52 protein-coding genes and 1 tRNA gene (1 of these 53 running past the window's edge) are annotated in these 57,671 nt (G+C 33.5%); 13 read left to right on the forward strand and 40 right to left on the reverse strand.

Going from position 1 to position 57,671, the window contains the following annotated elements; genetic code table 11:
* Window positions 1-264: 264 nt before the first annotated feature.
* The 6 genes from eno to D9V42_RS06350 form a co-directional block, all read right to left on the reverse strand.
* The gene (gene eno / locus D9V42_RS06325) at window positions 265-1,569 is read right to left on the reverse strand and encodes a surface-displayed alpha-enolase (protein ID WP_122063964.1); all 1,305 of its coding nucleotides are present in this window, start codon (window positions 1,567-1,569) and stop codon (window positions 265-267) included.
* A gap of 193 nt (window positions 1,570-1,762) precedes the next feature.
* A complete protein-coding gene (gene gpmI / locus D9V42_RS06330; RefSeq protein ID WP_107555811.1) occupies window positions 1,763-3,280 on the reverse strand; it encodes a 2,3-bisphosphoglycerate-independent phosphoglycerate mutase in 1,518 nt (505 codons plus the stop codon).
* A 1-nt stretch (window position 3,281) separates the two neighbouring features.
* Window positions 3,282-4,043 (reverse strand): triose-phosphate isomerase, encoded by a 762-nt coding sequence (tpiA, locus tag D9V42_RS06335; RefSeq protein ID WP_122063968.1) that lies wholly within the window; start codon window positions 4,041-4,043, stop codon window positions 3,282-3,284.
* 79 nt (window positions 4,044-4,122) lie between these two features.
* A complete protein-coding gene (locus tag D9V42_RS06340) occupies window positions 4,123-5,313 on the reverse strand; it encodes a phosphoglycerate kinase (RefSeq protein WP_122063971.1) in 1,191 nt (396 codons plus the stop codon).
* Between the two features lie 130 nt (window positions 5,314-5,443).
* Window positions 5,444-6,451, reverse strand: coding sequence for a type I glyceraldehyde-3-phosphate dehydrogenase (gene gap, locus D9V42_RS06345; protein ID WP_042363075.1), 1,008 nt, complete (start codon window positions 6,449-6,451; stop codon window positions 5,444-5,446).
* Window positions 6,452-6,492: 41 nt separating this feature from the next.
* The gene (locus D9V42_RS06350) at window positions 6,493-7,521 is read right to left on the reverse strand and encodes a sugar-binding transcriptional regulator (protein WP_122063974.1); all 1,029 of its coding nucleotides are present in this window, start codon (window positions 7,519-7,521) and stop codon (window positions 6,493-6,495) included.
* A 369-nt stretch (window positions 7,522-7,890) separates the two neighbouring features.
* On the opposite strand from D9V42_RS06350, the gene D9V42_RS06355 reads away from it, so the two are divergent.
* Both D9V42_RS06355 and isaB read left to right on the forward strand, forming a co-directional pair.
* Complete coding sequence (locus D9V42_RS06355; protein ID WP_107555807.1) at window positions 7,891-8,121, forward strand: hypothetical protein; 231 nt, start codon at window positions 7,891-7,893, stop codon at window positions 8,119-8,121.
* A 384-nt stretch (window positions 8,122-8,505) separates the two neighbouring features.
* Window positions 8,506-9,021 carry an immunodominant staphylococcal antigen IsaB family protein gene (gene isaB / locus D9V42_RS06360; protein WP_122063977.1) on the forward strand — a complete coding sequence of 172 codons (516 nt, stop codon included), beginning with the start codon at window positions 8,506-8,508 and terminating at the stop codon, window positions 9,019-9,021.
* Between the two features lie 118 nt (window positions 9,022-9,139).
* Here the strand turns inward: isaB and D9V42_RS06365 are convergent, their stop codons facing one another.
* Window positions 9,140-9,817: a DUF4887 domain-containing protein gene (locus D9V42_RS06365; protein ID WP_107555805.1), complete on the reverse strand. Its 678-nt coding sequence runs from the start codon at window positions 9,815-9,817 to the stop codon at window positions 9,140-9,142.
* A gap of 984 nt (window positions 9,818-10,801) precedes the next feature.
* Here D9V42_RS06365 and D9V42_RS06375 point away from each other — a divergent pair.
* A complete protein-coding gene (locus D9V42_RS06375; protein WP_122063983.1) occupies window positions 10,802-11,698 on the forward strand; it encodes a TIGR01777 family oxidoreductase in 897 nt (298 codons plus the stop codon).
* A gap of 23 nt (window positions 11,699-11,721) precedes the next feature.
* Window positions 11,722-11,931: a hypothetical protein gene (locus D9V42_RS06380; protein WP_107556212.1), complete on the forward strand. Its 210-nt coding sequence runs from the start codon at window positions 11,722-11,724 to the stop codon at window positions 11,929-11,931.
* A gap of 231 nt (window positions 11,932-12,162) precedes the next feature.
* Here D9V42_RS06380 and clpP read toward each other — a convergent pair whose 3' ends face one another.
* On the reverse strand, window positions 12,163-12,747 hold the full coding sequence (clpP, locus tag D9V42_RS06385; RefSeq protein ID WP_017722486.1) for an ATP-dependent Clp endopeptidase proteolytic subunit ClpP: 585 nt from the start codon (window positions 12,745-12,747) through the stop codon (window positions 12,163-12,165).
* Between the two features lie 154 nt (window positions 12,748-12,901).
* Between clpP and D9V42_RS06390 the strand changes: the two genes are divergently transcribed.
* Window positions 12,902-12,973: transfer RNA gene (locus D9V42_RS06390), tRNA-Arg, on the forward strand.
* A gap of 75 nt (window positions 12,974-13,048) precedes the next feature.
* Here D9V42_RS06390 and D9V42_RS06395 read toward each other — a convergent pair.
* The 21 genes from D9V42_RS06395 to fakB1 all read right to left on the reverse strand — a co-directional run bounded on the left by D9V42_RS06395 (window position 13,049) and on the right by fakB1 (window position 38,025).
* Window positions 13,049-13,195: an SDR family oxidoreductase gene (locus D9V42_RS06395; protein ID WP_122063986.1), complete on the reverse strand. Its 147-nt coding sequence runs from the start codon at window positions 13,193-13,195 to the stop codon at window positions 13,049-13,051.
* 17 nt (window positions 13,196-13,212) lie between these two features.
* On the reverse strand, window positions 13,213-14,058 hold the full coding sequence (locus D9V42_RS06400; RefSeq protein ID WP_122063989.1) for a YitT family protein: 846 nt from the start codon (window positions 14,056-14,058) through the stop codon (window positions 13,213-13,215).
* 222 nt (window positions 14,059-14,280) lie between these two features.
* Complete coding sequence (gene whiA / locus D9V42_RS06405; protein ID WP_107531690.1) at window positions 14,281-15,225, reverse strand: DNA-binding protein WhiA; 945 nt, start codon at window positions 15,223-15,225, stop codon at window positions 14,281-14,283.
* 34 nt (window positions 15,226-15,259) lie between these two features.
* Window positions 15,260-16,264 (reverse strand): gluconeogenesis factor YvcK family protein, encoded by a 1,005-nt coding sequence (locus D9V42_RS06410; protein ID WP_107556215.1) that lies wholly within the window; start codon window positions 16,262-16,264, stop codon window positions 15,260-15,262.
* Window positions 16,251-17,177, reverse strand: coding sequence for an RNase adapter RapZ (rapZ, locus tag D9V42_RS06415; protein WP_107531692.1), 927 nt, complete (start codon window positions 17,175-17,177; stop codon window positions 16,251-16,253). Before rapZ ends, D9V42_RS06410 begins: the two co-directional genes overlap by 14 nt.
* A 364-nt stretch (window positions 17,178-17,541) precedes the next feature.
* The gene (gene trxB / locus D9V42_RS06420) at window positions 17,542-18,486 is read right to left on the reverse strand and encodes a thioredoxin-disulfide reductase (RefSeq protein WP_107531693.1); all 945 of its coding nucleotides are present in this window, start codon (window positions 18,484-18,486) and stop codon (window positions 17,542-17,544) included.
* A gap of 64 nt (window positions 18,487-18,550) precedes the next feature.
* Window positions 18,551-19,987: a tetratricopeptide repeat protein gene (locus tag D9V42_RS06425; RefSeq protein WP_122063992.1), complete on the reverse strand. Its 1,437-nt coding sequence runs from the start codon at window positions 19,985-19,987 to the stop codon at window positions 18,551-18,553.
* A gap of 21 nt (window positions 19,988-20,008) precedes the next feature.
* On the reverse strand, window positions 20,009-20,485 hold the full coding sequence (locus D9V42_RS06430) for a DapH/DapD/GlmU-related protein (protein ID WP_107554905.1): 477 nt from the start codon (window positions 20,483-20,485) through the stop codon (window positions 20,009-20,011).
* A gap of 9 nt (window positions 20,486-20,494) precedes the next feature.
* Window positions 20,495-21,331, reverse strand: a complete 837-nt coding sequence (gene lgt / locus D9V42_RS06435; RefSeq protein WP_122063994.1) for a prolipoprotein diacylglyceryl transferase — start codon at window positions 21,329-21,331, stop codon at window positions 20,495-20,497.
* A 3-nt stretch (window positions 21,332-21,334) separates the two neighbouring features.
* Window positions 21,335-22,270: an HPr(Ser) kinase/phosphatase gene (gene hprK / locus D9V42_RS06440; RefSeq protein ID WP_122063997.1), complete on the reverse strand. Its 936-nt coding sequence runs from the start codon at window positions 22,268-22,270 to the stop codon at window positions 21,335-21,337.
* Window positions 22,271-22,571: 301 nt separating this feature from the next.
* Entirely contained in the window at window positions 22,572-25,406 is a 2,835-nt protein-coding gene (gene uvrA / locus D9V42_RS06445) for an excinuclease ABC subunit UvrA (RefSeq protein ID WP_122063999.1), read from the reverse strand.
* A 5-nt stretch (window positions 25,407-25,411) separates the two neighbouring features.
* Window positions 25,412-27,394: an excinuclease ABC subunit UvrB gene (gene uvrB, locus D9V42_RS06450; RefSeq protein WP_122064002.1), complete on the reverse strand. Its 1,983-nt coding sequence runs from the start codon at window positions 27,392-27,394 to the stop codon at window positions 25,412-25,414.
* A gap of 320 nt (window positions 27,395-27,714) precedes the next feature.
* Window positions 27,715-27,945 (reverse strand): CsbA family protein, encoded by a 231-nt coding sequence (locus tag D9V42_RS06455; protein ID WP_107531850.1) that lies wholly within the window; start codon window positions 27,943-27,945, stop codon window positions 27,715-27,717.
* A 5-nt stretch (window positions 27,946-27,950) separates the two neighbouring features.
* Window positions 27,951-28,592, reverse strand: coding sequence for a YfbR-like 5'-deoxynucleotidase (locus D9V42_RS06460; protein WP_029377670.1), 642 nt, complete (start codon window positions 28,590-28,592; stop codon window positions 27,951-27,953).
* Between the two features lie 341 nt (window positions 28,593-28,933).
* Window positions 28,934-29,884 carry a CHAP domain-containing protein gene (locus D9V42_RS06465; RefSeq protein WP_122064004.1) on the reverse strand — a complete coding sequence of 317 codons (951 nt, stop codon included), beginning with the start codon at window positions 29,882-29,884 and terminating at the stop codon, window positions 28,934-28,936.
* 474 nt (window positions 29,885-30,358) lie between these two features.
* Window positions 30,359-31,475 (reverse strand): peptide chain release factor 2 gene (gene prfB, locus D9V42_RS06470; RefSeq protein ID WP_122064007.1). Its coding sequence is split into 2 segments (ribosomal slippage): window positions 30,359-31,402 and window positions 31,404-31,475, totalling 1,116 coding nucleotides; the frame shifts between segments, so codons are not numbered across the junction.
* Window positions 31,476-31,693: 218 nt separating this feature from the next.
* Window positions 31,694-34,225, reverse strand: coding sequence for a preprotein translocase subunit SecA (secA, locus tag D9V42_RS06475; protein WP_122064009.1), 2,532 nt, complete (start codon window positions 34,223-34,225; stop codon window positions 31,694-31,696).
* 285 nt (window positions 34,226-34,510) lie between these two features.
* Window positions 34,511-35,077: a ribosome hibernation-promoting factor, HPF/YfiA family gene (hpf, locus tag D9V42_RS06480; protein WP_122064012.1), complete on the reverse strand. Its 567-nt coding sequence runs from the start codon at window positions 35,075-35,077 to the stop codon at window positions 34,511-34,513.
* 66 nt (window positions 35,078-35,143) lie between these two features.
* Window positions 35,144-35,815, reverse strand: a complete 672-nt coding sequence (locus D9V42_RS06485) for a ComF family protein (RefSeq protein ID WP_122064014.1) — start codon at window positions 35,813-35,815, stop codon at window positions 35,144-35,146.
* Window positions 35,808-36,890, reverse strand: coding sequence for a DEAD/DEAH box helicase family protein (locus D9V42_RS06490; protein WP_233665179.1), 1,083 nt, complete (start codon window positions 36,888-36,890; stop codon window positions 35,808-35,810). The genes D9V42_RS06485 and D9V42_RS06490 overlap by 8 nt, the downstream gene beginning before the upstream one ends.
* 271 nt (window positions 36,891-37,161) lie before the next feature.
* Window positions 37,162-38,025 carry a fatty acid kinase binding subunit FakB1 gene (gene fakB1 / locus D9V42_RS06495; protein ID WP_122064019.1) on the reverse strand — a complete coding sequence of 288 codons (864 nt, stop codon included), beginning with the start codon at window positions 38,023-38,025 and terminating at the stop codon, window positions 37,162-37,164.
* A 165-nt stretch (window positions 38,026-38,190) separates the two neighbouring features.
* On the opposite strand from fakB1, the gene D9V42_RS06500 reads away from it, so the two are divergent.
* Complete coding sequence (locus tag D9V42_RS06500; protein ID WP_122064021.1) at window positions 38,191-38,832, forward strand: YigZ family protein; 642 nt, start codon at window positions 38,191-38,193, stop codon at window positions 38,830-38,832.
* A 119-nt stretch (window positions 38,833-38,951) separates the two neighbouring features.
* Here D9V42_RS06500 and D9V42_RS06505 read toward each other — a convergent pair whose 3' ends face one another.
* Window positions 38,952-40,013, reverse strand: a complete 1,062-nt coding sequence (locus D9V42_RS06505; RefSeq protein ID WP_029377678.1) for a glycosyltransferase family 4 protein — start codon at window positions 40,011-40,013, stop codon at window positions 38,952-38,954.
* Window positions 40,014-40,411: 398 nt separating this feature from the next.
* Here D9V42_RS06505 and gdpS point away from each other — a divergent pair, with 398 nt between their 5' ends.
* The 4 genes from gdpS (at window position 40,412) to pepT (ending at window position 44,540) form a co-directional block, all read left to right on the forward strand.
* Window positions 40,412-41,482 (forward strand): GGDEF domain-containing protein GdpS, encoded by a 1,071-nt coding sequence (gene gdpS, locus D9V42_RS06510; RefSeq protein WP_029377679.1) that lies wholly within the window; start codon window positions 40,412-40,414, stop codon window positions 41,480-41,482.
* 532 nt (window positions 41,483-42,014) lie between these two features.
* A complete protein-coding gene (locus tag D9V42_RS06515) occupies window positions 42,015-42,776 on the forward strand; it encodes a threonine/serine exporter family protein (protein WP_107554919.1) in 762 nt (253 codons plus the stop codon).
* Window positions 42,777-42,794: 18 nt separating this feature from the next.
* Window positions 42,795-43,295, forward strand: a complete 501-nt coding sequence (locus tag D9V42_RS06520; RefSeq protein WP_017722511.1) for a threonine/serine exporter family protein — start codon at window positions 42,795-42,797, stop codon at window positions 43,293-43,295.
* A gap of 12 nt (window positions 43,296-43,307) precedes the next feature.
* Entirely contained in the window at window positions 43,308-44,540 is a 1,233-nt protein-coding gene (gene pepT, locus D9V42_RS06525) for a peptidase T (protein WP_107554920.1), read from the forward strand.
* Window positions 44,541-44,735: 195 nt separating this feature from the next.
* On the opposite strand, the gene D9V42_RS06530 is transcribed toward pepT, so the two are convergent.
* The 3 genes from D9V42_RS06530 to D9V42_RS06540 form a co-directional block, all read right to left on the reverse strand.
* The gene (locus tag D9V42_RS06530) at window positions 44,736-45,860 is read right to left on the reverse strand and encodes a glycerate kinase (RefSeq protein WP_107554921.1); all 1,125 of its coding nucleotides are present in this window, start codon (window positions 45,858-45,860) and stop codon (window positions 44,736-44,738) included.
* 277 nt (window positions 45,861-46,137) lie between these two features.
* Window positions 46,138-46,458: a bacillithiol system redox-active protein YtxJ gene (ytxJ, locus tag D9V42_RS06535; RefSeq protein WP_017722514.1), complete on the reverse strand. Its 321-nt coding sequence runs from the start codon at window positions 46,456-46,458 to the stop codon at window positions 46,138-46,140.
* A gap of 154 nt (window positions 46,459-46,612) precedes the next feature.
* The gene (locus D9V42_RS06540) at window positions 46,613-47,506 is read right to left on the reverse strand and encodes an EMYY motif lipoprotein (protein WP_122064024.1); all 894 of its coding nucleotides are present in this window, start codon (window positions 47,504-47,506) and stop codon (window positions 46,613-46,615) included.
* A 127-nt stretch (window positions 47,507-47,633) separates the two neighbouring features.
* Between D9V42_RS06540 and D9V42_RS06545 the strand changes: the two genes are divergently transcribed.
* The 3 genes from D9V42_RS06545 to D9V42_RS06555 all read left to right on the forward strand — a co-directional run bounded on the left by D9V42_RS06545 (window position 47,634) and on the right by D9V42_RS06555 (window position 49,657).
* Window positions 47,634-48,176 (forward strand): GrpB family protein, encoded by a 543-nt coding sequence (locus D9V42_RS06545; RefSeq protein WP_107554923.1) that lies wholly within the window; start codon window positions 47,634-47,636, stop codon window positions 48,174-48,176.
* A gap of 231 nt (window positions 48,177-48,407) precedes the next feature.
* The gene (gene murB / locus D9V42_RS06550) at window positions 48,408-49,328 is read left to right on the forward strand and encodes a UDP-N-acetylmuramate dehydrogenase (RefSeq protein ID WP_107554924.1); all 921 of its coding nucleotides are present in this window, start codon (window positions 48,408-48,410) and stop codon (window positions 49,326-49,328) included.
* A 14-nt stretch (window positions 49,329-49,342) separates the two neighbouring features.
* Window positions 49,343-49,657, forward strand: a complete 315-nt coding sequence (locus D9V42_RS06555) for a CHY zinc finger protein (protein WP_122064027.1) — start codon at window positions 49,343-49,345, stop codon at window positions 49,655-49,657.
* A 281-nt stretch (window positions 49,658-49,938) separates the two neighbouring features.
* Here D9V42_RS06555 and D9V42_RS06560 read toward each other — a convergent pair whose 3' ends face one another.
* The 7 genes from D9V42_RS06560 to nrdE all read right to left on the reverse strand — a co-directional run.
* The gene (locus D9V42_RS06560; protein ID WP_107531877.1) at window positions 49,939-50,265 is read right to left on the reverse strand and encodes a PH domain-containing protein; all 327 of its coding nucleotides are present in this window, start codon (window positions 50,263-50,265) and stop codon (window positions 49,939-49,941) included.
* A gap of 319 nt (window positions 50,266-50,584) precedes the next feature.
* Window positions 50,585-51,631 carry a ferrated catecholamine ABC transporter substrate-binding lipoprotein SstD gene (locus tag D9V42_RS06565; RefSeq protein ID WP_122064030.1) on the reverse strand — a complete coding sequence of 349 codons (1,047 nt, stop codon included), beginning with the start codon at window positions 51,629-51,631 and terminating at the stop codon, window positions 50,585-50,587.
* A gap of 100 nt (window positions 51,632-51,731) precedes the next feature.
* Window positions 51,732-52,532 (reverse strand): iron ABC transporter ATP-binding protein, encoded by an 801-nt coding sequence (locus tag D9V42_RS06570; protein WP_107554927.1) that lies wholly within the window; start codon window positions 52,530-52,532, stop codon window positions 51,732-51,734.
* Complete coding sequence (locus D9V42_RS06575; protein WP_122064033.1) at window positions 52,529-53,488, reverse strand: iron chelate uptake ABC transporter family permease subunit; 960 nt, start codon at window positions 53,486-53,488, stop codon at window positions 52,529-52,531. The genes D9V42_RS06570 and D9V42_RS06575 overlap by 4 nt, the downstream gene beginning before the upstream one ends.
* Window positions 53,478-54,446 (reverse strand): ABC transporter permease, encoded by a 969-nt coding sequence (locus D9V42_RS06580; protein ID WP_107554929.1) that lies wholly within the window; start codon window positions 54,444-54,446, stop codon window positions 53,478-53,480. The genes D9V42_RS06575 and D9V42_RS06580 overlap by 11 nt, the downstream gene beginning before the upstream one ends.
* Window positions 54,447-54,843: 397 nt before the next feature.
* Window positions 54,844-55,812 carry a class 1b ribonucleoside-diphosphate reductase subunit beta gene (gene nrdF / locus D9V42_RS06585; protein WP_107531939.1) on the reverse strand — a complete coding sequence of 323 codons (969 nt, stop codon included), beginning with the start codon at window positions 55,810-55,812 and terminating at the stop codon, window positions 54,844-54,846.
* Window positions 55,813-55,927: 115 nt separating this feature from the next.
* Window positions 55,928-57,671: the 3' portion of a class 1b ribonucleoside-diphosphate reductase subunit alpha gene (gene nrdE, locus D9V42_RS06590; RefSeq protein WP_122064036.1), read on the reverse strand. The gene runs 362 nt beyond the window's last position; only the last 1,744 of its 2,106 coding nucleotides appear in the window; the start codon falls outside the window, past its right edge; its stop codon occupies window positions 55,928-55,930.

A 57,671-nucleotide genomic window follows, 5' to 3' on the forward strand; every position in this document is an offset into this window, starting at 1 on the left:
AATAGCTTTGCTATTGCATAAGTCCTACTAAGCTCAATTTTCAATTGAGCAAGTATTTTTCCTGTTTACAATAGCTTTGCTATTGCATAAGCCCCACTAACTCAATTTTCAATTGAGCAAGTACTTTTGCTGTTTACAATAGCTTTGCTATTGCATAAGTCCTACTAAGCTCAATTTTCAATTGAGCAAGTAGGACTTTAAAAAAACACGCAAGTCATAATGACTTGCGTGTTAGCGCGTGAACTCTTTAATTTTAAAGCTATATTATTTAGATAAGTTATAGAAAGATTTAAGTCCGTCAAACTTGCCTGTTTCGTATAATTCATCTTCAATACGTAATAATTGGTTGTATTTAGCAATACGGTCAGTTCTTGATAATGAACCAGTTTTGATTTGGCCAGCATTTGTTGCTACAGCGATGTCAGAAATTGTAGTATCTTCTGTTTCACCTGAACGGTGAGAAACAACTGCAGTGTAACCAGCTTTTTGAGCCATTTCAATAGCGTCAAATGTTTCTGTTAATGTACCAATTTGGTTAACTTTGATTAAGATTGAGTTACCGATACCTTTTTCGATACCTTCAGATAATTTAACTGTGTTTGTAACGAATAAATCGTCACCAACTAATTGTACTTTGTCACCGATACGATCTGTTAATACTTTCCAGCCGTCCCAGTCATTTTCATCCATACCATCTTCAATAGTGATGATTGGATATTTGTTAACTAATTCTTCTAAGTAGTCAACTTGTTCTTCAGCAGTACGTTTCGCACCATTTTCACCTTCGAATTTAGCATAGTTATAAACGCCGTCTTCAAAGAATTCTGAAGAAGCACAGTCGAAGCCTAAGAATACATCTTTACCTGGCTCTAAACCAACTGCTTTAATTGCTTCTAAGATTGTTTCAACAGCATCTTCAGTACCTTCAAACTTAGGAGCAAAGCCACCTTCGTCACCTACTGCTGTTTCTAAACCACGGTTTTTAAGGATTGATTTTAAGTTGTGGAAGATTTCAGCTCCCCAACGTAATGATTCTTTAAATGATTCTGCGCCTACAGGCAATACCATAAATTCTTGGAATGCGATAGGAGCATCTGAGTGAGAACCACCATTAACGATGTTCATCATTGGTACAGGTAATTGTTTACCGTTAAATCCACCTAAATATTTGTAAAGTGGTTGTCCAAGTAAATCAGCTGCTGCACGTGCTACTGCAATAGAAACACCAAGAATAGCGTTAGCTCCTAATTTACCTTTGTTTTCAGTACCGTCTAATTGAATCATCATTTTATCGATTGATACTTGCTCTAATACTGAAAATTCACCTTCGATAAGTTCTGGTGCGATAATTTCGTTAACATTGTCAACTGCTTTAGTAACGCCTTTACCTAAGTAACGTGATTTATCACCGTCACGTAATTCTACTGCTTCATGTTCACCAGTAGACGCACCTGATGGAACTAATGCACGACCAAAAGCGCCGCTCTCTGTTAATACTTCTACTTCAACTGTTGGGTTACCACGTGAGTCTAGGACTTCGCGAGCGTAAACATCTGTAATAATTGGCATGTTTATAATCTCCTTTATAAATAAGTAGTTTAGAAATATTAAATTTCATCTTCATTATAGCTTTAAATACTATAAATACAAAGTAATTTAATTCTCTTGTGTTGTTTATAGATGCTACAAATTGTCAGAATAAGAAACGCTTCTATACTAAATTTATAGCATCCATTTTCACTCTAAATTTTAATTCATTCAATTAGTGATTGATTAATGATTCACCAGTCATATCTTCTGGTTGATTTACATTTAATAAATCTAATAATGTTGGTGCTAAATCACCAAGACGACCTGTTTCACGTAATGTCACACCATCTTTTGTAACAATGACTGGAACTGGATTAGTTGTATGTGTAGTCATAGGTTGATCATCGTCAGTTAATACCATATCTGAATTACCGTGGTCAGCCGTTATAATTGCATGGCCACCCATTTCAGTTATTTTATCAACAACTTCACCTAAACATTCGTCTACGGCTTCAATTGCTTTAATCGTCGGTTCTAACATACCACTATGTCCAACCATATCAGGGTTCGCAAAGTTTAATAAGATTAAATCTAGGTCCCCTTTATTTAACTCTTCGATTAAAGCATCTTTGACTTCATATGCACTCATTTCTGGTTTAAGGTCATAAGTTGCGACTTTAGGTGAATCAATTAAACGACGACGTTCACCTTCGAATTCATCATTGCGACCGCCACTCATGAAATAAGTTACATGTGGGAATTTTTCTGTTTCAGCAATACGTAATTGTTTCAAACCATTATCTTGTGCAACTTCACCGATTGTATTAGTTAAATCGACTTTTTCAAAAACAATTTCAGCATCTACGTTGTCATTGTATTTTGTAAATGTTGCATAGAATAAATCTTTGACTTGTTCCACTTTAAACCCGTCAAATGCTTTATCTGTAAACACTTCAGAAAGTTGTCCTGCTCTATCTGGACGGAAGTTATAGAAGATTACTGCATCGCCATCATTAACACCTTCATTTTGGTCTTCAATGATAAATGGTTCTACAAATTCATCTGTTAAATCTTTAGCATAGTTAGCTTCAACGCCAGCTTTTGCTGATTCAAACGTCTCTCCACCAAAATTACGGATAGCATTATATGCTCTTTCTTCTCTATCCCAACGTTTATCACGATCCATTGCGTAATAACGTCCAGATACAGAAGCAAATTGGCCAATGCCAAGTTCATTAAATTTAGCTTCAGTTTCTTCTATATATTTTAATGCTGATTTTTGATCAACGTCACGTCCATCTAAAAATGCGTGAACATAAACTTTTTCAATGCCTTGTTTTTTAGCTAATTCTAATAAAGCAAAAAGGTGCTGATAATGACTGTGTACGCCTCCGTCTGATAATAGACCAAAGACATGTAGTACTGAATCATTACCTTTAACATGTTGTATAGCACTGTTTAATACATTATTTTCAAAGAAATCTCCATCTTCAATTGATTTATTGATACGAGTTAAACTTTGATAAACAATACGTCCAGCACCAATATTCATATGCCCAACTTCTGAATTACCCATTTGGCCGTCTGGTAGTCCAACATCTAAACCACTTGCTTCGATTTGTGTTGTGGGATACTTACTATAATAACGGTCAAAATTAGGTTTATTAGCTAGTTTTACAGCATTACCATGCTCGCTCTCTCTGTTTGCAAAACCATCTAAAATAATTAATGCAGTTGGTTGTTTCGTCATATTATTTTGCACCTTCTAACAATTGTACAAAATCATCCACTTTAAGTGATGCGCCACCTACTAAAGCACCATCGATGTCTGATTCTGCCATGTATTCTTCAATGTTGTTAGGTTTAACACTACCACCATATTGAATACGTGTTGCTTCTGCTACAGTTTGGCTAGATAATTCTGAAACTGTTTGTCTCACAAATGCACACATTTCGTTTGCATCTTTAGCTGTAGATGATTTACCAGTACCGATAGCCCATATTGGTTCATATGCGATAACAACTTGTTGTAGTTGTTCTTCAGATAAACCTTCTACTGCTTTCTTAACTTGGCTTCCAACAACTTCATTTGCTTTACCGCTTTCGCGTTCTTCGTCAGTTTCACCAACACAGATGATTGGAGTCATACCATGGTTAAAGATTGCATGTGCTTTCTTGTTAATTTCTTCATCTGTTTCATGGAAGATTTCACGACGTTCTGAGTGACCGATAACGACGTATTTAACACCTAAGTCAGCTAATGCTACTGGAGAAGTTTCGCCAGTGAAAGCACCATTGTCTTCGAAATATGCATTTTGTGCGCCAATTTGTAAGCCTTGTGCTTTACCTTCATTAACTAACGTTACTAATGCGTCTAGTTGAATTGTTGGTGCACAAATAACAGATTCTACTTCTTTAGTATCTGGTAATGCTGGTAATTTATTTACAAAATCTTTTGCTTCTTGAACAGTTTTGTTCATTTTCCAGTTACCTGCGATAATTGGTTTTCTCATTATATTACACTCCTATTAGTAAATTATGATTAAATAGTGTCTATTTTATAATCATGGGTTGCTGATTCTAGTCGTGCGATTATTTGTTAGCAATTGCAACTACGCCAGGTAGTTCTTTGCCTTCAAGATATTCTAATGATGCGCCGCCACCAGTTGAGATATGGCTAAAGTCATCAGCATAACCTAATGAAATAGCTGCAGCAGCTGAATCGCCACCACCAATAATAGTATTAGCATCTTTCAATTCAGCGATTGCTTCACAAACGCCAATCGTACCTTTAGCAAAATTACTTAATTCAAATACACCCATTGGTCCATTCCATACTACTGTATGTGCACCTTGTAAATGCTCTTTGAATAATTCAACTGTTTTTGGTCCAACATCCATCGCTTCTTGATCAGCCGGAATATTGTCTACAGTTACTTCTGTAATCTCTGCATCATTTGAAAATTCTTTAGCGACTTTACAATCAACCGGTAATACGATTTGATCGCCAGCACGGTCTAATAATTCTTTAGCAAAGTCAACTTTATCTTTTTCTAATAAAGATAAGCCGATTTCTTTTCCTTGTGCTTTAAAGAATGTGTATGACATACCGCCACCGATAAGTACTTTGTCTGCAATTTTCAATAAGTTTGTAATAACGCCAATTTTGTCAGAAACTTTTGCGCCACCAAGAATTGCAACTACAGGCTTATCAGGGTTTTCAACTACGCCACCAATATATTTGATTTCTTTTTCCATTAAGAATCCTGCTACTGTTTCTAAGTTAGCTGCAATACCTACATTCGATGCATGTTCACGGTGTGCTGTACCAAAAGCATCATTTACGAATACATCACCAAGTGAAGCCCAGTATTTACCTAATTCAGGATCGTTTTTAGATTCTTTTTTACCATCTACATCTTCAAAACGAGTATTTTCGACTAATAATACGTCACCTTCATTAAGGCCTTTAACAGATTGTTCTAATGTTTCACCACGTGTTTCAGGTACAAAAGTAACTGTTTTACCTAATTTTTCCGTTAACGCATCAGCTACTGGTTTTAAAGTTAATTCTGCTTTGTCGCTTTCTTCTTTCACTTTACCTAAATGAGAGAATAATACAATTTTGCCACCTTGTTCAATAATATATTGAATTGTTGGTAACGCTTGGACGATACGATTATCATCAGTAATTTCTCCATCTTTCATTGGTACGTTAAAATCAGCACGAACAAGTACAGTTTTACCTTTTAATTCTAAGTCAGTTACAATTTTTTTAGCCATGTAAGCTTCCTCCTCTGAATGGAACAATAAATTAAAATAAGCGGAGAAGCGTTGTGCTCCCCGCTTACTCCTAAGCATATTGTTTAAATTTAACAGCACAATGCGCTTGCTAAATCAATTTTAGATCGAATTATTTAGCTTGAGTTGCTAAGTGTTCTAATGTACGAACTAATTGTGAAGTGTAAGACATTTCGTTATCGTACCAAGCTGCTACTTTAACTAATTGGCGATCGCCAACTGTCATAACACGTGTTTGTGTTGCATCGAATAATGAACCGTAAGTCATACCAACTACATCAGAAGAAACGATTTCGTCTTCAGTGTAACCGAATGATTCATTTGAAGCATTCTTCATTGCAGCGTTAACGTCTTCAACACTTACATTTTTCTCTAATACAACTGTTAATTCTGTTAATGAACCAGTAGCTACAGGAACACGTTGCGCTCCACCGTCTAATTTACCATCAATTTCAGGAATAACTAGGCCAATTGCTTTAGCAGCACCAGTTGAGTTAGGAATAATGTTTTCAGCAGCTGCACGAGCACGACGTTTGTCGCCTTTAGCGTGTGGCGCATCTTGTGTATTTTGGTCACCAGTGTATGCATGGATTGTAGTCATGAAACCTTCTACTAAACCAAAATCATCGTTTAATACTTTAGCAACTGGAGCTAATGAGTTAGTTGTACATGAAGCACCTGAAACAACTGTTTCTTTACCGTCTAACTCTTGGTGGTTTGTGTTATAAACGATTGTTTTTAAATCACCAGTAGCTGGAGCTGAAATTAATACTTTTTTAGCACCTGCATTAATGTGAGCTTCTGCTTTTTCTTTATCAGCGAAGAAACCAGTACATTCTAATACAACATCGATGTCTAAATCTTTCCAAGGTAATTTACTTGGGTCTGGCTCAGAGAATGATTTAACTTCTTGTCCGTTTACACGGAAACCGTCATTTTCTACTTCAACTTCTCCTGTGAAGCGTCCTTGCATAGTATCATATTTTAATAAATGTGCTAACATTTCGTCATCTGTTAAGTCATTTACTGCTACTACGTCAATTCCATCAACGTTTTGAATTCTTCTGAATGCTAAACGACCAATTCTACCAAAACCATTAATTGCTACTTTTACTGCCATTATAATGGCCTCCTTTAATAAATGATATTTAAAAAGTGTTATCACTTTTTATTACTGTTGTTTGCGATTGCTTTTGCTGCACCTTCATCTGTAATTAAAACAGTGTTTTTAGGAGCAATTGAAAGATAAGCTTTAATTGCTTCTCCTTTTGATTTACCCCCTGCTACAGCAAAAATAAACTTTTTCGATTCAAGATCTTCTAACTGAAGTCCTATCGTTTTCACTTTGTGCACGATCTCACCTTGATCATCGAAATAATATCCAAATGCTTCTCCCGAGGCATTGTGATGTTGAAGTTTTTCTATAACTTCATTAGGTGATTGACGTCTTCGCGCCATCTTCAGCGCATCACCAATGCCATGGATCGTAATATTGGATTGCTTGATTTTTTCTAGCGTCTGGATTACGGATGGTTCTAACATAAGTGTATTATATGTCGTTTCACTTACGTTGTCTGGTACATATAATGTTGTGTAATCACCATTTGTCTGCTGTGCCATGCTAGCTGCAATAGTGTTTGCTTGATAAACAACATTTTCACCAAGTCCGCCCCTCGCAGGAACGAAAAACGCATTGTATGGTTGCTGATGCATCGCTTCACTAACATAGGCCATTGTTGAGCCACCTGTTACTGCGACAATTGCATTTTCATAAAGAACATCCTCAACGAGTTGTCCTGCCTGACGGGATAATTCAATCTTCACCGTTTGATCAGCGTCTGAATCTCCCGGTATGACATAGACTTCTTTGATTCCATACTGTTCTTTAATAACTTGGGCAAGATGATGGTCATCAGAATATACATTAAAATAACCATTTAATTGTCTGACGGTTGCCGCACCTGCTTCTGTTATTTCCATACCTGTGGGTTTAACTTTAATTAAATCCTGTTTCTTTAGGGTGTCTGTTTCAGAACGAAGCACACGTTCAGTCAAATCCATATATTCACTTAAACTACGTCTACCTACGGGTTGATGCTTTGAAATAGTAGTGAGAATCGAGAAACGACGATACATTTTTTCAACAATTTCTGGCACAAGCTTTTGTTGAACTTTTATCAAATCCTTCACTACTATCCTCCTCCGTTTCTTTATAAAGGGTCAAGTTCTAACCATAGATTGACTTTTCCCGTCCCTAGTGGGACAAAAAAATATAACCTCTTATATTTGCAATAATACTACTATCGTTTTGAAATTGCAAGCAAAAATAGCTTATATTTCATTAGCTAAATCCACTATTAAAATCATACATTTTTTATCTGCGTACAGTAACAATTTACCCGCTATATAATTTGTTAATCATTATTCCTTAAATAAATGGATAATTGAGTTGGTCATATTTTGTTCAACCCCGACCACTACACCGAGCAACTCTAATTGAATACTATGTATTAAATCTTTAAAATGAATATATATTAAACCAATCGAGGAGAGAAACGCATGTCTAACAATAATAATCCAGAAGTTATTGACCCAGATGATCAACGTTATAAGGATAAGGATTACTTTAATAAAAAAAATCAAGACATTCCTACAAACCATCAACGCCAATCTTTACATTACACAAAACATTTCGGCTGTGGTTGTGGTCCTTTAGGATGTTTTGGCGGTTGTTTTACTTTAATTATTATATTTTCATTAGTGTCTTACTTACTCAGTTTTTTATTTTAAAATTATATTTTCAAAAATGATAATTACAAGTCATATTTCATTGTTCATCTACCATACTATTGATTCCTTATTACAATAGTCTTCTCATAGAATCTACCTTTTATTAATATAATGTTTCTATCTATATTATAACTTCTCAGTTCATTATCATGCTTATATATTCTTTACTGTTGTATAGTGACTTAAGCTATGCGACAGTTTATATTTTATGCTCTCATAATAACTAAACTTCTTTGAATCATCTCCGCTCTTAGGCAAAATTTTACTATTTACTTAAAAACTTCCGTAATATTATTGTAATATTTGTAATCTTATAGTAATATGTTTATAACAATAAGGTTGCAAACAACATAATTACAAAAATATTAAAAGGAGCTTTAAAAAATGAAAAAATTCACAAAAGTTATTTTAGCTGGTGGTATCGCATTAAGCACATTACTAGGCACTACAGCAACACAATTTGCATCACAAAGTAACGTTGCAGAGGCGGCGGTAAAACCATGGTACAATTATACTGGTATGACTGGCCATAACGGTAACTTTATATTAGATTCCAATTTTAAAAATGCTGTAAAACACAATAACGTAAAAATCAATGGCTATCATATTTATGCCGATACTCAAAGTGCTTTAAGTTATCAAAAATATTCAAAAGAAGTTAAAGTACATGACCAAAAAATGATGAAGTTTGCTACTAACAAAGCAATCCAAACTACATTCCCAGTTAAGAAAAACCATATTTCTCAAAAACAACTGACTAAAGTATGGGGCGAAGGTAAAGTTGTTAATACAGGTAAAGGTCAATCTATTTACTATACTTTAAATGGTAACAATATCAAATTTGATATCCAAAGCGGTTATGTGACAGAGGTGACATTAGGAACGGTTATTTCTAACTAATTCTACTGAATCTTAATTTGTGAAATGCTTTTTATATAAATAAAGCCGGGCTGATAAATAATCAGTCCGGCTTTTCAACATTAACAAATGCATTGACGCATCCTTATACAACTGTACTTTAGTCTTCCTCAGATGTTTGTGCGCTTCGATTTGAAGTATTATTTTGTGATGATCTCTCTTGTGTACTGCTTTGTGAACTATTTTGTGCACTTCTTTGGCTTGTTCTTTGCTCAGTTGTAGGCTCTGATGTTTTTTGCTCAGTGGATGGTTCTCTTGTTCTTTCTTCTGTAGAAGGCTCAGGTGTTTTTTCTTCTGTGGTTTTTTCTTCTGTTGTGCGCTCTTCAGTAGTTCTTTCTTCCGTGGTTCTTTCCTCAGTTGTTGCTTCTTTTGTTTTTTCTGGTGTTTTCTTTTCTTCAGTTGTACGTTCAGTAGTAGCAGGTTGTCTAGTTCTTTGTTGTGTCTGTTGTGTTTGTTGCGTTTGAGGAGCTTGCTGCGTCTGCTGTGTTTGTTGTGTCTGTTGCGTTTGTTGTGTCTGTTGAGATTCTTCAGTAGATTTATCTTTCTTTTTCTTCTCTTTTTCTTCTTTTGTTTTCTCTTTTTGTTTCTCTTTTTCTTCTTGTTTCTGATCTGCTAAACGTTCGTTAGCTTTATTGGAATGATCTACAAATGCAAAAATGGCAAATATGAGTCCGCCTACTAATAGTAATACAATTACTCCACTAACTATTTTCGCAAAACCACTCATTTTCTTATTATCTTGGTCATCAAAGTTATTATTTTGATTATGCTTTGGCATATGCTCCCCTCACTTCAATTTATATCATACATTTTTAAAAACCGTGTATGCTTTCAATATCAAATATATATTTTACACTATTTCATATGCTAATTAAACTTATTAACTAATTTTTTAATCTAGTTGTTATCTTAAAGTCATATATATAGTAAAATACATATGTATGATAAAATTTTATGATTTGCTTTAATATTAATCTAATTTTATCTACACTTTCAATACTTTTGTGAAAGTAATTTAAAAAAGATTACCTTATATCTATTATCATAACAGGATGTGTTCTAAATTGAAAAAACATGAACTATTTGATGACTTAGATCAACACTCAAGGAATAGCAATCACGGTCTTAGACAAATTATGCTTGAAAACGAAAATCATAATACCGAAGTACATTCGAAATCACGAGTTGCATTCATAATCTTTATTACTTTAATATTAATTAGTCTTTTGGGCTTTATTTTATTATTTCTGTAGCTACAAGTGTAAACTGCTAACTTACTCCCTTTTTTAAGTGGGATAACAAGTAAAAAGATAGTTACATGCTGCAAATTGCGTTAACATAAATTTATAGCCAGGGACAATCAACAGAAGCTTCTGCTAGGCGCTTTTGTAATCCCATTATAACTCTATACCAACAAGTAATTGGCAATGAAAGATAATTATAGATACCTAATTAACCTCTGGCAATAACGCATTTAAGGCTGAGACACATAGTTATGTCCCAGCCTCACTACTAAAGGGAGTCAAAATTTTACCTTCGTTAGTATATTATGGGGTATACTCGAAATAATTAAGAGATGATTAATTAATATCGAAGGTACTTTTATTATAAATCGAACCTCCTTTATTTTAAATACTTCTTAAGGTAAGTAAATGACATATTCTTGAACAATCTTTGAAAAAATTATGACCTTCAAATGCGATGCGATTGTTTCGCTTAAAACCATTGCAACATTAGGCATTACTATTTATGAGGTGATAAAATGAAAAACTATTTAATTACAGGTGGCACAGGCATGGTTGGTACGCAATTAGTAGAAGCCATTGTCCAAAGTGACTCACATATTACAATTTTAACAAGACAAGACAAAACAACATCACATCCCAAAATCACTTATGTAAATTGGTCAAAACCTGATTGGGAAGCACAAGTACCTGACATAGATATCGTTATCAATCTTGCGGGTGCAAGTTTAAATAAGCGTTGGACTAAAAGTTATAAACAAAAGATTATGGTGAGCCGCTTACAATCAACGCAAGCCTTATTTGAATTGTTTGAAGGGCGTGAACAGAAACCCTCAGTATTCTTCAACGCAAGTGCTGTCGGTTATTACAAACCCGATTTATATCGCACATATACTGAATTATACAAAACATTACCCTTTGATTTCTTATCAGAAGTAGTCTATCAATGGGAACGTCTTGCTCGTCAATTCGAATCATTAGGTACACGTGTAGTTATAGGTAGATTTGGTATGGTACTATCTAATGAAGGTGGTGCCTTACCCATGATGAAACTACCCTATGAATTCTATGTTGGTGGTAAAATTGGTTCAGGAAGACAGTGGTATTCTTGGATACACATTGACGATTTAACTAGAGCAATTCTTCATACTATCAACACTGAAGAAGCACAAGGCGTATTTAATTTTACTGCGCCAATCGTTGAACACCAAAATTTATTTGGCTACACGCTTGCGCGCGCATCACATCGCCCTCATTATACATGGGTCCCATCTTTAGCATTACGAATTATCTTAGGTCAGATGTCTACAGTTATACTTGATACTCAAAAGGTTATTCCTAACAAATTACAGGCAATTGACTTTAAATTTAAATATCCAGATTTAAAAATCGCTTTAGAAGATTTAGTACATTAATGGATTAGGACTGAATTTAAAAAATGAAACATGATCGTTTAACACATGTATTACTTTTAATCTCTGGTTTACTGCTGTTATTAAACGGTGGATTTGCATTTGAGAAATCCACTCCGATGCTTGTCGTTTCATCCTTTTTAATCGTTTTTGGAATCTTTGTTACTGCGTTTGCACTAAAACTTTTCTTTAACGGCAAAAATAGTTCCAAAAGTAATACATTTCAAGATTCTTAATATACTTTTCAATAAAAACCAGTCAAGTGCTGTCCGTGCATTTGGTTGGTTTTTCATTTACGATATTTTTTGTTTTAATTTGATTCATATCAATATTTCAGTGATTGAATTCATAACTTATTATTAAAAGGCACATAAAAAAGCCCGGAACATCTACTTATGTCCCGAGACCGATAAAACAAGCTACACAATTCTATATGCCTCTTGTCAATAACCTTACAATTGGTAATCCTATGATTCAGGAACCATTACTTGGTCAACTAAACCATATTCTTTTGCTTCTTCAGCAGATAAGAAATTATCTCTATCTGTATCTTTTTCAATTTTTTCAATTGATTGACCTGTACGTTCTGCTAAAATTTGATTTAATTTAGCACGTGTTTTAAGAATGTGGTTAGCAGCAATTTCAATTTCTGTAGCTTGACCTTGTGCGCCACCTAATGGTTGGTGAATCATTACTTCTGCGTTTGGAAGTGCAAAACGTTTGCCTTTTGCCCCAGCTGCAAGTAAGAATGAACCCATAGACGCAGCCATACCAATACAAATCGTTTGTACATCTGGTTTGATGTGTTGGATTGTATCATAAATTGCGAAACCAGCAGTTACACTACCACCTGGTGAGTTAATGTAAAGATAGATATCTTTTTCAGCATCTTGTGCTTGTAAGAATAATAATTGAGAAACAATAGAGTTTGCTACATTATCATCGATTTGTGAACCTAACATAATAATACGATCTTTTAATAAACGTGAGTAAATGTCATAGGCACGTTCCCCACGGTTTGTTGTTTCAATTACTGTAGGTATTAAATTCATTAATATTGCCTCCTTATTTCTAATTGATAAACTTATTTTAACTCAAAAGTCAAACATGGTCAAAAAATAACGCTCAATTTTTTTATGAAAGTTAAATTATTCTTATTGACCGAAGGCATTTAGATTTGTACACTTAGATTAATGTGTTTTTTATCCCCTCGTAGTGTAATGGATAACACGTAAGATTCCGGTTCTTAAGATAGGGGTTCGATTCCCTTCGAGGGGACTTATAATTATATACATACAAAAAAGGATGCCATAATTGGCGTCCCTTTTTTGTATACCATTCTGACTTTAATACTTATTGAATTGTAAAGCCACCGTCTACTGAAATGGCTTGGCCAATCATATCACTTGCCCATGGGGAGCATAACCATAGAACGACAGATGCCACTTCTTCTGGTTTAGCTAATCTGCCAATTGGCAATTGTTCAATCAATGCAACCATAGCTTCAGTTTCATTGATTAACTCATATTAATAAAAGTACTTCCTAAAACATCTCGTACGTCGTGGATGACTAAAAAGGCATTTTCATCTTCTTCATTTACAAGTTTTTTTACTCTTGTCACTTGTGACTGTGGCACGACGACATAAAGCATATGTGTTTCATTTTTCCCATAACCGCCTTTACCAGTAAGTATTGTTGAGCCTCTACCTGTAAAAGCATTGATCTTATCACTAATTACTTCACTTTTATTTGAAATTATAGTAACTGCCTTTTTAGGGTTAAATCCTTCAATTATAAATGCTGTTGCTCGTTCAGTAACAAATAGCATAATGATTGTAAATAAGACATTTTCTAACGGTAATACCATTAAAAAAGAAAGTACCACCAATGCATCAAGGATAAAAATACCTTGTGATGTTTTAATCTCTGAATACTTATTTACTATTTTAGCAATTACAGATGTCCCACCAAGTGTACTACCTGTTGATATAACCAAACCAGCACCAATACCGATAATCGCGCCACCAAAAACCGAATTAATAACAAAATTATCGATGCCGAGATTAATATTTTCAGTTAAATGTAAAAAGAAAGACAACGCAGTATTTGAGATAACCGTATAAACAGCAACCGTTTTACTTAAAAATTTCCAACCAATCAACACAACAATCGTATTTATAATTAGAGAGGTCCATGCAGGGGATAAACCAAAGGCATACAGTAAAGAAAGTGATATGCCAACAGTCCCACCATCTCCAAGGTTAGAACCAAGTAAAAAGCAATTCACCCCTATTGCGTTAATTAATGTACCGATGAAACAAAATAAAATATTTCTATAATGCTTATTAATAAAATTTAACATGTATGCCCTCCTTATTGTCTAAACTATTTAATTAAACTACGACATGATTCGACTTTAGACTCAATTTTTTAATGATATAAAAAAGACACCTATACAAGGTGTCAGTAATTGAAATGATTACTTTTATAATATATTAGCATAATTATTTAAAAAATGACCAAATATGATTTATTTATATAGAAAAAATTCAAATCTAGTAAATTACGCGATTGCAGTGCTAATTTACAACTCTATTGATTCTCCACTTCGTATCTTGTCAGCCATTTCATTTAATTTACGCAGACGATGGTTTACACCAGATTTAGATATTTTTCCAGTAGACATCATTTCACCTAATTCTTTTAATGAAACTTCCTGATGTTCTATTCTTAATTTTGCGATTTCACGTAATCTATCAGGTAAATTGTCTAATCCTATTTCTTTATCAATGAGATGAATACTTTCAACGTGCTTCATTGCAGCACTTACTGTTTTATTTAAATTTGCCGTTTCACAATTAACAAGCCTATTTACAGAATTCCTCATATCACGTACGATGCGCACATCTTCGAATTTCAACAATGCCTGGAAACCACCAATTAAACTAAGAAAGTCTGATATTTTTTCCGCTTCTTTTAGATATGCGATACTTCCTTTTTTACGTTCAAGGTGCTTGGCGTTTAATTCATATTCATTCATCAATTGTGTGATACCTTCAGAATGATCTTCATACAATGAGAAGATTTCTAGATGGTAAGAAGATGTTTCTGGATTATTAACTGAACCGCCAGCAAGAAAAGCCCCTCTCAAATAACTTCTTTTCATTTCATCTTCATAAATCATACCTTGGTCAATTTCATGCGTGAAAACGCCATTTTTTAATATACCTAATTCATCTAAAATTTCTCTTGCTCGTGCTTTAATGCGACAAATATATATATTATTTTTTTTAAGCTTCATTTTTTTTCTTACTAGTAACTCCACTTCAACATTAAATACTTTTTTGATTAGTGAATAGATACGTCTAGCTGTCGTAGCATTTTCAGTTTGTACATTGATAACAAATTGTTGATTGGATAGACTGAGTGCACCATTCATTCGAATAAGGGCACTGAGCTCTGCTTTTGCATTCTCTTCATCTACTTCTATTCTTGTTAGTTCATTCTTCATATCGGATGCAAAGCTCATTACAATCAGTCCCTTCTTATCTTTATAGTCTCACCTAATACTTTTCATCATTTTCTTTGTCACGAGTAAATTCTATTGTTTCTGTTTCCTGCATAGCAATTTCATAGATCATCTTAGAAAGAACTTCAGTATTATGTCGCACATAATTTTCAGTGGAAACTTCAACCATGTTTGGATGTGTAAACACTTTAATACCTTGAGCTTCCATTTCAGCTATATCACATTGCACAGGCTCAGCGTTATCTTTTCTATAACGTTCGACTACATCACCATGAAACGGTTGCGTACTACAAATGGCATAGTTAATACAATGACTTCCTATGTGGTCATGTATCGCTTTAACGTGGTCGAGTGTTGTATAATGATTCGTTTCTCCAGGTTGGGTCATAACGTTCGATACATATAGTTTAGGTACATCAACTTTAAGTAATGATTCAGAGATACCTTTAACGCAAAGATTAGATATAACACTCGTATATAAAGAGCCTGGCCCCAATACAATTAAATCCGCTTCTTCAATAGCTTCTACAGCTTCTTCCATTGGTTTTACATCTTCTGGTTCTAAAAATACGCGTTCTATCTTTTTATTCTTTTTAGGTATTTTAGATTCGCCATAGACAATTTCTCCGTCTTCCATCACTGCATTTAATCTTACACTCGTATTAGTTGAAGGGATGACACTACCTCTAATATTTAATATTTTACTCAATTCTTTAACTGCATGTCCAAAGTCATTATTAATGTTTGTCAGTGCAGCAATCAATAAATTACCTAAAGAATGCCCTTCAACCTGATTTTCTTTAAATCGATATTGGAATAATTGTTCTAATGTTGATTCAGTTTCACTTAATGCTGAAATTACATTTCGTATATCGCCTGGAGCAGGTATATCCATTTCACTTCTTATCTTTCCAGTACTACCCCCATCATCAGCAACTGTAACAATTGTCGTAATATCTATAGGATAATCTTTTAAACCACGTGCTAAAACGGATAAACCTGTACCTCCACCTATAAGTACAAGTTTAATTCTTCTCATCTTTATGTTTCACGCCACTTTCGACATGTGCGTCTCTATGATGCACATAAACATTATAGTCAAAACTCTCTTTGAGTTCTGCTCCGATTCGTTTGGCTAATGCGACAGAACGATGTTGCCCACCAGTACATCCAATGGCAATAACAAGCTGAGATTTACCTTCTTTTTTGTAACCTGGTATCATAAATTTTAATAAATCCATTAATTTTTCATAAAAAGTTTCAGTTTCTTTCCATTTCATGACATATTTATAGACCGGCTCATCTTCACCAGTTAATGGTCTCAAATCGTCAACATAGTGTGGATTGGGTAAAAACCTTACATCAAACACTAAGTCGGCGTCCATTTGTATACCATGTTTAAAACCAAAACTTGTTACATTGATATTAAAAGTTTGATAATTACTTTGATTAAAATAGTCACCAATACGCTTGCGCAATTCTTTTGGCTTCATTTGTGAAGTATCGATCGTATAATTTGCCAAGCTCTTAATCTCAGTCAATAATTCGCGTTCTTCTTCAATAGATTCAATTAATGAGCGCTGTCCTCTTTCATTCAAAGGATGTGCACGACGTGTTTCTTTATACCTAGAAATCAGTCTTTCATTAGATGCTTCTAAAAACATCATATCAACGATAACATCTGAATCACCTTTGATTAAATCAATTTCTTTAACAAGCGATTTAAATAATTCTTTACCTCTTAAATCTATTGCGATTGCTACTTTTTGTAGGGAAGGATTACCTTGTCGCATAAGTTCGACGAATTTCGGTAAAAGAATTGGTGGTAAATTATCTACGCAAAAATATCCAATGTCCTCTAAGCTCTGTATAACCACAGACTTTCCGGCACCTGACAAACCTGTAACAACTAATAATTCACTTTTCACTATATCTTGTTCTTCCGGTTGCATCTTTTCACACCATCCGTTGTTTATTTATCAAAATTATTGTTAAATCGTTATATTGAGCGACTATTATGTTCGTTCTTTAAAGTGACGCGTTCATAGCTAATAGTCTCATAGTATCATAAACTATTTTACATGAAAAAGGTCTAAGGTAGTAGTCTAAGCATTTGTCACTATGGGATTATTTGTATTCAATCCTTTTTGGCTTTTAAAATTTAACCATGACAACTTTACCAGTCGTACAATGCTTTATGTAAAAAAAGCTAGAATGCGTTCACTTACAATCTAGCGTAAGTTTAACATTCTAGCAATAACTATATAACCGAATTACATTAATTAATTAATTCTGATTGGCTCAGTTAATTTTTAATTATGCTTCAATTGTATCTTTAAGGTGTTCAATATATGCAATTGCACTTTGTGCGGCAATACTTCCATCACCTGTTGCTGTTACGATTTGACGTAAGCCTTTTTCACGAACGTCACCTGCTGCATAAATACCAGGAATATTAGTACTCATATCTTCATTAGTTAAAATATATCCAACTTCGTTAGTAATACCTAAATCTTGGAAAGGTACAGTTAATGGTTTCATGCCAATATAAACAAATACACCGTCTGCATCTAATGTTTGTTCTGCACCATCTTTAGTTGATTCTAATGTGACAGAGCCAACTTTACCGTCTTTTTCATTAATTGTTTTTAGCGTGTGACTCCAAATAAAATCAATTTTGTCATTCTTAAATGCACGATCTTGAAGTATTTTTTGTGCACGTAATTCATCTCTACGGTGAACGATTGTGACACTGTCAGCAAATTTTGTTAGGAATGTACCTTCTTCAACAGCTGAATCTCCGCCACCGATAACAAATAATTTTTTACCTTTAAAGAATGCACCATCACAAACCGCACAGTAACTTACACCACGACCGCCAAGTTCTTGTTCACCTGGTACTCCGATTTTTTTATATTCTGCACCAGTTGAAATGATAACTGCATGAGCTGTAATTACATTATTACCAAGATTGATTTCTTTATAAGATCCTTTATCTTCAATTGATTTAATATCACCATATTGATATTTTGCACCAAATTTTTTCGCGTGTTCAAACATTTTTGTTGATAAGTCTGGACCTGTTACCATTTCAAATCCTGGGAAGTTTTCAACTTCTTCTGTATTCGCCATTTGACCACCAGGCATGCCACGTTCAATCATTACTGTGCTTAAATTTGCACGAGATGCGTAAACTGCAGCAGTCATGCCTGCTGGACCTGCACCGATAATTGCAATATCAAAATCCACTTGTTCAGCCATTTAATTGCCTCCTATTTAATAATTCATTATGCGAAGTATATATGATTTCTTGCTTTTTATAAACTTATATGCTCACTAAATAATCGATTGTTTTATTCAAGCGATACGCTGAGATATTAAACCATTCTAATACTTGTTGTTTCGTCACTTTGATATCGGTATTCCGAAAATACATATATACAAATGCCGCTACATAGTTATCGACATTGCTTAAGTCTACCTTTTCAGAAATAATTGCTTCCGCTTGATCAATCCATATAATAAATAATTCTTCATTATTTTTCAATGATTCTACATCATAAAGCATTAACAAACCTCTATGAATAAAATCTAACTTGTTTAATTTTAAATCTTGTATAAGGTATGTTAAATATAATTTTTCATAATCATTCATAGATTCTAATACGCCCCAAATTTCTTGGGTCAATAATACTTCTCTTCCCTTTAATTGATTAAGTAAAAAAATGCCATACAATCTATGGTGACTATCGTCATTTAATAATAATGGTAGGATTTGTTGATCAAAGTAAGCTTTACTTTCTTCTATAACCCACGGGGCATGGCCAACGTCTACTTGAGTAATCTCTTGTAGTTTAGACCAAAAATATTTACTATCTTCCAAATTACCTAAATAGTAATTATTATAGCTGAGCGCATTATACATTTGTATAGATAGGAATTTCCCTTTTCTATAAAGAGGATGTAATATCTTTTGCGATGCTTCATATTGTCTTAAATAACATAGGACTATCCCTAATTTGAACGATTCGTCATCATTCATAGGCATAACTTTTCCTAAAATATTTAAGTAGCGCTGATATTTCTCTTTATCATTTGTATTATAGAGTAATAACGTATAATGACATAAGGCATGTACATCACTATTATCTTCACTCAATAAACGTTCAAACATCTCTTTCGCCGTATCATATTCATTTAAATATAAATAACACATTGCTAACAAATTACGTACGACGCGATGTGCTTGTATGTCATCATTTTGATTTAAAATAAAATTCCTTGCTTCTGGTAAACGACCTTGGGAAAATAAATATTGAAAAATGAGTTGTATGGCGAATAGTTGACTTTCTGTTTCAATTTTTTCAGCAGAATGGTAGGATACTTCAAACATCTCTTCAAGTTCATCTCTATAATCTTCATCGTTAGACATTGTAATATAATTGATTCCAAATAGGAATGCTTTATTAGCTTCATTCATCGTAATATTAAGTTGGCTAAGCTGAAAATAACTTTCTTCCACAAATTCATCTTGCGCTATACTTTCATAAAAAAGATGTTCTGCCTTATTACCTAGCCCTATATTTACTAGACATTCCGAATATTTTACTTTTATATCAAAATCTTGAGGTGACATTTCAAGCACTTTTTTAAAATGTTCTGCAGCCTTTTTATATTCTTGTTGGTGAAATTTTTGTTCACCTAATTTTTTATAAAACTGACTATCAAACTTCATTGGTATTATATTGTCGTTATGCGCCATCCATGCCCACCTCCTATGTTTTTAACTTTTAATTTGTATGGGATTCCCATAAGCCAATGTGTTATCTGGTATATCTTTAGAAACAACGGCACCTGCACCAACTTTGACATTCTTTCCTATAGTAACACCAGGCAAAATAGTTACGTTTGCACCTATTAAAGTATTGTCACCGATATGGACAGGTCCTGTTTTAAACTCATCCACTAGAAATTCGTGCGTCAAAATAGTTGTATTATATCCAATGACACAATTTTTACCTATCGTAATATATTCTGGGTAAAGTAAATCCGGAACGACTTTAAACGCAAATGCCGTTTCTGCACCGATGTTCATTTTCAAAAATTTACGATATATCCAATGCTTTAACTTCACTATAGGTATATAGCGACAAATTTCAATAATCACCGTCTGCTTGAAAATTTTAACAATCCTCACGTAACGGTACATATGCCACAGTGGATTTTTGCCATGTGACTTCTGTCTTTTTAAATTCCGCATGTTATTTTATCACTTCACTTTTGGGTTTGGCCATGATAACGGACCAACATCTTTATAATGTGGCGAACGATATTTCACTCTTCTAATAATCATTATGATAATACCAACTAGAATTAATATAATAGACATTAACTGAGCTACACGAATATCACTTGTTAACATTAGGCTGTCTGTACGCATGCCTTCCACAAAAAATCTACCGATAGAATACCATATTAAATAAAGGCAGAATGTATCACCAACACGCAGATGTTTTCTTAATAAAATTAATATAACAAAACCTAAAATATCCCATATGGATTCGTATAAAAACGTTGGTTGATAATATTTACCATCAATGTACATATTATCAATAATAAAATCGGGTATATGTAAATTTTCAAGCACAGACCTTGAAACTGGTCCACCATGCGCTTCGTGATTCATGAAATTTCCCCATCTTCCAATACCTTGGCCAAGAATCATACTAGGTGCAATTACATCACCGATTTGAAAGGGATTAATATTCTTTTGCTTACAAATAATAATACCGGTGATAAATCCTCCAATTAAACCACCGTGTATCGCAATACCGCCATGCCATATCATTGGTATCTCAATTGGATTTTGTATGTAATAAGGCCATTGAAAAATAACAAAATAGATTCTTGCCACAATAAAACCGAATATGGCACTCCAAAAAATAATATCAACTAGCGTATCTTGGTCATAGCCAATCCTTTTCACGCTAGCCTGTGCTATAAAATAGCCTAATAGTATACCAGCCGCAATGATAATTCCGTACCATCGGACCGAAATCGGTCCTAATTCAAATGCAATAGGATTGATATAATTTAATGTTAACATTGCTTATTTCTCCTCACCATTATTACCATTACGTAAAATTTCTGCGTTTAAACGATCATTAAATTCTTCAGCTGTATTAATTCCCATAATGTTTAGTCTATAATTCATTGCTGCTACTTCAATGATTACTGCTACGTTACGACCAGGTCTAACGGGTATCGTTTTCTTCGTGATTTCTGTATCTAGAATGCGCAATGTTTCTTCATTTAATCCAACACGATCGTATAATTTTTCTTTGTGCCAGTTTTCTAAATGAATATTCAAGCGTAATCGTTTTTCTGTCAAAATCGACCCAGCCCCGAATAAAGTCATAACATTGATAATGCCCAGACCTCTAATTTCTAGTAGATGTTCTATTAATTTGGGTGCTCTACCAATTAATTCATCTTTACTTATTTCTCTAATTTCAACGTTATCGTCTGCTACAAGTCTATGACCTCTTTTAATTAATTCTAAGGCTGTTTCACTTTTACCAATACCAGAATCACCAGTTATTAGTACACCTACACCATACACATCCACAAGTACACCGTGGAGTGATGTCGTTCTAGCTAGTTCATGTTCTAAAAACGTAGTCAATCGACTCATTAATTGTGTAGTAGCAATTGTAGAATTGATTAAAGGTGTTTCATGTTCTTTAGCAGCTTCAATCAATTCTTCTGGTGGTTCTAAGTCTCTCGTCACAATAATTGCCGGTGTTTCAGGTCGGCATAATTTTCTCATACGTCCTTTACGTTCTTCATCTGGCAATAAATTATAAAAAGATAATTCCGTAGTACCTAATAATTGGATTCGGTCTGAAGCATAGTGAGAAAAATACCCCGCCATTTCCAATCCAGGTCTTGAAATATCAGTGTTTTTAATTTGCTTATTTAACCCTGCTTCGCCTGCAATCATCTCAAGTTCGAAGCGTTCTACTAAACTTTTTGTAGTTAACATTGGTTCACCTCTATCAATATTTCTCCGACTTTTATAGTATAGTTATTATCATATCAAAAAGAATTGATAATCCATATTAAAAAGTGTAGAAGATTAATAATTAATCACTTTAATCACATCGCTGTCTAACTAATTATAAACGATATCTTCCATTTATAGTTCAGTCACCTAACAATTGTATATTTTTTACAGTAAAACCAAAAGAAAGACTCCTTATCAGTAACACTATTTCGCGTTATTTATAAGGAGTCTATTTTAATATTGTTTAATAAAGTTCGTTAGTCTATAGCGAATCGTGATTTTATTTAACTGTATCACGAGCTAATACTGGCTTTAAATATCGACCTGTATAACTTTCTGCAACTTCTGTAATTGCTTCAGGCGTACCAGTAGCAACGAGTGTACCACCGCCATCGCCACCTTCAGGTCCTAAGTCTATGATATGGTCAGCCATTTTAATCACATCTAGATTATGTTCAATAATAACTACAGTGTCACCGTTTTCTACAAGTGTATTTAACACTTTTAATAAACGACTAATATCGTCAACATGTAAACCAGTAGTAGGCTCATCCAAGATATAAATGGATCGACCTGTAGATCGTTTATGCAATTCTGAAGCAAGCTTCACACGTTGCGCTTCGCCGCCGGATAAAGTAGTAGCAGGCTGACCTAAAGTTACATAACCTAACCCAACATCTACTAGCGTTTTCAATTTACGATGAATTTTAGGTACGTTTTCAAAGAACGACGTAGCTTCTTCTGCCGTCATAGCTAAAATATTAGCAATATTTTTCCCTTTGTATGTCACTTCTAGTGTTTCGCGGTTATATCTAGAGCCACCACAAACTTCACAAGGCACGTACACATCAGGTAAGAAATGCATCTCTATTTTGATGATACCGTCGCCTTTACACGCTTCACAACGACCGCCTTTAACGTTGAAACTAAAACGACCTTTCGTATAACCTCTAACTTTCGCTTCATTGGTCTGTGCAAATATATCTCGTATATTATCAAAAACCCCTGTATACGTAGCTGGATTAGACCTTGGTGTTCGACCAATCGGAGATTGATCAATATCAATAATACGATCTAATTGATCTATACCTTGAATTTCATCGTAATCACCAGGTTTTATTTTAGATTTATTAATATGTTTTGCTAATGATTTGTAAAGCACCTCATTCACTAGTGTACTTTTACCAGAACCAGAAACGCCTGTGACAACAGTCATTGTTGATAACGGAAAATCAACATCTATATCTTTCAAGTTGTTACTTCTAGCACCTTTCACGCTAATTTTACGATCTGTAATCTGCCTACGTGCTTCTGGTACTTCAATACGTTTTTGCCCACTTAAATATTGGCCCGTTAATGATTGCTTATTATTCATTACCTGTTTCGGTGTCCCACTCGCAACGATTTCTCCACCATGTTCGCCAGCGCCTGGACCAACATCAACTAAGAAGTCTGCTGCGCGCATTGTATCGTCATCATGTTCAACAACGATTAAGGTATTACCTAAATCACGCATTTCTTTGAGCGTATTAATTAACCGATCATTATCTCGTTGGTGTAACCCGATAGAAGGTTCATCTAAGACATAAAGTACGCCTGAAAGTCTTGAACCAATCTGAGTCGCAAGGCGAATACGTTGTGCCTCACCTCCAGATAGTGAGCCAGAGGCGCGGTTCAATGTTAAATATTCTAGTCCAACGTTATATAAGAATTCTAATCTTGAATTGATTTCTTTTAAAATTTGGTTAGCAATTTTTCTATCTTGTTCAGACAGCTCTATATGTTCATAACTATGCAATGCTTCTTTGATAGATTGTTCAACGACATCACCAATATTTTTCCCTGCAATATAAACAGATAATGCTTCACGACTTAACCGTTTACCGTGACAAGTTTCACATGGCAATTCAGTCATGTATTTACTCATCATTTCTCTTACTAATTCAGATGGAGAATCATGATATCTTCTATTGATGTTATTGATTACACCTTCGAACTCCATTGTACGTTTGCGTGTTTGGCCATTACGTTGTTTGAAGGTAAATTCAATTTCTTTGCCTTTTGAACCATATAAAATAATATCTTTTTGCCGATCTGTAAGCTTTTTAAAAGGCTTATCCATATTTATTTTAAACACTTCACAAACACGATTTAACAATGTTGGATAATAATCAGAACTAGATGATTCCCAGGCAACAATAGCGCCTTCATTTAATGTTTTGTTAGCGTCAGGAACTACTAAATCTAAATCCACAGTCAGTTTTTGGCCTAAGCCATCACAGGTTGGACAAGCACCAAATGGACTGTTAAAACTAAACATACGTGGTTCTAATTCTCCAATTGAAAAACCACAAATTGGACAAGCATGATTTTCTGAGAATTTTAATTCTTCACCGTCAATGATATCCACAATGAGGCTACCTTCAGAAAGTTGCAATGCTGTTTCGATAGAATCTGCCAAACGTGATTCAATACCCTCTTTAACAACTAAACGGTCGATGACTACTTCGATAGTGTGGTTTTTATTTTTATCTAATGCAGGTACTTCATTTACATCAGTTATTTCACCATCTACTCTTACACGTACATAACCTTTTTTACTAATATCATCAATTAACTTCTCTTGGGCGCCTTTTCTATGTGTAATCACTGGTGCGAGAATTTGAATCTTAGTACGTTCTTCTAATTTCATGACTTGATCGACCATTTGTTGTACTGTTTGTGATTCTATTTCAATACCATGATTAGGGCAAAATGGTTTCCCTATACGTGCATAGAGTAATCTAATATAATCGTAAATTTCAGTTACGGTCGCAACAGTAGATCTTGGATTTTTGCTCGTTGTTTTTTGATCTATTGAAATTGCTGGAGATAAGCCTTCTATCGTGTCTACATCTGGCTTATCCATTTGTCCTAAAAACTGTCTCGCATAGGCACTTAATGATTCCACATATCTACGTTGTCCTTCAGCATATATTGTATCAAATGCTAAAGATGATTTACCTGAACCTGAAAGTCCGGTCATAACTATAAGTTTGTCTTTAGGTATTTCTATATCAACATCTTTTAAATTATGGGCACGTGCCCCTTTTACTACAATGGATGGTTGCTTCATTTGTGTCACCCTTCTGCTTTTAATTCAAATAACATATCCCTAAGCTCTGTAGCTTTTTCGAAATCTAAATCTTTCGCCGCTTTCTTCATTTCTTTTTCTATATTTGCAATTGTCTTTTCGCGCTCTTTTTTCGTCATCTTCTTAGGAACTTCCGTTTGTTGCTGGTCATTAGTTTCATCGTTATCAACAGTAGCACTAATCACATCATGTATTTTCTTATTAATAGTCATAGGTGTAATGTTATGTTTTTCGTTATATGCTTCTTGGATTGTACGACGTCTTTCTGTTTCGTCTAGCGCATAACGCATAGAATCAGTAATTTTATCCCCATACATAATAACTTCACCACGGCTATTACGTGCAGCACGTCCAATTGTTTGAACAAGTGATCTTTGTGAACGCAAGAATCCTTCTTTATCTGCATCTAATATCACTACGAGAGATACTTCTGGTATATCAATACCCTCTCTTAATAAATTAATTCCGACTATGACATCATATGTGCCCATTCTCAAATCGCGAATAATTTCAATTCGTTCTAGTGTTTTAATTTCTGAGTGTAAATAATTAACTTTTACTCCCGCTTCTTTCAAATAAGTTGTTAAATCCTCACTCATTTTTTTAGTTAAAGTAGTTACTAGCACGCGTTCGTTTCGATCAATACGGTCTTGAATTTCTCCAATTAAATCATCGATTTGATTTTCTGTTGGTCGAACTTCAATCTTAGGATCCAATAAACCTGTTGGTCGGATAATTTGCTGTACCATCTCATCTGTATGTTCTAATTCAAATGGACCTGGTGTAGCTGATACATAAACTAATTGCTTCGTCTTCTCTTCAAATTCTTCAAATTTTAGTGGTCTATTATCTAAAGCACTGGGCAAACGAAAACCATGGTCTACCAGTACTTGTTTACGAGCGCGGTCACCATTATACATCCCTCTAATTTGCGGTAATGTAACATGTGACTCATCAATCATTACTAACCAATCATCACCAAAGTAATCTAGAAGCGTATAAGGTGTTGAACCTGTTGGTCGTAAAGTTAGATGAACGGAATAGTTTTCTATACCTGAACAAAAGCCCATTTCTCGCATCATCTCTAAATCATAATTCGTACGTTGTTCTAAACGTTGTGTTTCTAGCAATTTATTTTCTGAACGTAATTCAGTCAAACGTGTTTCTAATTCATTTTCAATTCTTTGGATGGCTAATTTCATTTTTTCTTCGCGTGTTACGAAGTGTGACGCTGGGAATATCGCAAAATGGTCTCGTTCTCTTAATACTTCGCCTGTTAAATAGTTCACTTCACGAATACGATCTATTTCATCACCAAAGAATTCTACTCTTATACACATTTCTTCTCTTGAGGCTGGGAAGATTTCTACTACATCGCCTCTAACGCGGAACGTACCACGTCTGAAATCAATATCATTTCTTGTATATTGCACGTCAACCAATTTTTTCAGTAATTCGCTTCTGTCCATTTCCATGCCAACACGCACACTTACGACTAAATCACGATATTCTTCTGGATTACCCAAGCCATATATACAGCTGACACTAGCTATGATAATAACATCATCTCTTTCAAATAATGCACTCGTTGCTGAATGTCGTAATTGATCTATTTCATCATTAATGGAGGCATCTTTTTCTATAAAAGTATCAGTCGATGGCACGTAAGCTTCTGGTTGATAATAATCATAATAACTGACAAAATATTCCACTCTGTTTTCAGGGAAAAACTCTTTAAATTCGCTATATAACTGTCCTGCTAGTGTTTTATTATGTGCGATAATTAACGTAGGTTTACCCACTTGTTTAATAACGTTACTCATCGTAAAAGTTTTACCTGTCCCTGTAGCCCCAAGTAACGTTTGATGTCTTTTTCCTTCATTGACACCATTCACAATTTTTTTAATGGCTTCTGGTTGATCTCCTTGAGGCTCAAAATCAGAATGCAGTTTAAACGGATAATGTTCCATATTATAACCCCTACCTCCTATATCATTTCTAACGCTTAGAACCTATTTAAAATCTTTATATTAGGCTATATACATTGTTTTTTGGCGTAATATTTTTCCGAAGGTGCTTATACTCGTTACATATTTTAACAGATTAGCAAACATAAAAGCAAACATTTGTTCGTTCTGATTAATCTTGTTCTATATAAATAAAAACAAACATAGTCACTCTACCATGTTTGCATAAATTTGCATTATAATCATATTTTTAATTATCTTAAGCCATATAATTATAAAGCGCTTATTAAATTATAGCAATTAGGTTGCTCAATACTTACTTTTCAATCGTCTTCTTTTTTGTGCAATTCTAATTGATCAATAATGAGATATCCTGCCAGCATAGACACTACATCTATAAAAATAATCCACTCACTATGGAAGAATCCTTTTTGTACAGATGCGCCTATAATAACTAATGTTAGGATTGTTCCTACCCATTTATTTCTCGTTAATACACTAAACAACACAACAAATATACAAGGAAAAAAGGCCGCAAGCGCATACCAAATCATTCCATTCACCCGTTCCTATTATTTAAAATAGCCATGGTTGTTTCTCGTAATTCAGATTTTGGAATGAACTTTTCCGTCAACATTTCAGGAATGATATTTTCTATAAAATCTTGAACCGAGCTAAGGTGATCAAATTGCATTATTGTCTCTAATGACATTTCATATATTTCAAAGAATAGTTGTTCTGGGTTACGTTTTTGAATTTCTCCAAATGTTTCATATAATAAATCTATTTTATCAGCTACCGAAAGTAATTGACCTTCTAATGAATCGTCCTTACCTTCTTGTAATCTTTCTCTATAGATAGCTTGATATGGTTCTGGAATCTCTTCATTTATAAAATGATCTACCATTTCCTCTTCAACTTGTGAGAATAATTTCTTTAATTCTCCGCTAGCATACTTTACAGGCGTTTTAATATCACCTGTGAATATTTCCGCGAAATCATGGTTTAATGCCTTTTCATATAAGCTTTTCCAATCCACTTCATTCCCATGATACTCTTCAACTGTGCCTAAATATTGAGCTATTTTAGTCACCTTGAATGAGTGGGCAGCGACGTTATGCTCGAAATACTTAAATTTACCTGGCAATCTAATTAATTTTTCTAAATCAGATAAGCGTTTAAAATATTGATGTACTCCCATGACATCGCCTCCTAGTTTATTTAATGAATCATTATACTTGTTTTTATAATATCACTCAACAAATAAAATGTCTTACCAATATCCTTAAAAATAATTATTTATTTGTATTATAAACATACTTCTTTAATTAATATAACGAGGGAGTGAAACAACGAAATCATATGACGTTACAATGATTTCGTTGTCCCACTCCCATGAACACAGCTTTCAACTTAGTTAGTCATTTCTTCTACATTCATTTCATCAAATTTACATAGTTAGTTTACGATTTCACTCATTATCTTATAAAACAAAATATCAACCTATTTGTTCTAAGTTCAAACTGAAAGCTCTAGTATTAATTAGTGAATATAATTATATTGTCCTGTGTTGTGAACTGTTCTATAAGATTTTTGTCCTACCCCTTGCCAGTTCATTTCTGACACAAGAATAGACCCATCTGAATTTTTACGTTCCACTACACCTACATGACCATAGTTACCAGCATTACTTTGGAAAATAGCTCCAACTTCTGGCGTGTGATTTACTTGATAGCCATTTTGACGAGCTGCTGAAGCCCAATTATTCGCATTTCCCCATAAATTACCAACAGATTTTCCTAATTGTTGGCGTCTATCGAAAGCGTAATATGTACACTGTCCCCATGTGTAATAGTTATTGCCATTTGAAGCTTTTTGTACTGGGCTATAGTGTTCGTTAGATTCCACATTGCCATCAACATGCACTTGTTGATGGTTTTGACCTACATCTTGTGCGTTAACGTTTGACCACGTTTGTGGTGCAATAGATGCCATATGTGTTGATGTTGTAGCACGATTTGGTGTTGATTGTTCATTAATTGATTCATTGTAATTACCGTCTGAGGTATTACTTTGCCCTTCGATTTGCTCGTTAAACATTTGTTGTATTTGATTATTTAAATGTGCTGAACCTTTCTCAGAAACTGCGATAAGTTGACCAGGATATATCATGTCTCCTAAATTTGGGTTCAATTGAATAAGTTGTTCAACCGTCAATTGATGTGCAGTTGCGATACTTTGAATTGAATCTCCAACTTTTACTTCTACAATATCATTGTCTGGAAGCACTAATTTTTCTCCTGCTTGAACATACGCTCTATCATCTATTTGATTTAAATTTTGAATTTCAGTAGTTGATGTTGCAAATGCTTGAGCTATATCTGTTAATTTAGCGTTTTCCTTCACTGTATGGATTTGGTCTGCTGATGCGATACCATTTATACCAAAAAACATTGCTGCCGTTGTTATAGAAAATGTTAAGCCTTTCTTCATTACATCTTTCATCCTTTGCTATCTTAATTTTAATCAAGAATAATATAGCACATAACCCATAGACATTTGTCTTTGTTATTATACTGTAATACAACAGTCAACTTGCTATTTTAACGAACTATTTTATCTCCTTTAAAATCCATCTAATCCCTTGATATAACTAAATTTAGATAAAGATTATTATTCTGTAAGCATCAGACTATGTAACATTAAAAAATGTATTTTACATCCAATGATTAATGTTTTAAAATCATTAAAAATATGCATCAATATATTTATAATCTTTTTTAAAGTATAGACTACCTCTTTATTCGTTGAAATTCATATGACAGTTATTTACATTTAATATAAAATTTCAAAAATAAAGGGATGAGCTAGTAATCAACATTCTTAATATTGATTGCTAGCTCATCCCATACATACATCAAACTTCAACTTGCTATTTTATAACGTATATTTTCATGTCATTCATGCTTATTTTTCACCATGGTCCATTTGACTGCGTAAATATGCTTCTATAAATGAATTAATATCTCCATCCATTACCGCATCAACTTTACCCGTTTCAGCATTCGTACGATGATCTTTAACCATAGCATAGGGGTGGAAGACATAAGATCTGATTTGACTACCCCATCCTATGTCTTTTTGTTCTCCTCGAATTTCTGCCATTTCCTGTTCTTGTTCTTCAATTTTTAATTGATATAACTTAGATTTCAAAGTCTTCATAGCAGCTTCTCTGTTTTTAATTTGAGAACGTTCATTTTGGTTATTTACAACAATGCCAGTTGGATGGTGAGTGATTCGAATGGCTGATTCTGTTTTATTGATGTGTTGCCCGCCTGCACCTGATGCTCTAAAAGTATCAATTGTAATATCGTCTTGATTAACTTCAATTTCTATTTCGGTATTATTAAATTGTGGGATTACATCACATGATGCAAATGATGTATGTCTGCGTCCTGAAGAATCAAATGGAGAAATTCGAACAAGACGGTGTACTCCCTTTTCAGCTTTCAAATAACCGTAAGCATTATGACCTTTTACAATTAGCGTTACACTTTTAACTCCAGCTTCGTCTCCTGGTAAGTAGTCAGCAATTTCTACCTTAAAGCCTTTTTGCTCACAGTAACGTTGGTACATTCTCAACAACATATTAGTCCAATCTTGCGATTCAGTACCACCTGCACCTGGATGTAACTCCATAATGGCATCGTTCGCATCATATGGACCATCTAACAATAACTGTAATTCGAAGTTGTCCAACTGACTTTCAAACGTATGAACTTCTTGCTCCAATTCTTGCTTCATTGTGTCATCGTTTTCTTCTAATAATAACGCTCTAGTCGTATCCATATCTTCCAGAGTTGCTTCAAGTGATCTGTATGCATTCACAATTGATTTCAAAGCATTGTTCTTATCAATGATCTCTTGTGCTTTATCTTGGTCATCCCAAAAAGTAGGATCTGTCATCATCTCTTCAAATTCTTTAATATTAGTCTCCTTTTCTTCTAAGTCAAAGAGACCCCCTAAGTTGTTCTAATCTTTCTCTATAAGCATCAATATTTCGTTTAATTTCTGATAATTCCACTTTGCATCTCTCCTATTATCAAATGAAGTACTTACACAACATACTTATTCATCTTAATTTATTTTATCCAATATCACTATTCTACAGAAGTCAGGGTTAACATTTCAACTTTACACTTAATCTCCTCTATGCGACCTGTAATGTTGTAATACAAAAATAAAACCGGAAGTTAATGATACGACTATCAATGCTCCCGGTTTTATTTATAGTCACATGTGTTACGCACCGTGACAGTTTTTATATTTCTTACCGCTACCACAAGGGCAAGGGTCATTTCTACCAATATGGTCATCTTTAACATATGGTGATGATTTAACTTTTTCTTTACCATCTTCTGCAGAAACGTGCTCAGCTTTACCAAAGTCAGTAGCTTTATCTCTTTCTACATCATCTTCGACTGAAACAACGGATTTAAGAATATATTTACTTACGTCTTCTTCAATATTTTCCATCATTGCATCAAATAATTGATGACCTTCATTTTGATAATCACGTAACGGATTTTGTTGACCATAAGAACGTAAATGTATACCTTGTCTAAGTTGATCCATTGTATCGATATGGTCAGTCCAATGTGTATCAATAGAGCGAAGTAGTATCATACGTTCAAATTCGTCAAATTGCGTACCAATCTTTTCTTTTTGGTCTTTCAGCGCTACTTCAACCTTATTCCAAACGATTTCAACAATGTCTTCTTTATCTTTCCCTTTAATGTCTTCAACTGTTAAGTCGCCTTCATTTAAAAATACATCGTCGACATAATTAATGAATGGTTCATAATCAGGTTCGTCTACTTCTTCATTTACGTGATAGTGAACACTTCTTTCTAATGTTGAATGAAGCATTTGATCGACTAAATCACCACTTGTATCACTATCAATAATATTATTACGTTCATTATAAATAATTTCACGTTGCTTACGTAATACATCATCATATTCAAGAACACGTTTACGTGCATCGAAGTTATTACCCTCAACACGTTTTTGTGCAGATTCTACTGCACGTGAAACCATTTTAGACTCAATTGGTGTAGAGTCATCCATACCTAAACGATTCATCATATTTTGCAAACGCTCTGAACCGAAACGTACCATCAATTCATCTTGAAGCGATAAGTAGAAGCGACTATCACCTTTGTCACCTTGACGACCAGAACGACCACGTAATTGGTCATCGATACGACGAGATTCGTGTCTTTCCGTACCAATAACTGCGAGTCCGCCTATTTCTTCAACGCCTTCGCCCAGTTTAATATCTGTACCACGACCCGCCATATTCGTAGCAATCGTAACAGCGCCACGTTGACCGGCATTGGCAACAATATCTGCCTCACGTTCGTGGTTTTTAGCATTTAATACGTCATGACGTACGCCGTTTTTCTTCAACAAGTTAGAAATATATTCACTGGTTTCCACTGCAACAGTACCTAAAAGTACCGGCTGACCTTGCTTATGCTTTTCAATGACATCTGCAACTACTGCATCGAATTTACCTTTTTGGCTAATGTATATCAAATCAGGTTTGTCTATACGTTGTATCGGTTTATTCGTAGGAATTTGAGTTACAGTCATGTTGTATATATTTCTAAACTCTTCTTCTTCCGTTTTTGCAGTACCCGTCATACCTGATAATTTATTATACATTCTGAAATAGTTTTGGAATGTAATAGATGCCATTGTCTTAGATTCATTTTGAATTTTAACGCCTTCTTTGGCTTCAATAGCTTGGTGTAGCCCTTCAGAGAATCGACGGCCGGGCATTGTACGACCTGTAAATTGATCGACGATAAGCACTTCACCGTCATTGACCATGTAGTCTACATCTCGTTGTAATGTTACATGAGCGCGTAATGCCGTATTAATGTGGCTAATAATATCAACGTTTTTCACATCATATAGGTTATCGATTTTAAACATACGTTCTGCTTTATCGATACCTTGTTCTGTTAATTGAACTGCTTTTGTTTTCTCATCGAAATTATAGTCATCTTCACTTTTTAACATTTTTGCGAAAACATTTGCTTGTGTATATAGGGAAGTAGATTTCTCTGCTTCACCCGAAATTATTAATGGTGTACGTGCTTCATCTATTAAAATAGAGTCAACTTCATCAATAATAGCAAAGTTTAATGGTCTCATAACTCGCTCTTCTGCGTAGTTCACCATGTTATCACGCAAGTAGTCAAAACCTAGCTCATTATTTGTACTATACGTAATATCACATGCATAGGCTTCTCTCTTTTCATTTGTTGTTTTACTATTTAAATTTAAACCAACAGATAGACCAAGAAACTCATATAACTCAGCCATTTCCTGGCTTTGAACACTAGATAAGTATTCATTGACCGTAATAACGTGCACACCGCGACCAGTTAAAGCATTTAGATAAACTGGCATCGTTGCTGTTAATGTTTTACCTTCACCAGTTCTCATTTCTGAAATATCGCCACCATGAATTGCGATACCACCCATAACTTGTACTTTGTATGGACTCATATTGAATACACGTTTTGCACCTTCTCGTACGATTGCAAAAGCTTCTGGTAAAATATCATCTAATATTTTATTTTGTTTTTTTATATCTTCTTCAGCTTGTAATTGTTCTTGAAATGCTTTTGTTTTTTCTTTAATTTCTTCATCAGTTAATATCGACATATCCTCTTCTAATGCAAGGACTTTGTCGGCTAATTTACCAAGGCGTTTTATTTCTTTTTTATTGCCATCTGCAATTTTTGATAAAAAACCCATTTTGTTCGCTCCTTTAGCTTAATAACTCTTAGCTTACAACAACTTATATTATCATTAATAAGCTTAAATTTACACTTATTGACTTCAATATATTTATTAATTCTGACATCAAACATAAACTTTAGTTATTTTTAATTCGTCTTTGAAACCTTGTTCACTAAAAATATACACAAATACATGTATCACTTTCAAATTATTTCATAGTAACATAGCAAAAAATGAGCGTCCACGATTTAACATAATCATGAACGCTACTGTTAATTAATATGAAACTAAATTAAAATGTTATTCAGTTGTTTCAATTAGCCCATATTTGCCATCTTTTCTTTTATAAACAATGCTTGTTCCATCTGTTTCTCGATCTGTAAAGATGAAGAAATCATGTCCTAATAGATCCATTTGCAATACTGCTTCTTCTGAATCCATTGGTTTCAAACTGAAATTTTTAGCACGAATGATTTCGATTTCATTTTCAGCATCGTCATTTTGAATTTCTACTGCTTCATTTTCTTCTGGTAGTGATGCAAATGCTTCTTGCTCACCACGATTTCTATTTCTACGATTTACACGTGTTTTGTATTTTCTAACTTGTCTTTCAAGTTTGCTATTGATTAGGTCAATGCCTGCATACAAATCATCGTTACGTTCTTCAGCTCGTAATGTAACATTTTTCAATGGAATAGTTACTTCTATTTTAGTAGCTGAGTTTTGGTACGTTTTTACTTTAACGTGTGCAGTTGCATTTGGCACATCGTTAAAATAACGTTCAAGTTTACCAATTTTCTCCTCAATATAGTTGCGAATCGCATCAGTAATAGTGAGGTTCTCCCCGTGAATTTCAAATCTGATCATAATAATCGACTCCTTTAAAACCTCTATATTGGTAATATTGCTTACTCTTATAATACCACTTTTATGTTATCGTGCAAACGTAAACACATCGAATTTTCTGATTTTTCTAATAAGTAGTATTGCTAACGCATTGTGAACCGTTAATCCTGTAGTATATATATCATCTACAAGTAATATATTTTTGTTTTCCAAGTCTATATTTTGCACAATTTCAAACGGGTTAGTTAGCTCAAAGCGGTGTAATTTACCTAATGGTGCTTGTTTCGGTCTCACTTTTGCTATCAATAAAGATTTATATGATATATTCATCTGGTCTAAGACACACGTCACAGGATTAAATGTACGTGCATAATCTTTTTCTCTCGATGAGGGTATAGGTACGATATAATCGTATTGGTTTTTAGGCAGTTGCATTTGTGCCGCTAACACTTCAGCAAGCGCCACATCTTTCATAAATTTATATTGATGTAATAGCTGTTTTACAATACCTTGGTATTGGTAATTACAATAAAGTTGATGCATTAGTTTGAATTTCGTCATCAAAAACTTACAGTCTAAGCATTCTGTTTCAGTTATTGCTAACAGTTTCAAACATCGTGGGCACCGATTTTCTGGTGAGAGCTTTGCCTTTTGCCATTGTTCTAAACAGCGATTACAGAATTTTGACGCTTTTTTATAAAATGTCTTAGCATTCAATGGTTCAATATATGTTGCTTGGCACTGTATACATTTAGTCATCTATCCACCCTTTTTCACGAGCCAATTGATTCATACGTTTAATGTTTTTACGTGCTTGTAACATTTTAAATGTGATGCCTTCATGTAAAAACAAAACAAGCCCACTTGGATCCTCTCTCTTGCGTCCAACTCTTCCTGCTATTTGAATTAATGCATTGGTTGAAAAATCATGACTATTACAGACTATCACGTCTAAATTAGCCATCGTAAAACCACGTTCTAAGATGGTTGTCGTAAAAACAATTTGATACTTTCCATTTCTTAAGTCCTTTACTTTTTCAAAGCGATAAACATCATCGCTATGAACATAAGTTATTGTTGTGAATCGTGTTCTGTATTGGTTATAAGCTTCTTTCATCAATTGAATATTGTTAAAAAACACGAGTGTCAACCGTTGGTTTGTAATTTGCTTTCTTAAAATATTTAATAGTTTTCTTTGTATTTTGTGGGGTTTTAAGTTGAAGTATTTAAAAAGGGGTATCGGAAGTGAGTGTCTATGAAAACGTGCAGGTAAGACAATCACATCGATATCATTCAATCGTTGGCGTAATTTCTTTGATGGCGTAGCAGTCATATAAATGTGGGAACAATGTTTATTTGAAGCGTGTTTAACCGCTTCAAATAAAGAAGGGTCTATGTCTAAAGGAAAAGCATCTACTTCATCAACAATAATTAAATTAAAATGCCTTTTGAAGCGATACAACTGATGTATTGTTGCTACGATGAAATGCCCATTGTATTTTTGTCCATGTCCTTGGTATAAGACATCAATTGCTTCTTGCTGAAAGGCTTTTGCAATTCTCATACTCACTTCAATAACTACATCCACTCTAGGAGAAACAATAGCAACATTATACCCTTGACTACGTGCGTATTGGATAGCTTCAAATATCATCTCTGTCTTTCCCGCACCTGTCACGGCATATAATATCTTTGAGCGAAATGCTTTTATAGCTGCTAAAATTTCATTTGATGCATAATTTTGTTGTTCCGAAAGGTCAAATTGCAATTGAAAGGTGCCCGACGAAGCGTAATTTTGTGATGCTGTGATGAAAACAGATTGAATATTGTCCATTCTTCCCAAATTAATGCAATTTCTACAATAAACAATATGCTCATTTAAAACTTCTGAATAGTATTTATAGTAATGGCTTGGTTGATTAGTGTGACATTGTATACAATACCACTTATGCTTTTTTATAATTACACCTTTTGATACATGACTTATCGTTTCATTTGTTAAAAGTGATTTATCTAAAATTAATCTACCATAGTATTTTATCGCGCTTTACCTCCAAATAAAGACATGTGGCAACAAAGCCAAACATGTCTTTAGTATAAAAATATTAATTTGTACGAATCGTACGCCCTACATAACCTAATCCAATTCCACCTGAGCCAAGATGAGCTGCGATTACAGGTCCAAAACTTGAGCGATAGAGTGGATATTGCGCATATTTTTCTTCTAACTCATGTTGAATCCAATCTGAGTCCTCCGCAATGTCACCCTCAATGACAAATAATGTTACTTCTTCAAAATCTTTTACTTCCGCAATAACTTTATCAATCATTTTACGCAATGCGCGTTTTTTTGTTCTTACTTTTTCGTCAGGTACTATTTTACCATCTTCAAATTTCAATACCGGCTTCATTTTAAGCATTGTACCAATCCATGCTTGTGCACCTGTGATTCGTCCACTTTTTTGTAGATTTTTTAAGTCATCTACCATTAATACCGCACCAGTATCTTCTCGCATTGCATATAACTCATCAATGATGGCTTGTGGTTCATAGTCTTGTTCAATCATTTCAATGGACTTGAGTACATATGCACCTTCAACCATTGCAGCTAGTTGTGAATCAAATGTGTGAACATTGATGTCTTCTACCATTTCTCCAGCTTGAGTAGCTGTTTGATAACAACCACTAATACCTCCAGATAAGAATACACAAATAACATCTGTATAACCTTCTTCACGTAGTTGTTCGAAATTCTCCAAAAAATCTCCAATCGCAGGTTGGCTAGTTGTTGGAATAGTATCCGATGTTTTCATGCGTTTATAAAATTCATCCGTTGATATGGTTGCATTCTCAACAAAATTTTCTCCAGAATCAAAAGTGACACTTAATGGGGCAACTTTTATATTATATTTTTCAATTAATGTTTGAGATAGATAACTCGTTGAATCTGTCAAGACAGCGATTTTCATCATAATCCTCCTCAATTATACTCACAACTATAATACCTTACTTTTGCTTAAAAGAAAATTCATTTTAACATTTAATCTATAATTCAATACAGTGTATAATACTATTTAATAACTGATTCACTGAAAAATAACTAAACGTATAATACATACACGAGGTGACTATAAATGGATGACACAATTAAAACAATTAAACAAGAACATACGATTGAAAATATAATCAGTAAGTCGCGTTTTATAGCGCATATTAAACCCGTTGAATCAGAAGATGAAGCAAAAGATTTTATCTCAACTGTCAAAGCAAAACATAAAGAAGCTACCCATAACTGTTCTGCATACACAATTGGTGATCAAATGAATATTCAAAAAGCAAACGATGACGGTGAACCAAGTGGTACAGCCGGCGTGCCAATGTTAGAAATTCTTAAAAAGCTTGAAATCCATAATGCATGTGTGGTGGTTACACGTTACTTCGGTGGAATTAAACTGGGTGGCGGTGGTTTAATCCGTGCCTATAGTGGCGCTGTGAGAGATGTCATATTTGATATTGGACGTGTTGTGTTACGCCCTGCTATACCTACTACTGTAACTATAGGTTATGATTTAACTGGTAAATTTGAATACGAGTTAGAAAGCATGCCTTTCTTATTGCGAGAGCAAAACTACACAGACAAAGTAAGTTATAGCATTGATGTTGTCGCTTCCGATTACGATACCTTTCTAACATTTTTAAATCGCACGACCTCAGGTAATTATCATTTAATTGAGGGTGAAACAGTTCGTCTGCCTTTCGATATCCCTACAAATTAACGCTTTGTGGTGTTAAATTAACTACCCTTTAATATTTTGCCTTACATTTTAAGCATAAAAAAGACACCTCCTATAATATGGAGGTGCCTTTCTATGACTATGAGCCATATTTTATAATATTATTTGTGATAGTCGTCATGCTGTTCTTTATTTTCAATTAATTTTAATAATGGTCGATAATCATCATCAATCAATCCTGTAAATTCAACGATAAGTTCAATTGTGATTAAAATCAAAATAAACATCATGAGTACGCCCCACGGTTGAGATAGATATAATATTATACTAGCAAGACTAAATAGTATTGCTATAGAATATATCAATAGTACAGTTTGACGATGTGAGTAGCCAAGTTCTAAAAATTTATGATGAAGATGTGATTTATCAGCTTGCATAATATGCTGACCTTTCTTTACACGACGAATCATAGCGAAGAGTGTATCAATAAATGGTACAGCTAAAATTACAATCGGGAAGAATAAAGATACAAAGGTAATATTTTTAAACCCAAGCAATGATAAGAAACCTACGATAAAACCGACAAGCAAAGCACCACTATCGCCTAAAAAGATTTTTGCTGGATGGAAATTAAAGAATAAGAATCCTAGAAGCGCCCCAATCAAAACACTACAAATCATCATAATAAATATATTTGCTTGTAAGATCGCGATAAAACCTATCGTCATTAATGCAATCATCGAAACACCAGATGCTAAGCCGTCTAGTCCATCAATTAAATTAATTGCATTAGTAATTGCCACAATCCAAATAACTGTAATTGGTATACCTAAAATACCAAAATGAATCGTTGGTCCAATAGGTAAAGAAATAAAATCAATAGTCACACCATAATAAACAACAACAAGTGCTGCAATTACTTGACCTAATAATTTAATTATTGGTTTCAAATCATAAATATCATCTATGAGTCCAACCAAGTAGATTAACACTGACCCAATAACCAGAGGTTTAACTTCCGTTTCTATAGGATGTCCAAGCCATATCCCTACTAAGAATGATATGAGTATTACAGTTCCACCCAGTACGGATATAGGTTTAGTATGTACCTTTCTAAAATTCGGTTGATCTACAATCCCTAATTTATGTGAAACCTTTATAACTATTGGTGTAAGTATCAAACTGACAATCATTGAAAAAATGATTAATAATAATGTATACATCAGTTCACCTTCATTAATATAATTCTGTTTTATTTTTAATTTCAAAATCCTAAGTTGAAAATAATTATTTAATTAATTGTAAGCTAATCATCATCTAATTTATCGAATCATGCAAATTTGAAAATTCATTGCAGTCGTTATATAGTCTGATGTGCTACATAATTCTATAATACCCTATACACTTTTACTTATACAACTTGAAATGCGATAATTGATAAGTCACAGGATTATTTCTTAAATATTTAAATTTCAGAGTGAATCATTGTATATTCACTCAAAAAATTATTTTAACACGAATATTAAGTGAATGTTATAAATTTCTATTTTCATTAAGATGACAAATTGTAAGTTTTCACTTACAATAACAAAGTGCTAAACAAAGAGGAGTGTAAAGTTAAATGTTTGAAGCTATTATTTACAATATTTCTGTTACAGTAGCAGGTATCTATTTATTTCACCGCTTACAGTATTCAGAGAATAAAAACATGGTGTTTTCTAAAGAATATGTTACAGTTTTAATGACCATAGTAGCACTTTTACTATCCGCTTACCCCGTGCCACTATTTAACCAATACACACTTTACTTAACCTTTATACCTATACTCTTCCTAGGTAGGTATACGAACATGTTTTACACTGTGCTTTCAGCATTAATCGTAGGGTTAGTAAATGTTCTAATTGGTGATTATACTATCATTGCGGCTATGATACTCATCGTTATCGCTGTGATTGTTGGTGCTGTTGGCCCATTTTTAAAACAAAATGACATTATTTCACTACAAATTCTTAACGCGATTACACTTGTTATTTTCTTTATTTTATCACTCATAAGTCCATATTACGAAATTACAGAAGTATTGTTCCTAATACCTATATCATTTATATTAATGATTACTTCGTCAATAACATTTGTCGATATTTGGTATTTTTTCTCCTTAGTAAATCGTTATGAAAATGAAGATAAATTTGATTATTTAACAGGTTTAGGTAACGTTAAAGAATTCGATAGACACCTTAATGAAACGACAAGCATCGCTGAAAAAAATAACCAAAGTATCGGGCTGTTACTCATCGATATCGATGGATTTAAAGATGTAAACGATAAATTTTCGCATCAATCTGGTGATGCAGTACTAAGGCAAGTTGCACAACTACTCAAAAACTATGTACCACAAGAATTTAGTATTTATCGTAATGGCGGCGAGGAATTCTCTATCGTTTTATACGATTACACGTTAGACCAATGTGTTAAATTAAGTGAGAGTATACGTGGTGGTGTAGAACAATCAACTTTCCATCTACCTAATAAAGAAGTTATTAAATTATCTGTTTCAATAGGTGTTGGTTATTTAACTGCCGATGACTACAAGTCACAACGTAAAGTATTTAAAATTGCAGATGATATGTTGCATATGGCTAAAAATGAAGGCCGAAATCAAGTGATGTTTAATCCTATTGTTAAACTTTAAAGCCTTTTAAAGTAAATTCAGTTTTAATTGTGACTATATAAGTTCAGTTCATATCACTTACGTTAAACATAACTCATTAGTTGTTCCAGCTTAAACTACTTCCCTGGCACCTCACAACATGACTTATATCAAAAAAGACAAACACTCAGCAGAGCGTGTTTGTCTTTTTTGATATAGCTAAATCCCTATCAAAGCTTATTACTACTTTGAATGAACTATAACTCAAATTTAAACAACTATGTATGAATCAAACTGTCAATTACTTCATTTACAATTACCATTAAATTTTCATATTTAGCATTCATCAAATTGTTATGACAAACTGCATTAATATCATACGGTAATTTCTAACGTTAAAATCTTTAACTAAAACTTTCATTTATATAAACTGTTATAGTTATACAATTGAGTTTGTTACAATATATAATGGAATATTAAAAAATGATGACGGCGTATGAATTGCTATTGAAAGTTTCAATTGTACACTGTAAACTTTCAATTGTTCTAAAAAATTTTCAGGAGGTGCAAAGCTATGTCAGATTCAATTACGATTATTGATGAAGATAAAGTCATTGATGTCGTGCTTATTGCAGGAAGAATTTTACTTGAAAGTGGCGCTGAAACATACCGCGTTGAAGACACGATGACACGTATAGCTGCAAGTTTTGGTTTAGATGATACATATAGCTTTGTGACATCTACTGCAATCATTTTTTCACTAAATAACCGTACTAATACACGGCTTATTAGAATTCGCGAACGTACCACAGACTTAGAAAAAATTGCTTTGACTAATAGTCTCTCACGAAAAATTTCTAATAATGAACTGAATATAGATCAAGCAAAATCTGAACTGGTACATTTGCACCACGCTTCTTTACAATATTCATCCCTAACTAATTTCTTGGCAGCACCGATTGCATGTGGTTTTTTTCTATTTATGTTTGGTGGAATCATCCAAGACTTTATTTTCGCTATCCTTGCTGGCGCGGGTGCCTTTTTAACCTTTAATTATGTGCAACGTTACATACAGATTAAATTCTTTTCTGAGTTTATTAGTGCAGCAGTGGTGATTATGATAGCCTCTGCTTTCACAAAAATAGGTTGGGCACATAATCAAGATATCATAACCATTGCTGGCGTTATGCCTCTTGTACCTGGTATTTTGATTACCAACGCCATACGTGATTTAATGGCAGGCGAATTACTTGCTGGTATGTCACGTGGTGTTGAAGCGGCATTAACTTCATTCGCCATTGGCGCTGGCGTTGCCATAGTATTATTAATATTTTAAAAAAGGAGTGCTAACATCATGGCCATTGTCTATTATTTTTCACAATTTATAATTAGCTTTCTTGCAACAATGCTATTTTCAATTCTGTTCAATGCACCAAGACGCCTCCTTTTAGCCTGTGGTTTTGTAGGCGCAATGGGTTGGATTATCTATAAGTTGACGTTTGATGCTGACTTAGGTAAAGTCCTAGCTTCTTTTTTAGGTAGTTTTATCTTAGCTTTAATGAGTCATGTTATGAGTAGACGTTACAAACGACCTGTAATTATCTTCATTGTACCTGGTATTATTCCACTTGTACCAGGTGGCTTAGCGTATGAAGCTACACGATTCTTAGTCAGTAATGAATACACACACGCCGTTAATACATTTTTAGAAGTAACTTTAATTTCAGGGGCAATTGCTTTTGGTATTTTATGTGCAGAGATTATTTATTATATCTATACACGGATAAAACAACATTATGGTAAAATGAATGGCAAAACCTATAAAAAATCTTACAATATGAACAATAGAGCTTAAAGGGGTGTTTTTATGAAACAAGACATAATTGAAAGACTGACAAGATACGTAACTATTGACACACAATCCAATCCAGAATCTAATACAACACCATCTACAGAGAAACAGTGGGATTTATTAAACTTATTAAATGATGAATTGACTGACTTTGGGTTAGAGACAGATATCGATGAACAAGGCTACTTATTTGCCACATTAGAAAGCAATGTCGATGATGATATACCGACTGTTGGTTTTTTAGCACATGTCGATACATCGCCAGACTTTAACGCTACGAATGTCAATCCACAAATCATTGAAGCTTATGATGGTAAACCAATTCAACTTGGAGATACGAACCGCGTTTTAAGCCAAGATGTTTTTCCAAATATGAAAAATGTCGAAGGTCATACGCTTATGGTTACAGATGGCACTTCATTATTAGGCGCTGATGATAAAGCTGGTGTAGTTGAGATTATGGAAGCTTTAAAATACTTAACTTCACATCCTGAAATTAAACATGGACGTATCCGTGTAGCATTTACCCCAGATGAAGAAATCGGTAGAGGACCTCATGAATTTGATGTCGAACGCTTTAACGCTGACTTTGCCTACACAATGGATGGTAGTGAATATGGTGAATTACAATATGAAAGCTTTAATGCTGCTGAAGCAATCGTAACTTGTCATGGTGTCAACGTGCATCCAGGTTCAGCTAAAGATGCCATGATTAATGCTGTATTATTAGGCCAGCAATTTAATTCATTACTTCCACCAAACGAAGTCCCTGAAAGAACTGAAGGTTATGAAGGTTTTTATCATTTGATGAAGATGAATGGCGACGTTGAAAAAACAACACTTCATTATATTATTCGTGATCACGACAGTAATCAATTTGACTTACGTAAGAAACGTTTAGTCGAAATTAAAAATGATATCAACACGCATTTTGAAGACAATCCTATTGAAATTGAAATCAATGATCAATATTATAATATGGGTGAAAAAATTTCGGCAAATCCACATGTTATTGATATACCAAAACGTGTTTTTACTAAATTAGACATCCCAGCCAATACCGCGCCAATTCGTGGAGGTACAGATGGTTCACAACTCTCTTATATGGGATTACCTACACCAAATATCTTTACTGGCTGTGATAATTTCCATGGTCCTTTCGAATATGCATCTATTGATGTAATGGAGAAAGCGATTGAAGTTATTATCGGTATTGCAGAAGAAGTCGTACAAACATATCAAAAATAATTATATTTATACTAAAATAGGTTCCAGGACATATAAAGATGTCTCGGAACCTTAATTTTTTATCATGCTTAACATCATATTTTTCACTAAAATGATAACGGCATAACGAATGTAGTTACCAAAAACGATTTATCGTTTCAGTAGCTTAAGATACATTCTAAAAAGAAAACTAGCCATGCATTTTAATCACTTAATCTATTGGTTGATATCAAAATGCGTCTTCAATAACTTAATTGCTTGAACAGTATAATGTCTAATTTGAATTCCCATTTTAAAATCCGTAAAACTTTCTGGCATTTCTATAAATGTATTAAACATTGCTGTAACACCTATCGATTCAAATAAGTCAAACTTATCATCAGTGGCACAAATGGCTATTGATGGTTTATTATATTTTGTAGCTAATTCCGCTAGACGTACCGTTGTTGTTTCAAGTATTTGATCTGCTTCATTTATACCTTCACCAAAAATGATTAAATCTGCTTGCTCTATTAATGCATCTAAATGTGTTATTTGGTCTACAAGTTCATGACTAGTCATGATTTCTGCATTATAGAGCGCATTTAATACTGCAGCGATGCCACCGCCTGCGCCCCCTCTTTGTACTGGGCCAAGCACAAGTCTTAGCTCACTTTTGAACATTTCACTTAAATACCAAATTAAGTTATCAATTTCGGCAGCATTTTCACGCGTTACCCCATAAGTTTCATACGTTTGCATTATTTCACTATTCTTACCGTAAATTTTACTATCAAAATCTGACATTAATTGAAAACGTACATTGTTTAAGTTGGGATGTAACCCAGAAATATCGATTTTGCGGATATATTTTAACTTATTACTACCTTGTCGCAAATCAATTTCTTGTGCTTCATCATCGTAAAACTTAGCACCCAGTGCTTGTAACATACCTGCACCGCCATCAAAGCTACCGATGCCACCAAGTGAAATAACAATATGCGTCGCATCATTCTCTAAAGCATCTACAATCACTTCTCCCAGACCATAGCTTGTACGTTCATTGATTGGCTTTTGACCTTTCAAAAATAGATTACCCTCAATCACAGTCATACCGCTATCTGTAATGCCATACACTGCTTCTACCTCTTGCATATCAGCATCATGTGTTGTCATTCTATATTTAGTACCTGACTGCCAAAGAAAGACAGAATCCATAAGCTCATGACGACCATTAAATAAAGGCACTTGTACTATGTCTGCTTTTTCAATTTGGCTAGCTACCGCTTCTTCAACATAACGATTCGCTTGATAGCTGGAAATAATTCCATTAAATTCATCCATCGCAACTAAAACTTTCATTTTGTCACCTCTAGTATTTTTATTTAAAATTTGTTAATTAATAAAAGTAAAAATTAGGTACATAATCAGTTTTCCATTTTTATACCCCAGTTTATATATGAACACCATTTGTTTTGTCCATATATGTGTAAACGATAAAATCGTAGTCTACATTTCTTATTCAATTATTTATTATACATGCCAGACGAAAATTTTTCACATTATAAGAAACGCTTGTTAAACACCTACCTCAATGATAAGCGCTTAACAAGCGTTTAAATCTGTATTTTTTTGTCGTTTATTCTTCTGCGCTTGCTAATGTTGAAACGTTAATGTCACCGTGACTCGCATTCCAAATCGCTTGTCCCTTAACAAAATAAAATGCTTGTGGCGATTCATGTTTCACACTTGTTTTTTCTTCTATATAATCAGATAATTCTCTTTCTTGTTGTACAATTAAATAGTAACCATCCATATCTCTTTCATATAAAAATTTGTTGAATTGGTCAATTGCATTTGCTGAAATTGGGCATGTTTCGCTATGTTTCAGTACAAATACATATTTGTTTTCATTAATAATTTGCTCAAACTGGTCAATCGAACTCAGCTTTATAGCCATTCTATTCACCTCTAAAAATATTTAACACACAGTGATGTTTCAAAAAGTGTGAAATTTACACGATATACTCATATCATTGTTTCCAATTATACACAACTCTCTTTTTGTTGTTAACTGTTTATTTAAAATTTTATAACTTTGGTAAAAAACCTTTTTAATTAAAGTCTTCTTTCACATTATTATATTCTTTGTCAAAATCAGCGTCAAACTTCTCTAGATCTTCACCCTTTTTCGGTAAATCTTTAGCGTTGATTTTATCTAATTGTTCGCTAATATCTATCGTTTCTTTTCGAGTTTCATAATAATTTTGTAAGCTGTAATACATTTCTATGGCATTTTTACGTGCATCATTGACATAATTATTTGTAATTGCTGTTTTATTCAAATCTTTAATCTGTTTATCAATTAAAGGCATAATTTGTGTTTCTATAGACTGTTTTACTTTGGTAGCATCCGTTGAGTCTGCTTCTTTTTCAGCTGTGTTTCTCAACTCTTTATTATTTTGCTCTAATTTATGTTTGAAATTATTTACATCTGTTGTCGAGCCAGCATCACTTGCTTTTTGCATATGTGCTTCAACTTGAGATCTATTTTTTTCAAATAACTTAGTATAGTCTAAGATATCTTCATTTGCCTTAACTGCTTGATTACATAAATCTATGAAGTTTTTTAAGTCATTAATAGCAGCTTTTTTATCTTTCACTGACTTTAAATAGGCTGATTTTAATTCTTTGGTTTCTTCAGAATCAGCAGGTAGCTTTTTCGCAGCCGCTTCATAATTATCGAGTTTAGGGACCAATTTACTATTTACTCTATTTTGCAATTCGTTAAATTCTTTTTTGTTCTTGTCTGTCATATCTGTCTTGCTTAAATCATCTAAACGCTTTAAGTGAATATCATCTATGACTTTTTTCAGTTCATTTTCCTTGGATTTTACGTCATTAAGCGTGCTATCAAAGTCTTTAAATTCGGTAGATCCTTCATTGCCACATGCGCTTAGTGTAATTGAAAAACAAAACAATAAAACAATGCAAATTATTTTTTTCATTTCTGCACTCCTTATCATTCAGTATTATACAGAAACTTATTTAACTTGAAAATGATATATGATATATTGTTTCAGAATTTACAGTTTAACAGTTCTATCATAACATTGAAAGGCGTGGACAACCTACATGTATTCTCATATCCAACCATTAATAACAGCAGACCATAGCAACATTTATCGACAACGATACCAAGAACTAAGCGACATCCTCTTCAACTTGCTTGATACACCTGTTAAATCAACACATCATATCGGTGGGACTTCACACTTTAATTATCCAACCGAGCCTATTCTAGATATATTAGTGGGTGTAAATAATTTACATGACATTACATCCTTAGATGAAAAACGTTTGAATTATGAAGGGTTCTACCGCTTGCACCATCCATATAAGAAAAAAGTGGTTATGGCACAATTTAATAACTTAATAGAATTAAAGCAAGTAGCTCGTTTACATATTATACAAAAGGACTCAAAACTTTATAATGACTACTTGCAAACAAATCTTTTACTCAGTAAAAATGGCTCTTTAATCACAACATTTGGCGAAGCAAAACAAGCTGCTGCACATACTGCTACAAATATACGTGACTATGAAAACCAGAAACAACGACTATTTGACAATGTCACAAAACATTTAAGTAGCAGCATAAAAAATACTGATAAATAATTCATTATGTTTAAAAATTGAAATGACACTATAGAAATGAATAACTTTATTTTTTATAACGTACATATGTAATTTAAGTCATTTTACCTTAATATCTAGTTTTCACAGGAAATCTCTTTAATGTTTCATTAAAGTTAAAAAAATCATGCATATTTTCCTAAGATTTTAGCCAAGCGCGTAAATCATTGGTATAATAAATAAATGAATTCAACAAGAAAGGATGTTCTATAGTTGCATAAAGATAACATCTTAAAGGAATTAAAAGCAATTGTACCATCAGAAATTATTAAAATTGATGAACCCTTAAAAAAATATACATATACGCAGACTGGTGGTAAGGCTGATTATTATCTTTCTCCTACCAAAAACGAACATGTTCAAGCCATTGTTCACTATGCCTATACTAAAGATATTCCTGTGACCTATTTAGGGAATGGTTCTAATATTATTATTCGCGAAGGTGGTATTCGCGGAATTGTTATTAGCTTACTTTCACTTGATTATATCGATGTATCAGATGATGCAATTATTTCTGGTAGTGGCGCAGCAATCATAGATGTTTCACGTACTGCAAGAGATCATGCGCTAACAGGACTTGAATTTGCATGCGGTATCCCTGGTTCTATAGGTGGCGCTGTATTTATGAATGCAGGTGCTTATGGCGGAGAAGTAAAAGATTGTATTGATTATGCGCTTTGTGTAAATGATAAAGGCGAATTAATTACATTAACGAATAAAGAGTTGGAATTAGATTATCGTAATAGCATTGTGCAACAAAAACACTTAGTAGTCTTAGAAGCTGCATTTACACTTGCACCTGGCAATCTAGACGAAATACAAGCGACTATGGATGATTTGACCGAGAGAAGAGAAACAAAACAGCCATTAGAATATCCGTCATGTGGCAGTGTTTTCCAACGTCCTCCAGGCCATTTTGCAGGCAAATTAATTCAAGACTCTGATTTACAAGGTCATCGTATAGGCGGTGTTGAAGTATCTAAAAAGCATGCTGGTTTTATGGTAAACGTTGATAAAGGGACCGCTACTGACTACGAAGATTTGATTCACCACGTTCAAGAAGTTGTAAAAGAAAAATTTGACGTTGATCTCCATCCTGAAGTGAGAATCATTGGAGACCACCCTGTTGATTAATAGGAGTAAAGATTATGATTAATGTATATGGTTCTACAGTAGATAATGAATCTCGGTGTACACATTACCAAACACCGTTAGATATCATTGCGATTAAATTCAAATGTTGTAACAAATACTATCCTTGCTACAAATGTCATAACGAACATGAAAGCCATAGCATACAACGATGGGATTCAGATGAATTTAATGAAAAGGCAATTTTATGTGGCGTTTGCCATCATGAAATGACTATAAATGATTATATGATGATTGAAGCTTGTCCCGAGTGTGATGAACATTTTAACAATCGTTGTAAGTATCACTATCATTTATATTTTTCAGTTTAATTAACCATTTAACAATACGTGTTACATCTTTTTTATTAAACAGAAGATGTAACACGTATTTTTTTACAGTTTCTTTGATTTCAAAGTCTTGATCATTACACTTTGCTTATGATACTTTCCTGTGATTTTGGATAAAATTAAACAGCCCCCCACAAAAATTAAAGGTGCTGTTCATTTTAAGTATTTGTATTTATGTACCAAAGTATTTCATCTGTTATAACTTCAATTATTAAATTCACAATTTCACACTTTGATTGATTGCCAATGTTCCAGATACTCAATTAATGATCTATTTTATCACTAACAAATTGAACGAAGGTCTCTACGTCGCCTTTTTGAATATTTTTCATGGGCATTGGTCCAATATTAAATTTAAAATTAATCTTTTCGCCATCGTAATCAATTGATTCTATTTCGTTATACGCGATACTTCTATAATAAAATTCACCGTTCATATCCACATTCAAGATAACTCTTTCACTTGTAGCTATAAAAGCACCTTCAAATTCGGAAGAACCTTGTACAGCATATTCTATTGTACCTAATACATTAGGTCCCTTTTTCTCAGTTGGATATAAATCATTTGGATTAACATTGTCTAATATCATGTATTTCAATCCCCCTACATTCATTGTTTTGATTTTTACAAGTTGATGTTAGAGGTTTATTTTCTAAAAATCACCTTGTATTCGTTCCATTATTATAACATTACTACCTTAATGTTTAATAATATATTGATCTCACTTAAAATCAATATCACACACATGTTCCATTATCATTTTCAATATTATTATAAATTTGATTTTAACTCAGCGATTCTATTACTTTTTAATAGTGCATTAGACTAGTTTCGCAAATTAAAAAGAGAGCCTGGTATATTCCAGACTCTCTTTTCAGACGTGCCCCCACAAATGACGTCCTTTAACTTTATTTTTCTAAAGCTTTCTCAACTTCTTCAATTTGTTTAATTGCTGTTGTTGTAGAACCACTTGCAAAGTACCAAAGTTTAGGATCTAGCTCATACACTTTGTTATCTTTAATTGCATCTACATCTTTAATTACATCATTACCTAATGCATTTTTAGCTGTTGATTTACCACCAATTGCTTGTCCACGGTCCATAGCAAAGATAATGCTCGGATTTTTCTCTGCTACATATTCATTAGTGACATTTTGACCATGTTTACTATTTTTAATATTATCATCAGCTGGTGTGAAGCCCATTGTGTCAAATATCATTGCACCGAAACGTTCACCTGATCCGAATGTTGATAATTCACCTTCGTTTACTAATAAGAATAAAGCTTTGTTATCTTTTAAATCTTTTGTTTTATCTTTAATGCCAGCAATTTTATCATCTAATTTTTTAGTTAGTGATTTGGCTTTGTCTTCTTTATCATAAATTTTACCTAAAATTTCAGTATTCTTTTTCAATGAATTGATTTCATCTTTATCGTCTACACCAACGTAAACGACTTTTGCATCTGGTGCAGCTTTTTTAAATTCATCTAGATTTTTTTTGTTCGCTGTACGTCCAGAAATATAAATAACTTCTGGTTTAGCTTCAGCAACTTTATCGAAATTAACTTCTTTTAGACTTCCAGTATTTAAATATTTTTCATCTTTGAAATCACTTAAGAAATCTGGCAATGATTTATTACCTTCACCTTTAGGAAGTGCTTTAACTTTATCTTCAAGTCCCATTTCTTTCATTGTATCTAATGTTCCATAATCAAAAACAACTGCATTTTTTGGGTTTTTAGGAACTTCTACAGTTTCCTTAACCGCTTTAGCATCACTACCATCACGTTTTTCTCCACTTGCTTGATAGTTATTTTCAACCTTTACAGTTTTATTTGAACTTTCACCTTTTGAATCAGCTTCTGAATTCTTTTTATCGTCTGATCCGCCATTATTACATGCTACTAATAAAAACATTAACCCTACTACTAATAATAAACCTAATTTTTTCATGTGCTTAACTCCTCCTGGATTTCTAAATGATGTATTCCTTTTATGTCCCTAAAAGTTAACAACGTTACAGTTGCATCACTCCCCTCAAAGTCACCATTAATTACATTGAATGTGCCAATACTAAATCTTGATGAGCTGTTAACTCATCGTAATAAACACATATACGTTGTCCTCGAATTTCTTCAATTCTAACATCCATATCATATAATGTTTTTAACACATCTGTTTGGATAACATCATCTTTCGTACTTGCTTTTACAAGTTGACCGTCTTTTAATGCGATGATGTCATCCGAATAGCACGATGCAAAGTTAATATCATGAATGACAACGACTATCGTTTTGTTCAAGTCTTGTGCGAGCCTACGCAGTGTTTGCATAATCTGTACCGAATGTTTCATATCAAGATTATTCAATGGCTCATCTAACAATATGTATTCCGTATCTTGAGCAATCGTCATAGCTACATAAGCTCGTTGACGTTGACCGCCAGAGAGTGTTTTTAAATAACGATTTCTTATTTCATTTAATTGTAATAGATCTAAGGCATATTCAACTTGATCTCTATCTTCTTGTTTTAATCGACCTTTTGAATGTGGAAAGCGTCCAAATTTTACAAGTTCTTCAACAGTTATATTTAATTCTGTATGATTAGTTTGTTTTAAAATTGCTAATTTTTTAGCTAAATCATTACTTTTATAATCTGTAATTAATTTTCCTTCAATTTCAATCGTACCTGCTTCAAAATCTATCAACCTTGTTATAGCTGACAGGAGTGTGCTCTTCCCTGCACCATTTGGACCTATCATAGTTGTCAATTTCCCTTTGTTGATTTCAACGTTAATATTCTGCAAAATCGCTTTATCTTGTATCGTCTTATTAAGGCCTTGAACTTTAATCAATGCGCATGTCTCCTTTTTATTAACAGATAAATGAAGTAACTTCCACCAACTAAATCAATGATTATGCTAACTTGTGTAGTTGCTTCAAAGAAATTTTCAACGACTGCTTGGGCTAAAATTAAACTTAACCAACTAATACAAATCGTTGCTGGCAAAATATACTTATGTTGATATGTTTTCATTAATTCATGTGCTAAATTGACCGTTAGTAATCCCAAGAACGTGATAGGACCAACTAAAGCTGTTGATATTGATACCAACACTGAAACTAGAATTAATAATAATCGTGTTAACGTTTTATATGATATACCTAAGTTAATCGCTTGGTCCCTACCTAATAACAGTACATCTAAATACGGTATTGCATAAACAGTAATTAGAATAAGAATGATCAGTATAATGCCACATAGAGTTACGAGCTTACTGTTAGAAGCATCAAAATTTGCAAACATCGCACTTTGAACTGCTAAGAAATCTTCTGGATTTATAATTAATTCTAAAAAACCTGTAATACTTCTAAAGAAAGTTCCTAAAATGATACCAACCAGTAATATGAAATACACTGATACATCGCCAATTCTAAAAATACCTTGAAATAGTAATAAAGAAAATCCAATCATAACTATTAAAGAAATTAAAAAGCTTAAGTATATATCTGTAACAAATACTGATTGTACACCGAATACAAATACAATAAGAACTTTTACAAACATATAAATTGCATCTAATCCCATAATAGAAGGTGTTAGTAACCTATTGGTCGTAATTGCTTGGAAAATAACTACAGATGCCGCTATTGCACCACCTACTAAAACCATAAGTATGAGCTTTCTCAAGCGACTAGTAAATTGATATTGGAATATTTCAAAATCAATACCTATGACAAGGTAAACCGCTGCTACTATGACTGTACATGCAATTAAGATGTACATTTTTGTTTTAGCGCTAATTTGCATAGTTATGTCTTCCTTTCATTAGCAAGATTAAGAAAATAATAGTGCCAAAGACACCAATTGTTAAACCAATATTAATCTCATATGGATAAACAATCAGTCTGCCGACAATGTCTGAAAACATAACAAAAATTGCACCTAACATCGCTGTATGTGGTAAAGCATTTTTCAAATGATCTCCTCTAAAGATCGAGACAATGTTTGGAACAATAAGTCCTAAGAAAGGTAATGTTCCTACAGTAACAACAACTAAGGCTGTGATTGTGGCTGTAATAAATAATCCAATGTTAATAACTCTTTCATAGTTAACACCCAAATTATTACTGAAATCTTTCCCCATTCCTGCGATTGTAAAATGATTCGCAAAAATATATGTAAATATTAGTAACGGAATACTTAAGTATAAAATTTCGTATCTTCCACTCGTAATAATGGCAAAGTTGCCATTTAACCAGTTACCGATACTTTGAACGGTATTCGTTCTAAGCGCTATAAAAGTCGCAAAACTCGAAACAATACCACCGAGCATGATACCTAACAGCGGAATAAAAATAACATCGGTAAAGCGAATATATTGAACTAACTTTACAAATAAAAAAGTACCCGCAATACTCAAGACTACTGCAAAAACTAATTTAATCATGATATTTTCTTGAGGGAAAAATATCATTGATATTAGGATACCTAGTTTCGCCCATTCCATAGTTCCAGCTGTAGTTGGACTTACAAATTTATTTTGCATCATTTGTTGCATGATCAAGCCAGCAAGTGCTAGCGTACTACCTGATATTAATATACTGACAGTTCTTGGAATTCTACTTGAGACAATAATATTCATTTGCTCTTTAGACAGTGTGAAAATGTCAGTAATAGAAACCTTACTCACACCTATAAAAAGAGAAAGGATAGTAAGTAATGATAAAATGATAGCTAAAACTATACCATTTAATAAGAATTTCATAATGATGTACCTCTAATCCTTTCATAATTGCGAATTATTCATGATGTTAACCAATGGTTATGATAATCATTATCAGTGATTATCATAAAATTTTACCATTTTTAAACGTAAATTCAATAGTAATCAGTGATTTAAATAAAAGTATTTAATTGCAAACTATATACAAAAAATATTAAATTTACTATTTATCATTTATTTGAAATTTTATTCTATTGCTATGAGTTATTTAACTATTTATTTGGATAGCTTTTCCATTAATTTCTTGCTGAAATATTTAATGGGCTAAAAGTAGCTACTCATTACCATATAAAATAAGCCTTCTAAAAGTTTAACTTTTAGAAGGCTTATTGGTTTTATAATCATTATTAGCACACTAGGCTAATCTTATATTTATACTTTAGTCTTCGAAAACAAAGTCTTCGTCTTTTAACGCTTCAACGTTTAAAGCTAATGTGTAGCCATCACCTTTTACGGAGAAGAAGTCATGGTTTTTAGTAGTAGTATCTAAAGCATTTTCAATGATTGGATTAAATTCACGTTCTTCGAAATATGGATCAAATCCTAAGTTAGACAGTGCTTTGTTGCCATTGTATCTAACATAGTTCAGTACATCTTCAGATAGACCAATATCATCATAAAGTGAATGTGTATAAGCAACTTCATTTCTATATAAATCTTCTAATAATTTATACATTTCTTGATCTGCTTGTTGTTTTTCACTTTCTGAAAGTTCATTGCGTAAACTTTGTGCATCCATACCAGTAAATACACCATGAATAGATTCATCTAATAATATTTTACGGATGATTTCTCCAGATGTAGTCATTTTACCTTGTCCTGCAAGATATAATGGGTAATAGAAACCAGAATAGAATAAGAATGTTTCTAAGAATACGCTTGACACGCGTGCCATATATTGATCATAAATCGAAGCTTCTTTGCCCCATAATTTATGATAATTATCAATAATTTTATCTGATTTATATTTCAAATGAGGTTCTTCAATAACCCATTTGTCTAATAAATAGTTTGTTTCACTAGAAGGTAGTAATGTAGTAAAAATATGCGAATAACTTTTAGCGTGAATTTGTTCCATCATCGCCATAAACGAATAAACGGCTTTCTTACGTAAATCTGTCGTGTGTAACATGATCAGTGGCATACCATCATCTGCTTGATGAGTATCTAAGCCTGTTAATCCTGCTAAGGCTTTTTTAAATGCTTCTTTCTCAGGTTCAGATAACGTCTTCCAGCTTGCAATATCTTTAGATACTTTAAATTCCGTTTCTACCCACATTTGTGAAATATTTTGTCGCCAAAACATATTAGTCATGTCTTCTTGTGTATTCCAATTAACTGCTTTCATTTAGATAATGTCCCCTATCTAGTAAAAATTTAATTAAAGCAGTGATTGACAGCCTAATCTAATTCTTAGACTAGACTGTTCTATATAATCACTTAACTTGGCTCTTATTGCTAAATTATATTGAACAACTTGTACATTCTTCAACACTCAATAATTTATTTCTAGTGTAATATAAAGATTTTAATCCTTTATGATGTGCATATACATAAAGTCTAGATAGTTCACGTGTAGAAATTTCAGAATTTACATATAAAATTGTTGAAATACCTTGATCCACGTGCGTTTGAATCGTTGAGATTAAATCTATTAATTTCATTTGATCTGTATTAAATGCAGATTTATAGTACCACATTGTCTCTGGTGATAAGAATGGCATTGGATAGAACGTCTCTGCATTACCATACGTACGGCGTTCAATTTGGTCAACGATTGGCATAACTGAACTAGTTGCATTTTGTACATATGAAATACTTTGTGTAGGTGCAATGGCTAAACGATATGCATGGAATAAACCATGTGTTTCAACTTCTTTTTGTAAAGCTTTCCAATCTTCAGCTGTTGGAACATCAAAACCTTCAAATAATTTACGAACTTTTTCATATTTTGCTTCAAAGTTTTGAGTTGTGTAGAATGCGAAGTATTTACCATTTGCGTAATCAGATTTTTCGAAGTCTTTGTATACTTCTTGTCTTTCTTTAGCAATTTCCATTGAACGTTCAATAGAATAATAGTTCATCATCATAAAGAAAATGTTAACGAAATCTTTTGCTTCTTCAGATTCATAACCAATTTTATTTTTAGCTAAGTAACCATGTAGATTCATTACACCTAATCCTACTGAATGTAACTCCCTATTAGCTTTTCTAACGCCAGGTGCATTCTGAATATCCGCTTCATCACTAACAACCGTTAAAGCATCCATACCAGTGTGTACTGAGTCTTTGAATTTACCTGATTCCATCACATTAACAATATTTAATGAACCTAGATTACATGAGATGTCACGCTTAATTTCATCTTCAGTGCCGTAATCATTAATAATAGAAGTCTCTTGTAATTGGAAAATTTCAGTACATAAGTTACTCATTTTAATTTGTCCAATATCAGAGTTAGCATGCACTTTGTTTGCATTATCTTTAAACATTAAATAGGGATAGCCTGATTGTAATTGTGTTTGTGCAATCATATTTAACATTTCACGTGCGTCTTTTTTCTTCTTATCAACATTTGGGTTAGCAACAAGTTCATCGTAATATTCATCTAAGTTAATATCATCTAAAGTAACACCGTATTCTTTATAAATTGTGTGCGGTGCAAACATGTGGAAATCTTTGCCTTCTTTTGCAAGATCAAAGAACTTAGATGGCACAATTAACCCTGTTGAAATTGTAGACAAACGTAAATCTTCATCAGCGTTTACTTTTTTCGTATCTAAAAACTCTTCCACATCGTAATGGAAAATATTTAAATAAACTGCACCCGCGCCAGGACGTTGTCCAAGTTGATCTGCATAGCTAAAGCCACCTTCAAGTGATTTTGCAACTGGAAGTACACCTTTGGCAACGCCTTTAATACCTTTAATCGCTTCACCACGTGCGCGTAACTTAGATAAATTAATAGCAACACCGCCACCAATTTTACTTAATTGTTTAGCTGTTGAATCAATGAAATTAATTGAATTTAAACTGTCATCTGTTTCAAGTAAGAAACAAGATACAAGTTCACCACGACGAGCACGACCAGCATTTAAGAATGTAGGTGTTGCCGGTTGGTAACGTTGCTCAACCATTGCTGAAATAAATTGTTTAGCCGTCGCTTTATGACCATTTGCTAGATATAATGCAACAATTGCTACGTGT

This window comes from Staphylococcus pseudoxylosus, assembly GCF_003697915.1.
Taxonomy (GTDB): domain Bacteria; phylum Bacillota; class Bacilli; order Staphylococcales; family Staphylococcaceae; genus Staphylococcus; species Staphylococcus pseudoxylosus.

Excerpts from the sequence above, each read along its gene's own strand:
- eno (WP_122063964.1), bottom strand. The coding sequence starts at position 1,569 with ATGCCAATTATTACAGATGTTTACGCTCGCGAAGTCCTAGACTCACGT.
- gpmI (WP_107555811.1), bottom strand. The coding sequence starts at position 3,280 with ATGACGAAACAACCAACTGCATTAATTATTTTAGATGGTTTTGCAAAC.
- tpiA (WP_122063968.1), bottom strand. The coding sequence starts at position 4,043 with ATGAGAAAACCAATTATCGCAGGTAACTGGAAAATGAACAAAACTGTT.
- D9V42_RS06340 (WP_122063971.1), bottom strand. The coding sequence starts at position 5,313 with ATGGCTAAAAAAATTGTAACTGACTTAGAATTAAAAGGTAAAACTGTA.
- gap (WP_042363075.1), bottom strand. The coding sequence starts at position 6,451 with ATGGCAGTAAAAGTAGCAATTAATGGTTTTGGTAGAATTGGTCGTTTA.
- D9V42_RS06355 (WP_107555807.1), top strand. The coding sequence starts at position 7,891 with ATGTCTAACAATAATAATCCAGAAGTTATTGACCCAGATGATCAACGT.
- isaB (WP_122063977.1), top strand. The coding sequence starts at position 8,506 with ATGAAAAAATTCACAAAAGTTATTTTAGCTGGTGGTATCGCATTAAGC.
- D9V42_RS06365 (WP_107555805.1), bottom strand. The coding sequence starts at position 9,817 with ATGCCAAAGCATAATCAAAATAATAACTTTGATGACCAAGATAATAAG.
- D9V42_RS06375 (WP_122063983.1), top strand. The coding sequence starts at position 10,802 with ATGAAAAACTATTTAATTACAGGTGGCACAGGCATGGTTGGTACGCAA.
- D9V42_RS06380 (WP_107556212.1), top strand. The coding sequence starts at position 11,722 with ATGAAACATGATCGTTTAACACATGTATTACTTTTAATCTCTGGTTTA.
- clpP (WP_017722486.1), bottom strand. The coding sequence starts at position 12,747 with ATGAATTTAATACCTACAGTAATTGAAACAACAAACCGTGGGGAACGT.
- D9V42_RS06395 (WP_122063986.1), bottom strand. The coding sequence starts at position 13,195 with ATGGTTGCATTGATTGAACAATTGCCAATTGGCAGATTAGCTAAACCA.
- D9V42_RS06400 (WP_122063989.1), bottom strand. The coding sequence starts at position 14,058 with ATGTTAAATTTTATTAATAAGCATTATAGAAATATTTTATTTTGTTTC.
- whiA (WP_107531690.1), bottom strand. The coding sequence starts at position 15,225 with ATGAGCTTTGCATCCGATATGAAGAATGAACTAACAAGAATAGAAGTA.
- D9V42_RS06410 (WP_107556215.1), bottom strand. The coding sequence starts at position 16,264 with ATGAGAAGAATTAAACTTGTACTTATAGGTGGAGGTACAGGTTTATCC.
- rapZ (WP_107531692.1), bottom strand. The coding sequence starts at position 17,177 with ATGCAACCGGAAGAACAAGATATAGTGAAAAGTGAATTATTAGTTGTT.
- trxB (WP_107531693.1), bottom strand. The coding sequence starts at position 18,486 with ATGGCTGAACAAGTGGATTTTGATATTGCAATTATCGGTGCAGGTCCA.
- D9V42_RS06425 (WP_122063992.1), bottom strand. The coding sequence starts at position 19,987 with ATGGCGCATAACGACAATATAATACCAATGAAGTTTGATAGTCAGTTT.
- D9V42_RS06430 (WP_107554905.1), bottom strand. The coding sequence starts at position 20,485 with ATGCGGAATTTAAAAAGACAGAAGTCACATGGCAAAAATCCACTGTGG.
- lgt (WP_122063994.1), bottom strand. The coding sequence starts at position 21,331 with ATGTTAACATTAAATTATATCAATCCTATTGCATTTGAATTAGGACCG.
- hprK (WP_122063997.1), bottom strand. The coding sequence starts at position 22,270 with ATGTTAACTACAAAAAGTTTAGTAGAACGCTTCGAACTTGAGATGATT.
- uvrA (WP_122063999.1), bottom strand. The coding sequence starts at position 25,406 with ATGAAGCAACCATCCATTGTAGTAAAAGGGGCACGTGCCCATAATTTA.
- uvrB (WP_122064002.1), bottom strand. The coding sequence starts at position 27,394 with ATGGAACATTATCCGTTTAAACTGCATTCTGATTTTGAGCCTCAAGGA.
- D9V42_RS06455 (WP_107531850.1), bottom strand. The coding sequence starts at position 27,945 with ATGATTTGGTATGCGCTTGCGGCCTTTTTTCCTTGTATATTTGTTGTG.
- D9V42_RS06460 (WP_029377670.1), bottom strand. The coding sequence starts at position 28,592 with ATGGGAGTACATCAATATTTTAAACGCTTATCTGATTTAGAAAAATTA.
- D9V42_RS06465 (WP_122064004.1), bottom strand. The coding sequence starts at position 29,884 with ATGAAGAAAGGCTTAACATTTTCTATAACAACGGCAGCAATGTTTTTT.
- secA (WP_122064009.1), bottom strand. The coding sequence starts at position 34,225 with ATGGGTTTTTTATCAAAAATTGCAGATGGCAATAAAAAAGAAATAAAA.
- hpf (WP_122064012.1), bottom strand. The coding sequence starts at position 35,077 with ATGATCAGATTTGAAATTCACGGGGAGAACCTCACTATTACTGATGCG.
- D9V42_RS06485 (WP_122064014.1), bottom strand. The coding sequence starts at position 35,815 with ATGACTAAATGTATACAGTGCCAAGCAACATATATTGAACCATTGAAT.
- D9V42_RS06490 (WP_233665179.1), bottom strand. The coding sequence starts at position 36,890 with ATGGACAATATTCAATCTGTTTTCATCACAGCATCACAAAATTACGCT.
- fakB1 (WP_122064019.1), bottom strand. The coding sequence starts at position 38,025 with ATGAAAATCGCTGTCTTGACAGATTCAACGAGTTATCTATCTCAAACA.
- D9V42_RS06500 (WP_122064021.1), top strand. The coding sequence starts at position 38,191 with ATGGATGACACAATTAAAACAATTAAACAAGAACATACGATTGAAAAT.
- D9V42_RS06505 (WP_029377678.1), bottom strand. The coding sequence starts at position 40,013 with ATGTATACATTATTATTAATCATTTTTTCAATGATTGTCAGTTTGATA.
- gdpS (WP_029377679.1), top strand. The coding sequence starts at position 40,412 with ATGTTTGAAGCTATTATTTACAATATTTCTGTTACAGTAGCAGGTATC.
- D9V42_RS06515 (WP_107554919.1), top strand. The coding sequence starts at position 42,015 with ATGTCAGATTCAATTACGATTATTGATGAAGATAAAGTCATTGATGTC.
- D9V42_RS06520 (WP_017722511.1), top strand. The coding sequence starts at position 42,795 with ATGGCCATTGTCTATTATTTTTCACAATTTATAATTAGCTTTCTTGCA.
- pepT (WP_107554920.1), top strand. The coding sequence starts at position 43,308 with ATGAAACAAGACATAATTGAAAGACTGACAAGATACGTAACTATTGAC.
- D9V42_RS06530 (WP_107554921.1), bottom strand. The coding sequence starts at position 45,860 with ATGAAAGTTTTAGTTGCGATGGATGAATTTAATGGAATTATTTCCAGC.
- ytxJ (WP_017722514.1), bottom strand. The coding sequence starts at position 46,458 with ATGGCTATAAAGCTGAGTTCGATTGACCAGTTTGAGCAAATTATTAAT.
- D9V42_RS06540 (WP_122064024.1), bottom strand. The coding sequence starts at position 47,506 with ATGAAAAAAATAATTTGCATTGTTTTATTGTTTTGTTTTTCAATTACA.
- D9V42_RS06545 (WP_107554923.1), top strand. The coding sequence starts at position 47,634 with ATGTATTCTCATATCCAACCATTAATAACAGCAGACCATAGCAACATT.
- D9V42_RS06555 (WP_122064027.1), top strand. The coding sequence starts at position 49,343 with ATGATTAATGTATATGGTTCTACAGTAGATAATGAATCTCGGTGTACA.
- D9V42_RS06560 (WP_107531877.1), bottom strand. The coding sequence starts at position 50,265 with ATGATATTAGACAATGTTAATCCAAATGATTTATATCCAACTGAGAAA.
- D9V42_RS06565 (WP_122064030.1), bottom strand. The coding sequence starts at position 51,631 with ATGAAAAAATTAGGTTTATTATTAGTAGTAGGGTTAATGTTTTTATTA.
- D9V42_RS06575 (WP_122064033.1), bottom strand. The coding sequence starts at position 53,488 with ATGCAAATTAGCGCTAAAACAAAAATGTACATCTTAATTGCATGTACA.
- D9V42_RS06580 (WP_107554929.1), bottom strand. The coding sequence starts at position 54,446 with ATGAAATTCTTATTAAATGGTATAGTTTTAGCTATCATTTTATCATTA.
- nrdF (WP_107531939.1), bottom strand. The coding sequence starts at position 55,812 with ATGAAAGCAGTTAATTGGAATACACAAGAAGACATGACTAATATGTTT.